General features: G+C 42.0%; 39 protein-coding genes, 1 tRNA gene and 2 pseudogenes. 24 read left to right on the top strand and 18 right to left on the bottom strand.

Going from position 1 to position 47,741, the window contains the following annotated elements:
* Nucleotides 1–113 precede the first annotated feature (113 nt).
* A complete protein-coding gene (gene ispG / locus A3775_RS17880) occupies nt 114–1,340 on the bottom strand; it encodes a (E)-4-hydroxy-3-methylbut-2-enyl-diphosphate synthase (RefSeq protein WP_066426088.1) in 1,227 nt (408 codons plus the stop codon).
* 382 nt (nt 1,341–1,722) lie between these two features.
* On the opposite strand from ispG, the gene A3775_RS17885 reads away from it, so the two are divergent.
* Complete coding sequence (locus tag A3775_RS17885) at nt 1,723–2,748, top strand: cysteine hydrolase family protein (RefSeq protein ID WP_066426090.1); 1,026 nt, start codon at nt 1,723–1,725, stop codon at nt 2,746–2,748.
* Nucleotides 2,749–3,064: 316 nt separating this feature from the next.
* Here the strand turns inward: A3775_RS17885 and avd are convergent, their stop codons facing one another.
* The 5 genes from avd to A3775_RS17910 all read right to left on the bottom strand — a co-directional run bounded on the left by avd (nt 3,065) and on the right by A3775_RS17910 (nt 8,456).
* Complete coding sequence (gene avd / locus A3775_RS17890; protein WP_066426091.1) at nt 3,065–3,403, bottom strand: diversity-generating retroelement protein Avd; 339 nt, start codon at nt 3,401–3,403, stop codon at nt 3,065–3,067.
* A 143-nt stretch (nt 3,404–3,546) separates the two neighbouring features.
* On the bottom strand, nt 3,547–5,082 hold the full coding sequence (locus A3775_RS17895) for a formylglycine-generating enzyme family protein (protein ID WP_066426092.1): 1,536 nt from the start codon (nt 5,080–5,082) through the stop codon (nt 3,547–3,549).
* A 148-nt stretch (nt 5,083–5,230) separates the two neighbouring features.
* A complete protein-coding gene (locus A3775_RS17900) occupies nt 5,231–6,313 on the bottom strand; it encodes a hypothetical protein (RefSeq protein WP_066426093.1) in 1,083 nt (360 codons plus the stop codon).
* Nucleotides 6,313–7,329, bottom strand: a complete 1,017-nt coding sequence (locus A3775_RS17905; protein WP_066426095.1) for a MoxR family ATPase — start codon at nt 7,327–7,329, stop codon at nt 6,313–6,315. The genes A3775_RS17900 and A3775_RS17905 overlap by 1 nt, the downstream gene beginning before the upstream one ends.
* Nucleotides 7,326–8,456 (bottom strand): hypothetical protein, encoded by a 1,131-nt coding sequence (locus A3775_RS17910; RefSeq protein WP_156481670.1) that lies wholly within the window; start codon nt 8,454–8,456, stop codon nt 7,326–7,328. Before A3775_RS17910 ends, A3775_RS17905 begins: the two co-directional genes overlap by 4 nt.
* 220 nt (nt 8,457–8,676) lie before the next feature.
* Here A3775_RS17910 and A3775_RS17915 point away from each other — a divergent pair, with 220 nt between their 5' ends.
* Entirely contained in the window at nt 8,677–8,862 is a 186-nt protein-coding gene (locus A3775_RS17915; RefSeq protein ID WP_066380537.1) for a hypothetical protein, read from the top strand.
* A 206-nt stretch (nt 8,863–9,068) separates the two neighbouring features.
* On the opposite strand, the gene A3775_RS17920 is transcribed toward A3775_RS17915, so the two are convergent.
* Nucleotides 9,069–9,956, bottom strand: a complete 888-nt coding sequence (locus A3775_RS17920) for a M23 family metallopeptidase (RefSeq protein WP_066426098.1) — start codon at nt 9,954–9,956, stop codon at nt 9,069–9,071.
* Nucleotides 9,957–10,454: 498 nt separating this feature from the next.
* Between A3775_RS17920 and A3775_RS17925 the strand changes: the two genes are divergently transcribed.
* Nucleotides 10,455–11,660 carry an HhoA/HhoB/HtrA family serine endopeptidase gene (locus A3775_RS17925; protein ID WP_066380534.1) on the top strand — a complete coding sequence of 402 codons (1,206 nt, stop codon included), beginning with the start codon at nt 10,455–10,457 and terminating at the stop codon, nt 11,658–11,660.
* A gap of 146 nt (nt 11,661–11,806) precedes the next feature.
* On the opposite strand, the gene A3775_RS17930 is transcribed toward A3775_RS17925, so the two are convergent.
* From A3775_RS17930 to ispD, 3 genes are all read right to left on the bottom strand, one after another.
* Nucleotides 11,807–12,154 (bottom strand): DUF760 domain-containing protein, encoded by a 348-nt coding sequence (locus tag A3775_RS17930; protein WP_066380527.1) that lies wholly within the window; start codon nt 12,152–12,154, stop codon nt 11,807–11,809.
* Nucleotides 12,155–12,314: 160 nt separating this feature from the next.
* Nucleotides 12,315–12,842: an SMC-Scp complex subunit ScpB gene (scpB, locus tag A3775_RS17935; protein ID WP_066380526.1), complete on the bottom strand. Its 528-nt coding sequence runs from the start codon at nt 12,840–12,842 to the stop codon at nt 12,315–12,317.
* 253 nt (nt 12,843–13,095) lie between these two features.
* Entirely contained in the window at nt 13,096–13,773 is a 678-nt protein-coding gene (ispD, locus tag A3775_RS17940) for a 2-C-methyl-D-erythritol 4-phosphate cytidylyltransferase (protein ID WP_066380998.1), read from the bottom strand.
* A 351-nt stretch (nt 13,774–14,124) separates the two neighbouring features.
* On the opposite strand from ispD, the gene A3775_RS17945 reads away from it, so the two are divergent.
* Nucleotides 14,125–15,084 (top strand): glycosyltransferase family 9 protein, encoded by a 960-nt coding sequence (locus tag A3775_RS17945; protein ID WP_066380525.1) that lies wholly within the window; start codon nt 14,125–14,127, stop codon nt 15,082–15,084.
* A gap of 124 nt (nt 15,085–15,208) precedes the next feature.
* On the opposite strand, the gene A3775_RS17950 is transcribed toward A3775_RS17945, so the two are convergent.
* Nucleotides 15,209–15,682, bottom strand: coding sequence for a CRR6 family NdhI maturation factor (locus A3775_RS17950; RefSeq protein WP_066426100.1), 474 nt, complete (start codon nt 15,680–15,682; stop codon nt 15,209–15,211).
* A 257-nt stretch (nt 15,683–15,939) separates the two neighbouring features.
* On the opposite strand from A3775_RS17950, the gene A3775_RS17955 reads away from it, so the two are divergent.
* Nucleotides 15,940–16,140: a hypothetical protein gene (locus tag A3775_RS17955; protein WP_066380521.1), complete on the top strand. Its 201-nt coding sequence runs from the start codon at nt 15,940–15,942 to the stop codon at nt 16,138–16,140.
* A 139-nt stretch (nt 16,141–16,279) separates the two neighbouring features.
* Here A3775_RS17955 and A3775_RS17960 read toward each other — a convergent pair whose 3' ends face one another.
* The gene (locus tag A3775_RS17960; protein WP_066426102.1) at nt 16,280–17,140 is read right to left on the bottom strand and encodes a TetR/AcrR family transcriptional regulator; all 861 of its coding nucleotides are present in this window, start codon (nt 17,138–17,140) and stop codon (nt 16,280–16,282) included.
* Between the two features lie 561 nt (nt 17,141–17,701).
* On the opposite strand from A3775_RS17960, the pseudogene A3775_RS17965 reads away from it, so the two are divergent.
* From A3775_RS17965 to A3775_RS17980, 3 genes and pseudogenes are all read left to right on the top strand, one after another.
* Nucleotides 17,702–18,943 (top strand): annotated as a pseudogene (locus A3775_RS17965) (ABC exporter membrane fusion protein).
* Nucleotides 18,940–20,176, top strand: a pseudogene (locus tag A3775_RS25420) (FtsX-like permease family protein). Before A3775_RS17965 ends, A3775_RS25420 begins: the two co-directional pseudogenes overlap by 4 nt.
* Before the next feature lie 24 nt (nt 20,177–20,200).
* Nucleotides 20,201–20,920, top strand: a complete 720-nt coding sequence (locus tag A3775_RS17980; RefSeq protein WP_066426104.1) for a DevA family ABC transporter ATP-binding protein — start codon at nt 20,201–20,203, stop codon at nt 20,918–20,920.
* A gap of 134 nt (nt 20,921–21,054) precedes the next feature.
* Here the strand turns inward: A3775_RS17980 and A3775_RS17985 are convergent, their stop codons facing one another.
* Nucleotides 21,055–24,066 (bottom strand): UPF0182 family protein, encoded by a 3,012-nt coding sequence (locus tag A3775_RS17985; protein ID WP_082803780.1) that lies wholly within the window; start codon nt 24,064–24,066, stop codon nt 21,055–21,057.
* A gap of 264 nt (nt 24,067–24,330) precedes the next feature.
* On the opposite strand from A3775_RS17985, the gene A3775_RS17990 reads away from it, so the two are divergent.
* The gene (locus A3775_RS17990; protein WP_066380513.1) at nt 24,331–24,771 is read left to right on the top strand and encodes a cyclic nucleotide-binding domain-containing protein; all 441 of its coding nucleotides are present in this window, start codon (nt 24,331–24,333) and stop codon (nt 24,769–24,771) included.
* Between the two features lie 12 nt (nt 24,772–24,783).
* Here A3775_RS17990 and A3775_RS17995 read toward each other — a convergent pair whose 3' ends face one another.
* A complete protein-coding gene (locus A3775_RS17995; RefSeq protein ID WP_066380511.1) occupies nt 24,784–26,172 on the bottom strand; it encodes a cobyrinate a,c-diamide synthase in 1,389 nt (462 codons plus the stop codon).
* Nucleotides 26,173–26,289: 117 nt separating this feature from the next.
* Here A3775_RS17995 and A3775_RS18000 point away from each other — a divergent pair, with 117 nt between their 5' ends.
* Nucleotides 26,290–27,603 carry a glutamate-5-semialdehyde dehydrogenase gene (locus A3775_RS18000; RefSeq protein WP_066426106.1) on the top strand — a complete coding sequence of 438 codons (1,314 nt, stop codon included), beginning with the start codon at nt 26,290–26,292 and terminating at the stop codon, nt 27,601–27,603.
* 64 nt (nt 27,604–27,667) lie between these two features.
* On the opposite strand, the gene A3775_RS18005 is transcribed toward A3775_RS18000, so the two are convergent.
* Complete coding sequence (locus A3775_RS18005) at nt 27,668–29,083, bottom strand: isochorismate synthase MenF (RefSeq protein WP_066380506.1); 1,416 nt, start codon at nt 29,081–29,083, stop codon at nt 27,668–27,670.
* Nucleotides 29,084–29,395: 312 nt separating this feature from the next.
* Here A3775_RS18005 and menA point away from each other — a divergent pair, with 312 nt between their 5' ends.
* The 3 genes from menA (at nt 29,396) to A3775_RS18020 (ending at nt 32,766) form a co-directional block, all read left to right on the top strand.
* Complete coding sequence (gene menA, locus A3775_RS18010) at nt 29,396–30,301, top strand: 2-carboxy-1,4-naphthoquinone phytyltransferase (protein WP_066426108.1); 906 nt, start codon at nt 29,396–29,398, stop codon at nt 30,299–30,301.
* A 64-nt stretch (nt 30,302–30,365) separates the two neighbouring features.
* Entirely contained in the window at nt 30,366–31,406 is a 1,041-nt protein-coding gene (locus tag A3775_RS18015) for an o-succinylbenzoate synthase (RefSeq protein WP_066426110.1), read from the top strand.
* On the top strand, nt 31,360–32,766 hold the full coding sequence (locus tag A3775_RS18020) for a 2-succinylbenzoate--CoA ligase (RefSeq protein WP_066426111.1): 1,407 nt from the start codon (nt 31,360–31,362) through the stop codon (nt 32,764–32,766). The genes A3775_RS18015 and A3775_RS18020 overlap by 47 nt, the downstream gene beginning before the upstream one ends.
* 486 nt (nt 32,767–33,252) lie before the next feature.
* Here A3775_RS18020 and A3775_RS18025 read toward each other — a convergent pair.
* Nucleotides 33,253–33,339: transfer RNA gene (locus A3775_RS18025), tRNA-Ser, on the bottom strand.
* Between the two features lie 102 nt (nt 33,340–33,441).
* On the opposite strand from A3775_RS18025, the gene A3775_RS18030 reads away from it, so the two are divergent.
* The 8 genes from A3775_RS18030 (at nt 33,442) to A3775_RS18065 (ending at nt 40,437) form a co-directional block, all read left to right on the top strand.
* The gene (locus A3775_RS18030) at nt 33,442–33,810 is read left to right on the top strand and encodes a 2Fe-2S iron-sulfur cluster-binding protein (RefSeq protein WP_066380497.1); all 369 of its coding nucleotides are present in this window, start codon (nt 33,442–33,444) and stop codon (nt 33,808–33,810) included.
* 165 nt (nt 33,811–33,975) lie between these two features.
* Nucleotides 33,976–34,527, top strand: coding sequence for a thermonuclease family protein (locus tag A3775_RS18035; RefSeq protein WP_066426160.1), 552 nt, complete (start codon nt 33,976–33,978; stop codon nt 34,525–34,527).
* A gap of 76 nt (nt 34,528–34,603) precedes the next feature.
* Complete coding sequence (locus A3775_RS18040) at nt 34,604–35,416, top strand: inositol monophosphatase family protein (RefSeq protein ID WP_066380495.1); 813 nt, start codon at nt 34,604–34,606, stop codon at nt 35,414–35,416.
* A 125-nt stretch (nt 35,417–35,541) separates the two neighbouring features.
* Nucleotides 35,542–36,495, top strand: coding sequence for a J domain-containing protein (locus tag A3775_RS18045; RefSeq protein WP_066380493.1), 954 nt, complete (start codon nt 35,542–35,544; stop codon nt 36,493–36,495).
* On the top strand, nt 36,495–37,706 hold the full coding sequence (locus A3775_RS18050; protein ID WP_066380486.1) for an ATP phosphoribosyltransferase regulatory subunit: 1,212 nt from the start codon (nt 36,495–36,497) through the stop codon (nt 37,704–37,706). The genes A3775_RS18045 and A3775_RS18050 overlap by 1 nt, the downstream gene beginning before the upstream one ends.
* 204 nt (nt 37,707–37,910) lie before the next feature.
* Nucleotides 37,911–38,135 (top strand): 4Fe-4S dicluster domain-containing protein, encoded by a 225-nt coding sequence (locus A3775_RS18055; RefSeq protein WP_066426112.1) that lies wholly within the window; start codon nt 37,911–37,913, stop codon nt 38,133–38,135.
* Nucleotides 38,136–38,796: 661 nt separating this feature from the next.
* Complete coding sequence (locus tag A3775_RS18060; RefSeq protein WP_066380483.1) at nt 38,797–39,540, top strand: ABC transporter ATP-binding protein; 744 nt, start codon at nt 38,797–38,799, stop codon at nt 39,538–39,540.
* A 165-nt stretch (nt 39,541–39,705) separates the two neighbouring features.
* Nucleotides 39,706–40,437: a carbonic anhydrase gene (locus tag A3775_RS18065; RefSeq protein WP_066426118.1), complete on the top strand. Its 732-nt coding sequence runs from the start codon at nt 39,706–39,708 to the stop codon at nt 40,435–40,437.
* A 113-nt stretch (nt 40,438–40,550) separates the two neighbouring features.
* On the opposite strand, the gene A3775_RS18070 is transcribed toward A3775_RS18065, so the two are convergent.
* On the bottom strand, nt 40,551–42,560 hold the full coding sequence (locus A3775_RS18070) for a ferrous iron transporter B (RefSeq protein WP_066426120.1): 2,010 nt from the start codon (nt 42,558–42,560) through the stop codon (nt 40,551–40,553).
* A 44-nt stretch (nt 42,561–42,604) separates the two neighbouring features.
* On the bottom strand, nt 42,605–42,853 hold the full coding sequence (locus A3775_RS18075; protein WP_066380474.1) for a FeoA family protein: 249 nt from the start codon (nt 42,851–42,853) through the stop codon (nt 42,605–42,607).
* Nucleotides 42,854–43,340: 487 nt separating this feature from the next.
* Between A3775_RS18075 and A3775_RS18080 the strand changes: the two genes are divergently transcribed.
* From A3775_RS18080 to moeB, 3 genes are all read left to right on the top strand, one after another.
* Nucleotides 43,341–45,548: a heavy metal translocating P-type ATPase gene (locus tag A3775_RS18080; RefSeq protein WP_066426122.1), complete on the top strand. Its 2,208-nt coding sequence runs from the start codon at nt 43,341–43,343 to the stop codon at nt 45,546–45,548.
* A gap of 107 nt (nt 45,549–45,655) precedes the next feature.
* Nucleotides 45,656–46,108, top strand: coding sequence for a Mov34/MPN/PAD-1 family protein (locus A3775_RS18085; protein ID WP_066426162.1), 453 nt, complete (start codon nt 45,656–45,658; stop codon nt 46,106–46,108).
* Between the two features lie 173 nt (nt 46,109–46,281).
* Nucleotides 46,282–47,454, top strand: coding sequence for a molybdopterin-synthase adenylyltransferase MoeB (gene moeB / locus A3775_RS18090; protein WP_066426123.1), 1,173 nt, complete (start codon nt 46,282–46,284; stop codon nt 47,452–47,454).
* The last annotated feature ends 287 nt before the right edge of the window (nt 47,455–47,741 follow it).

Below are 47,741 nucleotides of genomic sequence, written 5' to 3' on the forward strand. Positions count from 1 at the left end.
TCATCAAACAAGTCAAAATTCAAGAATTCTGAGGCAAAATTATGAAATTTTGAATTTTGAATTTTGAATTTTGAATTTTGAATTGATTTGTCCCCCTCATCCCCCTACCTACTCTAAGGATCTACCCAACGCCCATCAGCTTTGATTAAATTAATCAACTCCTCTACACCTTTATCCTCTGGAACTTTTTTGATTTCTTCTCTACCACGGTATAAAGAAATAAAACCGGGATTTTTGCCGACATAACCATAGTCAGCATCAGCCATTTCTCCAGGGCCATTGACAATACAACCCATCACAGCAATATCTAAACCAGTCAGGTGTTTAGTAGCTTCCCGGACTCTATGTAAAACTTCCTCTAGGTTAAACAAAGTCCGTCCACAGGAAGGACAAGCCACATATTCCACCATAGTTTTCCGCAAACCTAACGCTTGCAGAATGCTGTAACACACCGGAATTTCTTTCTCTGGTGCTTCTGTCAGCGAAACGCGAATTGTATCACCAATGCCATCAGCTAGTAAGGTAGCAATACCAGCAGTTGATTTAATCCGTCCGTATTCCCCGTCACCGGCTTCTGTCACACCCAAATGTAGGGGGTAGTCCATCCCCAATTCATCCATGCGCTTGGCCATGAGGCGATAAGCAGCAACCATCACAGGAACTCGTGAGGCTTTCATGGAAACGACCAAGTTACGGAAATCTAGAGATTCACAGATGCGAATAAACTCTAAAGCAGATTCTACCATGCCTTCTGGGGTGTCGCCGTAGGTGAACAGCATTCTTTCCGCCAGAGAACCGTGATTTACACCGATTCGCATAGCTTTGCCTTGGTCACGCAGAGAAACTACCAGAGGTTCTAGAGTTTCGCGGATTTTTTCCCCAATTTCATCAAATTCAGCTTGAGTGTATTCGGTTCTGTTTGTGTTTGGTTTTTCAAACACATATAACCCCGGATTAATTCTTACCTTCTCAATGTGCTTGGCAACTTCCAGAGCGATTTTCATGCCATTGTGATGCACATCGGCAACAATTGGCACATCTTGGTAAGTTTGGATGAGTTTTCGTTTAATATCTGCTAATGCTGCCGCATGAGCCAGACTAGGTACTGTAACGCGGACAATTTCACAGCCAACCTCATGCAAGCGACGAATAGCTGCGACAGAACCATCAATATCAAGAGTATCTTCATTAATCATTGACTGCACCACCACAGGGTAGCCGCCGCCAATGGTGATATTGCCCACCTTTACCGGACGGGTTTTCCGCCGTTTGATGGTGGTATCAAATAGGGGTTGATTTGCTGTGGTAGCGGATGTTGCGGGAGTCGGCAGAGTTTGCATAACCTTATTACTGAGATTTGCTGTAGCTAAAATATCAAAATTATTGAGCCTCTGTCTCTCAGATTGCCATAGGATGGGCTATTTTGAACGCTGGGATAATAAAAAAGGTAGATAGTTAGAATAGCACCAGATGATTAACATCACAGTTGTAGGGTGGGCATTGCTTGCAAACTGCTAAGACACTGAGTTTGATATATCTTGAGCAATGCCCACCAGAAGCTAAATGAACCTGCAAATGTAGAGACGTTGCATGCAACGTCTCTACTACAACCCCCCCCTTCCCTACAAGGGAATGAGCTAGGGGGCTTAGGTTTGATAGACTTTCTGATACAAATAAATAACTCAAAAATCAACTACAGTTAAATTAAAAACCTCTATAAATATGTCTACTCAAACAAATCAATTACCTATCCCCCCACACTTTCACCCCGAAACAGTCGGTGAAGTCTGGCGAGTACCATATCAGCAACGCGCTAGCGAAGCAGAAGCTTGGGCGAAACAACATCATATTTCACCAGCAGCCCTTGACAAAACGCGCATTTGTCTATTGTTAATCGATGTCCAAAACACATTCTGCATCCCTGGATTTGAGTTATTTGTTGGTGGTAAATCTGGAACTGGCGCAGTCGATGATAATCGCCGAATATGTGAATTTATCTATGGCAATTTAGGCAGAATTACTAAAATTATTCCTACCCTCGACACACACACCACAATGCAAATTTTTCATCCGATTTTTTGGGTGAATAATGCAGGAGAACATCCCACACCAGCCGCTACTAATATTACTCCCACCGATATTGAAAATGGCACTTGGAAAGTTAACCCAGATATTGCTAATAGTATTACAAATGGCAATTATGAATTATTAGCCAAACACGCTTACCACTACGTTAAGCAACTCAGTCAAGATGGTAAATATCCTCTGACTGTTTGGCCTTATCATTCTATGTTAGGTGGTATTGGTCATGCTTTAGTTTCTGCGGTGGAAGAAGCAATATTTTTCCACTGTGTTGCTAGGCAAAGTCAAACCCAATTTGAAATCAAAGGTAATCATCCTTTAACAGAAAATTATTCGGTTTTACGTCCAGAAGTTTTACAAGGTTTTGATGATAGTCCACTGGCTAACAAAAATACGTCATTAATTCAACAGCTTTTAGAATTTGATGTAGTGGTGATTGCAGGGCAAGCTAAAAGTCATTGTGTGGCTTGGACTATTGATGATTTATTAACAGAAATTAACCAAATAGATGCGGGTTTGGCGAAGAAAATATATTTGCTAGAAGATTGTACTTCGCCTGTTGTAGTTCCTGGGGTGGTTGACTATACAGAAGCGGCAGATGCAGCATTTGCTAGATTCGCAGCAGCAGGTATGCAGATTATTAAATCTAGCTTACTACAAATGTAGAGACGTTGCATGCAACGTCTCTACAACCCCCATTCCCTACAAGGGAAGGGGGGCAAAGGGGGGTTAGGTTTTTTAAGTTGGATTGAATAGATATAAGTAGGTCGGTGTAAATAATTAAAGGTTTGTAGTAAGGGCTTTAGCCCTTTCATGAGGACTAAAGTCCTCACTACAAACTCGATTTCTATAATTTTACATTACTTAACATAGTTATATTTATTTCCGCCGACTTACTTAATTACTTATAAAATGATTAATAATTTATAATAATTAAAAATATCTAAATATATAAAAAAATAGGGGTTATGGGTGTTGACAGCTAACGTTGTTTTTGTTGTTTGAGCCAACCGCCTAAATCTGTGCCAATATCATTGATGAATTTACCTGCGTATTCGTAGCGGTAGATGGGGATGAGGTGCAAATCTAGCAAGAGTCGGGTTTGATAGCGGAGAATATCTAGCTCGGTGTTGAGTGATTCTAAGATGGTGATTTTTTGTTTGGCATAACGCGCTGTGATTAGTCCCTCTAAGATATGATATAGTCTATTTAGCATCCTATCACCCAATGTAAATTTGTGTGTTTTAGGTAAGCGGCTCAAAATTGGGGCATACCAGGCAATAAAATCATAAGCTTTTTGGATAATCGGTAAATCTTCCATTTTTTTTGTGCTATACTCAGAACAGTTAAGGTAGATTGTAGATCAATTAGGTGAGAAAAAAATTTTTTGATCGTTCCGCTCCGCTACACTTAACAAGGGTAAAGAAAAGAGAATAAAGGGCAAGAGGGCAGAAGTGTAAAGGGTTACATTGTCCTCGCCGCAGCACCAACGCAAACCACCCGAAAACCGTCGTTGACGCCGTCGTAGACGGGGTCGTCCCTGCTGCGATAAGCAGAACGGCAATTTACAGGATTGACGTACCACGAACCACCGCGCAGCACTCGTATCTGATTATCATTATCATCAGCATCAATTAACCAAGCACTACCATCTTCAGGCGCATCTTGATAATCATCATGCCAATGGTCTTGACACCATTCCCACACGTTCCCGTGCATATCATATAAACCAAAAGCGTTCGGTTTAAAACTACCTACAACAGTAGTTTTTTCTCGATACTCTTTTTTTGGCTCATCTGCAAAGGTATTGCTAGCATCATAATTAGCTAACTCACCTGTGATTGTCTCACCAAAATGAAATGGTGTTTTTGTTCCAGCGCGACAGGCGTATTCCCATTCCGCTTCAGTGGGTAAACGATATTGTCGTCCGGTGTATTTTGAGAGTCTTTTACAAAACTCTTCTGCATCATACCACGAAATTTTCTCAACGGGAAGATCATCACCTTTAAATCTTGACGGTTCTAGTTGTAACTCTCTCTCCACCTGCGGTAATTTAGCTACAGCCCGCCATTGGGCTTGTGTCACCTGATATTTACCCATAAAAAATGGGCTGACTGTCACCTGATGCTGGGGATATTCATCTTTGTCGCCTTCACCCTGTGGCGAACCCATCATAAATTTACCACCAGGAATCGCGACCATATCTAATGTGACACGATCGCCTAAATTTTCAGTGAAATATTGAGCTTGTTTAGTTTCTGTTTTAGTAATTTCACCACGACGGTTAACGGTGACGACTTCAAAGGAAAATGTTGATAAGCTATCATCACCCTCTGAGGGTATTTTAAGCTCCAGATCCTCAAATTTCAAAGAGTCGCCATATTGTTGACGCAATTGCCTAAATTCAGCCTCGGCTGTTTCTTCGTCTCCTCTAGCTTTTGCCTCCCAACCACGAGATAAAGTTAATAAAGGTTTAAATCCTGCTTTAATTAATGGGTCAGTATCAGCATAACTTTCCATTAAATAACTTAATTTCACCCAATCTGCGGGTGTTTTTTCCAAAGCATTTTTTAAAGCTTGAGCAATATCTTTAACTGCTGCTTGAGAGTTAGTATAAGCCAATGCTGTCCAATGAGGTGCAGCACCGAAGTCTTCAGCAGCATAGTCATTAGTTTGTAGTTCCTGTTTAATATAAGCCACCATAAAATCAGACAACTGTTTGAGTCTGGTTTCACCAAAGCGGGAGTCTTTGATGAGGTCATTTAGTAATTCGTGGCGGAGTTTTGGATCTAGTTCATAAAGTTGATAGCCTACAGGGTCGCACAAAATCAGTAAAATATCAGCAACGGCTATATAAGGTGTGTTTGGTAAAAAGTTTTCTCGCAGTAAATATAAAAGTTCTGGTGTGAGTGCTAAGGGAAACGCCGCATGACAAGCTAAGTCAAGATGTGGTTTTCCAAAGCGTTGGCGGAAGTATTTGGGTAGTGAGTGGTTGCTCATAAGTTATCAGTTTTGTAGGTTGGGTTGAGGTAAGGAAACCCAACATAGATATTGGTGTTGGGTTGCGCTGCGCTTAACCCAACCTACATTTATAATTTCATTTATAATTTTGAATTTTGACTTTTGACTTTTGACTTTTGAATTGTTATCACCCCCTCCCTACTCGCATGGCGGCTTTAATTCCTGAACTGTCAAGTTCAAACATGGGAACTAATTCTTGAATGTATCCGGCGGTTGTACCTAGCCAGCGTTCTTCCGGTACGGGATTTAACCATGCAATATGACGCACAGACTCACCTAATTTTATCAGAAATTCCTTGGTTAACTCAATTCTCCGGCGGTTAATCCCACCACGAGCCGCACCAGCATCACTAATAATTAAAGCTACGGTGCGTTTAGTATGCAATTTGGGGAGTAAATCATCCAAAAGTTGAGCTTCGGGACGCTGGGGATGGAAATATAAATAATCTTGAGGACAGTTGCGAAAATAGTATGTTTGAGCTTTACCTAAGCGTCCTCCTTGGAGATGGTCTACTAATTTTTGCGATAGGAGATTAAAGGGAATCATGGAATTAGAAGCGTCAATTAATAGGAGTAATTCGGCTCGATTAATTCGATTAGGAATTAATACTGGTTCTAAAAATATTCCTTCTTGGCAGATTTTAGCGATGGTGGCTTCTATGTCTATTTCTGTTAGTTCTCCCTCGCGAATGGGATGACGCAAGTAACGCCAACTGCGCTGTATTTGTCGTTCGGTGACGGGGAAATCAATGACATCAAATTGATATTTTTTATCTGTATATGGTTTTTTTGGTAATAGTTGAGTCCGTAAAGCAATGGGAACTACAGGAATTTCTGGTAGATTTTGTTGTGGTTTTGTATCTGTTACATCTTTTTCTGTTTCATTCGTAGGTTCGTCTTTTTGCTTATCAGGTAATTGTTGGTTAGCTGATGATTTTAGAGTATCATCTTTATTTATAATTTTATTTAAATCATCATCCTGGCGAAAATAATCATCAAAGTATTGGTCAAATTTCGCTGCTTGATTTGATGATTTTGGTTTCAACCACAACAAGCGACAAATTTGTTTTAATTCTTCTAGACTAGCTAAACCAAATCCACCATGTAGTGCTTCTATTAATAGGTAATATTGGTCAATAGTCAAAGATAAGCCAGCTTCATCTCGCATCAAGATAAAGAAATCGAATAGGGGTGGTTTTGGCTGACTCATTATGACTGTTGGTTGTGATTGTTGTGATAATATTCTTGGTCTTCTTTAGTTTTCAGCAATATTCCCAATAAATGACGATTTTCTGGTTGACCGATTTCGTTAATCGCTTTGATAGCAGCTTCGGTGTCAGTATCATCTTTTTTCAACCAGCGTATTAAGTCTATGAGTTCGCTGGTACTAGCTTTTTTACCGTCTTTTCGTCTATTGCCAGTATTACGTAACTCAAGAAATTTATCAACGGCAGTCTTGACTAATTTTTTACTCTTAGTTTTAGGGAAGTGAGAATTGACGATATTAATTAATTGTTCTTTATCAGGGAACTCTAGATAATAATAAATACACCGTCGCAAGAAAGCATCCGGTAAGTCTTTTTCGCTATTACTGGTGATGATGACAATTGGTGTTTGCTTGGCTTTTATTATTTCCTTGGTTTCAGTAACTTTAAATTCTGATTTATCTAACTCTAGTAAAAGGTCGTTGGGAAAATCAATATCAGCTTTATCGATTTCGTCAATTAAGACTATCGGACGCAATTTTTCTACTTGAAAAGCATTACCCAAGACTCCCCAGGTAATATAAGCATCTTTATCTTGTAGTAGTTTTAGTTTTTGTTGTTTTTCTGTGTTGTCTAAAAAGTCAGCATTAATTAATTGAGCATCCCGCAAACGTCCCACAGCATCATAGGTATATAAACCTTCTTTGGCGCGGGTGGTAGATTTTATATACCAAGGAAAGTAAGGATATTCTGTAAGTTCTAAAGATGCTAATTCTGCTTGAAAGCGAATGGTAAATTCATGAGCTATAGCACTTGCTAAAAGTGTTTTACCACAACCGGGTTCGCCTTGTAGCAATAGGGGACGCTGGAGATAAATTGCTAAGTTAACCGCTTGGATTAATCCTGCATTTGGTAGGTAAGGATATTGTTTTTGTCCTCGCAGTTCTGTGTTATTGGTGTCAATTTGAGGCTGGTATTCTGGCTCGCCTGTGTATTTATATTCTAGTTGTTTGTTAGTCATAGTCGTAGTGTTCTTTCAATATCAATTTTCCAATTTAAATCAAAACATTGGCAGATGTACTCAATAGCCTGAATAGGTGTATTATTATAGCTAATAATCTCTTGAGTTATTTCACTTAAATTTGATTTTGCATCATGAGATTTAAAAATTTTTTGATAACATTTAGTCCATATTTTAATTTCTGCATCCGAAAATTTATCTAATTCTTTTATCTCCAATAAAATATTATTTTCAATATCATACTCCTTACTGATTTGATTAAATAAATTGCTAAATTTTTGCTGTCCATAATTATCTATTAAAAACAATAATAAAGGTTGAGTATTTACTGTGTTAGGATGCTTAATTTTTTCATGTAAATATTTCCAAAATGGTTCTATAAATTTGTTTAACTCTTGGCAACCAACTACATCGACGTTGTGGAAACATAGCAAAATGGGTTTTGTTTGCCAATGTTGATAAATCACATCTACAATTGTTTGAGGATTCCTAGAGCTACTACCGACTTTAGCAGCTATATCATCCCATATTCTTTGAATATCACGATGTTTTTTAGTCAAATTGATAGGATGACAAAAAGCAGTAGTTAAACCATCATCAACTTGTTCACAAAGTCGATTCACTAACCAGCGTTGACCGTATCCATATTGACCGTGAATTAAAAAAGTAGCTGCGTATTTGTTTTCAACAATTTTAGTTATATAATCTCTAAAATCCTTTTCTTGTTCATTATAATTTAATTTTTTTAGTGCATTTATGATGTTTTCACTAGAATTATTTTCAACTGATTGTTTAGACGGTTTTGGAGATGTCTTATGATTATTATTATGAAATTCTTGATAATCAGAGTTTTCTAAATAATAGTTATCAAAATTAGCTTTCGGATACTTTTCTTGACATTTGGTTACTAATTTATCAAAAAAAGACTCAAGAGTTACTTCATTAACTCCTGCTGTTCTCTTTCTAATTTTTCCAATCGTTGCTCTATCTAACGAAAACTCTGCTTGGATATGGGTATTATAGATTTTTTTACGGTCAGGAAAATATCTCTTTAACAAATATTCGAGTTTATTTAATCCCTCGTCAGTTAAAACAAAACTTGGTTTAGGAGTGCGATCGCCTGTCATACTGGAAACTAAATTGCTGATCATCAGCATTTTAAAAAAGAGAAATTTTTTTGTAGGCTAGAAAACGTACTGTTATTAGCTGTCAGGCATTTTACCAAAGTTTTTGTCAATTTTGCTGATCATCAGCGTGATCATCAGCACAGAGGGGTTTCTGAGTTTGCAATATTGGTTGTCATCGAGGAACACAAACGAGTCAATCGATAAGGAGGATATGATCTCTATGGCGCAAAACAAAACCCCTAAAACCAATTGGCAGTCCAACATGAAAATTGGGTTAGCTGGTTTATTCCTGTCTGGTATCATTGCTTTAGAAGCTACTAATCGCTTACCTCAAGGAACAGCGATCGCTACTTGTCCTGTAGTGGTGACAATTTTTGAGATATCGTCTGGCAAAGGCGATGAGTGACATACAGCAGTTTCCTAAGTTCTGAGGTACAAGGTTAACAGGCAGGATGCCTGTTCCACAAGGGTTTTATGATTTCAGTTTGTACCTCACTAAGATGAAATATGCTGTAATTATGCGATAGATCCCCGACTTCTTTAAGAAGTCGGGGATCTGACTCAGTAGTGGGATATTTTAATTATTTCGCGCCGTCACACACCCTACATTGTTTAGGGTGTTAAATAATCTTTAGGGTTTTCTGCTACCCAACCTAAAGAGGAACTGGAACGAATTTCAAAGTGCAAATGGGGTTGTCTAGCGGTGGGTTGTCCTGTTGTGCCGACGCTTCCGATTAACTGTCCTTGATTGACTTGCTGCCCTACTTTGACTTGAATACTATCTAGATGGGCGTAACGGGTTTGTAGTCCGCCGTTGTGGTTGATGATGACTAGATTGCCATAAGTACCTTGTTCTTTGGCAAATACTACCTTACCGGGTGCGATCGCTCCTACAGGTGTGCCGACATCTGCTAACAAATCTACGCCACTATGAAAAAATACTTTACCTGTATATGGATTAATCTGCCAACCATAGGGTAAAGCTACCTGTGCTGTTTGCTGAAATGGATAGCCAGATAACTGAACTGTGGCAGTAGATGTAGTATTTGTCTTAGGGGAGGGAGTAAAACCATTGGGCGACCAATTTATCCCCGGTACAAATACAATTCTAGGGTCTTTTTGACAGCCGTTGATTTCAAATAGGGTATCAGGACGGACTTTATATCTTGTGGCTATTTGTCGCCAAGTTTGACCGCGTGGTACTTCCACCACTACCCCATTATAAGGCGGAATCTGTAGTTGACTTCCCACAGCAGGTAGAGAACCATTCTGTAGAGATGGGTTCATACCTACTATCGTTTCTGGCACGAGATTGTAACGTTGTGCAATGCTCACTAAGGTATCACCACGAGTGACTGTATGCCGCCGAAACCGAGATAAAGCCGGAACTGGACAACCTTCTACAGCAAGACTAACATTGTTTGAGCTTGGTAGTAGAGTTGCTAGTGTTAAAGCACTGACTACGCCACTCAGAAAAGCAAAACGATAGAGAAAAGTCATGGATACAAGTTAAGAAAGCCTTAACTCTAGATATTAGATCAGGGAATTGGGAATTGGGCATGGGGCATTGATGCACTGGGCATATATGTAGAGACGTTGCATGCAAAGTCTCTACAGGTTGTTATTTTCTCCTTATCCCCAGTCACCAGTCACCAGTCGCTAAAAAGCAACTGTATGTTAAGTTTATCTGCCCACTAGCTAATGGCTTGATTACACTTAGAAATTAGCAACCTATTGCTATCCTTGAGCATGGTCATTGTTAGATAGATGTATATACCAATACATTTTAGTTAAGGCTATCAGAAGACAGATTGTGAAGTTAGAACAAGTTTGTTATCAGGACTAAAGTCCTTACTACAAACTAGCAAAAGTTAATAGTATATTTTCTTAACTAAATCATGTTGATGTATATGCAACCTCCCAAGAAGACTGTGCTGAAAGTGGCTGAAATCGTGTTTCTTTAGAGTTCCATTTGCTGCTAGGTTTCTACGTATTTTTATGAATTTATCCTTAAGGCAATTAGCTGTTTATTTATCTATATTGACGATTGGTGCTGGTGCAGGTTTGACGGGCAGTCGCTACCTGTTTCCACAAAATCGTTCGTTTCAACAACTGAAAAATGTTGCAGTTACGTTACCTTCGGAATCTGTAACTCCTAATCCTGTGACTAATTCTTTACCCGCGACTGGGGGCGATAATCTCAATTTTATCGCTAATGCGGTACAAAAAGTCGGCCCGGCTGTGGTAAGAATTAATGCTACGCGTAAAGTCCCGAATCCTATTTCTGATGCTTTAAAAAATCCGTTTTTGCGGCGGTTCTTCGGAGAAGAGGAACAGCCAATTCCACAGGAACGTATTGAACGCGGCACGGGTTCAGGTTTTATTTTAAGCGAAAAGGGGCAATTGCTGACAAATGCCCATGTTGTCGCTGACACTGATACAGTACAGGTAACGCTTAAGGATGGGCGAACCTTTAAAGGTGATGTGGTAGGTGTGGATACGATTACAGATGTGGCTGTGGTGAAGATTTCCGCCGATAACTTACCGACGGTGAGGTTGGGTAATTCACAAAATTTAATTCCTGGTCAGTGGGCGATCGCTATCGGAAATCCTTTAGGCTTAGATAATACTGTCACTATTGGTATTATCAGCGCAACTGACCGCACTAGCGCACAGGTTGGTGTCCCTGATAAACGAGTCAGCTTTATTCAAACTGATGCAGCAATTAACCCCGGTAACTCTGGCGGGCCTTTATTAAATGCCCAAGGAGAAGTTATAGGAGTTAACACCGCTATTCGTGCAGATGCTCAAGGACTGGGTTTTGCTATCCCGATTGAAACTGCTGCCCGCGTTGCTAATGAACTGTTTACCAAAGGCAAGGCAGAACATCCTTTCTTGGGGATTGAAATGACAGATTTATCTCCTCAAAAAAAGCAGCAGATTAATCAAGAAAATCAACTGAATATTCAGCCAGACACCGGTGTGGTGATTAGAAAGGTAATAGCAGATTCCCCGGCTCAACGGGCGGGGTTACTTCCTGGTGATGTGATTCAAAAAATTAACAATAAACCTGTAAAAACATCGGCCCAAGTTCAAAAATACGTGGAATCTACCACTGTGGGAGATATTCTAGCTCTTGAAGTCAACCGCAGTGGCAAAATTCTGACTGTAAAGGTGCAGTCGGGCGTTTACCCGAAAAAGTAGCGATTAGTGATTAGTGATTAGTGATTAGTCATTAGTCATTAGCCTTTGACCTTTTTTGACTATTTGAAAGACGCTATTACGCTTGTGGGCGATAGCGTCTCCTAGAGAAGAGGGCTTCTCGTCTGAGATAATCACATTTCTATTGACTATTGATTATTAGACAAATGATCTAACTGCATCCTTTGTTCCATTTGGCGCAGAAAATAACCCGTCATCATTGCCGATGCTAATAGCCCGGCTAGGTTTTCTCTATCGGTGGTGATTTGGACGTTGAAATTTTCTGCCGGCAGCATTCCTACTAGCCCTTGGACGTTCTGAGTAATAATCTGTTTAATTTCTGGGCTAACGGATTGGGCAACGCGGGCTAGAACTTCAGGAGGCTGATGTTGGAGATACTTTAGTAACTGATTGGGGTTTTCCCCAAAGTGTTCAGAAAGTAGCTGGTTGGGGTGTTCCTCGGAGTTGTCGTTCAAAAAGTCTGGATCAAACACCATTGGCAATTTTTTTTAGCTTAGTTGCTAGTTCTACTTTAAACCATCCTCGGAGGTTAGTGTTTAATTCGGGGTGGTTGATGGTTGATGGTTGATGGTTAACTCTTCAAGAATTTCTCCCTTACTCCCCATTCCCCAGTCAAGAGTCCCCAGTCAAGAGTCCCTATTCCCCAGTCCCTAACTCTAGTTCTAGTTGTTGTTCTTTTGGTTCTTTTGCGAGAATTTGGGGGAGTTGTTCAATTTGGAAATATTGATGAAATTTTGGGGTGATTTGTAAAGAATAGGAACGGGATTCACTATCACGCTTTTTGCGAACAAAACCAAGCTCTACAAGTTCGGCAACGTGTTGATATACTCCTGAACCACGCAGGTTAATTAAATCAGTTTGGAGTATGGGACTATTGAGGGCGATCGCTGCTAGTGTCCTTAATGCTCCTAGTCCTAATTCTACTGGTATCAGGGTTTGTACTAAGTCATGATAATCAGACCGCAGTTGCAAACTGTAACCATCTGGGGTTTCTACGACTTCCAACGCGCTATCTCGACGGGCGTAGTTGTCCATTAGTTCAATCATACCTTCTTCGACCGTGGCGCGATCGCAAGCGGCATACTCGGCAATTTCTCCGAGCGACAAGGGTTTACCCTTTAAATAGAGAATCGCTTCTATCTTAGTCGCTGTGACTGTAGTCATAAATTCAACATTCTCTCATAGCCTATGCTCAGGCTTACATCTACAAAATTCCTCATTCAAAGTCAAAGGTTTTCACTTTGTCTCTTGAATTTTCTCTTGAGGCTGGTTAAATCTGTGGAATTTTAATGATTTTTCGCTGATTAGTCAAGAGATATTGGGGACTGGGGATTGGGGATTGGGGATTGGGGACTGGGTAAAAGTTCTGCTCCCTCTGCTCCCTCTGCTCCCTCGGCTCCCTCTGCTTTCCTGCTCCTTAGCGACTGCTAAGGATAAATTCGGCGATCGCTAGGTCTTGGGGAGTGGTAATTTTTAAATTCGTCTCCTCTCCTTCTACAATTCTGACGGGGATACCACATTTTTCAAACAATGCAGCATCGTCTGTGACTTCCCAACCTTGTCGCACACCTTCATCGTGACATTGTTGCAACAATTTAACGTTAAATCCTTGGGGTGTCTGTGCTGCCCAAAGATTCCGCCGGTCGGGTGTACTTTGAATTATGCCATTTTCATCTACAACTTTGATTGTGTCTTTGACGGGGACAGCCGCAATTAAGCCGGAACAGTGGCGAATGGCTTGGGCGCAGGAGTTTAATAACTCTGGTGTGACTAAGCATCTAGCACCATCATGAATTAATACTTGCTCTGCTGCTTTAGGTAGTGCTTTTAAACCGTTATAAACAGATTCTTGACGGGTAGCACCACCAATGATTAATTCTACTGGTTTAGTTAAATTTAAATTAGCGAGGATTTCTTTAAATTCTGGCCAATCAGTAGGCTGAGAAATAATTCCGATCCAACTGATTTCTGTGGCTGCTTGTGCAGCTTTGAGTGTCCAAGCTAGAAGGGGTTGCGATCGCACTTCTAAGAGGAGTTTATTCCGGTCACTCCCCATTCTTTTACCTACACCGGCGGCGGGAATTAATAGATACACAGCATACCTCAATAACGATAGTGGGGATTGGGGATTGGGGATTGGGGATTGGGGATTGGGGACTGGGAGAGATGAGGGGGAAATCACAACTAAGGGACTTCCAGGAAATAAATTATCCAATTTTGTGGGATAAGCTCTCTAGCCCGTCCGGGTTTAAGGGCAGGCAAGATGCCTACCCCACAAGAATTAATTGAATATTTTTTGATTTGGAAGTCCCTAACTGTAGAGACGTTGCATGCAACGTCTCTACATATATGCCTAATGCCCAATGCCCAATGTCCCATGCCCAATTCTTCATCCCTAATAGCTAATATTCTCCTAAAATAAGGAGCGAAAGCGTCAATAATTATTATGCGAGTAGTAGCCCTTGTACCTGGTGGAATTGGCGATCAAATTCTCTTCTTTCCGACTCTAGACGATTTGAAGCGATATTATCCCAACGCTCAGTTAGATGTCGTTACCGAACCCCGGTCAAAGGCAGCCTACCGGGTAAGTCAGTCAGTCAATGAGGTACTGGCTTTCGATTTTAAAGACCGTAATAGCCTAGCAGATTGGGGCAACCTAGTCGGTACGATTCGCGATCGCGAGTATGATGTAGCTATTACTGTCGGACAAAGTTGGTTAGTGGGGCTTTTCCTTTGGTTGACAGGAATTCCTACACGTATAGGCTACCAAGGCAAAGCAGCCGGATTTCTCACCCACTCTGTACCGTTGAAATCATCCCAGTATGCGGCGACGGTTTATCATGATTTGCTGCAACCACTAGGCATTGATACCCCTACCCCAGAATTAGGGGTAAATGTGCCGAAGCCTGATATTGAGTGGGGGCAAAATGAACAAAAACGCCTAGGGGTGAATGAAACGGGTTATGTTCTGATTTATGGTGGCTCTAGTTGGGTATCTCCTACCAAGGCTGTGGATGCAATTTACCCGCTAGAGAACTGGCAGGAAATAATTGAAGATTTCCAACGCAAGCAGCCAGATTTACCCATAGTTTTGATTCAAGGGCCTAATGATGAGGCGTTTGTGCGATCGCTGCGTGTTTTGTCTCCCAAGATCAAGGTGACTGCCCCTGAAGATACTGGCAAGTTAGCGGCTATGATCGCCGGAGCTAACTTGATGTTATCTAACGAAAGTGCGCCGTTACAAATCAGCGTAGCCGTACAAACTTATACTATTGCTTTACTTGGTTCTACTGAAACTGCCAAGGTATTACCAAACAGTGATAAGTTTTTGGGAATCAAATCTCCTACTGGCAAGGTAGCAGATATTTCACCTCAAGTTGTCTTGACAAAAGTCTGGGGCGGTTAAATATCTCTCTTTTTGGGCATGGGGAATAAACAAATCAAAAGTCAAAAATCAAACATTCTCAAGAAAAATTATTGAATTTTGAATTTTGAATTTTGCATTTTGAATTGATTTTTCCCCAGTCCCCTCAAAATATCTCAAACAGGGCATCGTCTAATTCATAACCCAGTATCTGCGCCATTGACTTCAGTCGGGCTTGCCAGGGGATGTTCTGCTGTTTTAACCACTCACTCAAAATAAAAATCTTGTGCATCAAAAAGATTTCTAAAGCTTCGGGATTATACTGAATCCCCTCTTTAACACTAAATTGATGGGGTACTAGCATAGCGGTGTAACGAGCCAGTTCCCCGGCTTTCCAGTCTAGTAAAAAGGGAAACCAGGGATATTTGGCATCCAACCGTACAAACCACAGTCGTAACTCAGGAATTTCTGACAATTCGCGAGGATCACCTGGTTCTAGGGCATAGTCGATATTAAACTGTAACTGCTGTTCTTGGGTAGCGATCGCCCCCTCTTGTAGCAGTCGATGAATTACTGTATTGACTGGTGATAAGTCCAGGCTATTAACAGATTCGGAATTGAGTGCGATGGTAATTGTCATAAACTCAACAGCTACTTTTTCTATGCACAGTAGTATGCTTGAGAATCCACAGTACCAGTTTTGTGAAATTGTCGCTATATTTACGGCTGAATTCCAGGTTTAGAAGCACCTGACGCAAGATTACGCCTCAAGTCTCAAAACATTGAACAATTAGGAGTTAAAAGTAATTTAACACTCATTGCCCGTACAGTCGTCAATGCTGGTTGGCTTTGCGATAATAAGTAATCTCATCATTAATAGTGTATGGCTGCTGAATAATGACAGATAACCAAGTCAAAATACACCTGCTTGTTGGTATTCAGGGTTTGACATTATTGGTTTTCCAAGCAGACGACTGTTGGCAATTCCGCGTCTTAACGGTAGGTGGTGCTGTCTTTGGACAGCGAAAACTCTATTACACTCTCCACGCGGCTGAAAAAGCCGGGCGGGAATTGATTAGTCAGGATTTTGAGGAATAGGTGAGGGATTGGGGATTGGGGACTGGGGATTGGGGATTGGGGATTGGGATAGAGAGGAGACTTAATTTATTTCATCCATGTATATACATAATATTCTACATAAAAATAAGTTTTTTGATTTTTCCATATATATACAGAACTAACTTTCTGCGTCCTGATGGGATAGAAAGCCTTGACGAGCAAAGATTTCAATGGCTTCCGAACGAGTTAAATTATGTTTGGCTGCTAATTGGGCTAAATTTTCCCAGGCTGTGTCTGTTAATCTCATAGACCTTAACTGCTTGGGTTCATTAGCATAGTCAGTCTGGAACTTACCGGAAGATGTACGTTTGCGTCGGGATGATTTGCTGCTATTACTAGAATACTGTTGATTAGATGTATCTGTGGCCAGATTAATAGTCATTAAGTTGACTAGCTGATCAATCAGGCGATCGCGCTCCATTGGAATGATATCCTCACCATGCAGCATACTTTGAATAATCGTGAAGTGAATTAATGTCCCAATAAAAATACGTGCTGCTACTTGCGGGTCGGGTAATTGCAATTCTGGATGTTCTGTAAAATATTCACTTACCAGTTCTAACCCAGGCTTATCTATATTACTGACGAAAATTCGCGCTAAGGAAGGAAACCTTCCAGACTCCCCAATAATTAGCCTCACCAAGCTTAACAACTCTTGTTCTTGATGCACTTGATCCAAAATATGGTGTGCTAGCCGGCGCAAAACTATCTGTGGTTCCCCTTGCAAAAATTCGGGATTCTGCACTGCTAGATATTTCTCTTTTGCTAGGCGTTCAATTAAAACGGTAAACAATCCCTCTTTATCTTGAAAGTAGCTGTAGACGGTTGTTTTAGAAACACCTGCGGCTGCTGTGACTTTATCCATTGTCGTCGCCGCATAGCCATGCTGTAAAAATTCTTGCATTGCACCTGCAATAATTGCGTCTACCTTTTCGGCTGATAGCATTCTGTCTTCTGTCTGTATCTTCTTGTTTCTCATGTTAATTTTTTGCCTAGATAAACCACATTAGACGGAAATCGCGTCTTTAATTTAATTTTCCAGAAGACTCTTGACATTATTGTAATGAACGGTTTAGTTTAGTACCAGAGTAAATAAACTAATTAGTTTATTTAGCATTCTAAGCAAAAGGGGGGCTGATGATGCGCGATGTAGCAGATAAAGGTTCTGTCTTCTTTAAGCCTAGTTATCGAAAATTTGGGTTGAAAACCCCGTCGTTCTACGACGGCTTTCTGGTATACTAGCAGTAGGTTGTAGACCGTGAGAACGATGAGGAAACAGGTAAAACGTCCTACTCCGTGATCTCAAAATGCCTAACAGTCAATGGTGTAAAAATAAGTCCAAACTGTAAGGTCGAAAAGCAATTAAATAGGGTAGGGCATACCCAAATTTACGCTTGGGGAGTAGTCCTTAAGTGGGGTATATCGAGAGATATGTTTCGGACTAGACATGAAACTGTAAGACCAAAATCAACATCGTTGGTGGAGGCAGGATTCAGCCCAAGAATCTCCGCACTTTTAGGGCGGAGAGTGTCAACGCCCGATACTAATATTGGCAGCAATGACAAGTTTAGCGATCGCCAGCTTCAAGGTTTGGGAATTGAGGCAAACTACAGCGCAGTCTGCTGATATCACCCCAGTCAGCATACCGCAAGTGACGACGGTGACAGCATTGGGAAGACTAGAACCCAAAGGAACGGTAATCAATCTATCTGCACCTTCATCGAGTCAGGGGAGTCGAGTAGAGCAATTGTTGCTAAAAGAAGGGGACAGGGTAAAAGCTGGACAGGTAATCGCAATTTTAGATAATCGCGATCGCCTAGAAGCAGCTTACCAAGAAGCCCTAGAAGCTGTAAAAGTTGCCCAGATCAACCTAGAAAAAGTGCAAGCTGGCGCAAAATCTGGGGAAATAGCCGCCCAAGAAGCCGAAATTGCTCGCTTACAAGCCCAAACATTAGGTAATCAAAGAGAGCAACAGCAAACAGTCGCTAGGTTAGAAGCACAATGGCAAGGTGAAACAGCCGCCCAACAAGCCACAATTAACAGATTAGCAGCACAACTGAAAAACGCTCAAATTGAATTTCAACGCTATCAACAACTTTACACTGACGGGGCAATTTCTCAGTCTGCTTTCGACAGCAAAAGATTGAGTGTAGATACCATTACCCAGCAGTTAGACGAAGCTAAGGCAAACTTATAACGCATTGATAGCACTGGAAGCAAGCAAATTAGCGAAGCCAAAACAGCCTTAGCTAGAATTAACGCCACTGGTGTCAAACAAGTGAGTGCAGCCACCGCCACCTTAGATAAAATAGCGGAAGTGCGTCCTGTAGATATAGCCGCCGCCAAAGCAGAAGTTAGGCGTACCATAGCCGCAGCCAAACAAGCCAAAGCCAATTTAGCGCAAACTTATGTCAAAGCTCCCCAAGATGGTGTAATATTTGACATTCATACTCGTGCAGGTGAAGTAGTATCTAACAACGGCATCGTCGAAATTGGGCAAACTCACCAAATGTATGCAGTCGTGGAAGTTTACCAAAGCGATGTTAACAAAATCCGTCCAGGTCAACAGGTGCAAATATCAAGTAATTCACTCCCTGGACAACTACAAGGAACAGTAGATTGGATTGGCTGGAAAGTACAACGACAGAACATTATTAACACTGACCCTAGTGAAAATATTGATGCCAGAGTTGTAGAAGTTCACGTACAACTAGATGAAATTTCTAGCCAAAAAGCTGCCAAGTTTACTAATTTGCAAGTCAAGGCGGTGATTCAACTATGATGGGATTAGTTCAAGAACTACAACGGCGCACCCCTTTAGGATGGTTGCAACTCAGCCATCAAAAAAGTCGCTTGCTAGTAGCTTTAGCAGGTATCGCCTTTGCTGATGTGTTAATTTTCATGCAGTTAGGTTTTCAAAACGCCTTGTATGACAGTAACACCCGCCTCAACCGTGCTTTTCTGGGAGATATCATTTTAATTAGTCCCCAAAGCCGGAATATGCAAAATTTGGCTACATTCTCCCGGCGAAGACTGCTACAAGCGTCTGATGTACCGGGTGTAAAATCAGCCACACCCTTGTATGTTGGTTTAATTACTTGGAAAAATCCCCAAACTCGCCGCAAGACTACAGTACAAGCCATAGGATTTAATCCTGAGCAACCAGCACTGAACATTGCAGGGGTGAACAGTCAGCTAGATAAAATTAAACTACCAGAAACATTTCTATTTGATCGTGGTGCTAGGGGAGAATATCAACAAGTTTTTCAGCAAATCGATGCGGGTCAAGTTGTCACTACCGAAGTTGATAGACGTACTATTACCATTGGTGGCTTATGTGAAGTACCCCAACTAAGCTGACGCTATAGTTGCGGCTTCGCGTCTCATTCGCCATTGCCTCCTTGCACAAGTACAGATTGGTCTTACACAGCGTTTCTGGTATTGCTACCTTTATCTTCTCCAGGAAGAACCCGCGCCGCCATCCCACTTCCTGGGACAGTTTGATTGCTTTTGGTCTTACTCGCCTTGGATTTACGACAATGGTCAACCAGCTAGGTTTTCAGATTCCCCGATCTACCGATTTATCTGCGGCAAGGTTCGTACACCTACTTTGAAGTTAGCCTGTCTGTTCAATACGGTCGGGTGGGTTGTCAACCATGTATATTATACCGTAGATTTGACTGTGGGTGTGATTATTGTCTATCAAGTTTTATCAACAGATGTGAATGCCCATATCCGAGAATACGCCACATTTAAAGCAATGGGTTATCGTAATTCTTACCTGTTAGGAGTGATTTTTGAAGAAGCAATTATTTTAGCAGTTTTGGGTTTTATCCCTGGTTTTATTGTACCCTTGGGACTTTATCAGTTAGCCGCAAACGCGACAAATTTACCGATATACATGACCACCGCTAGAGCCATCATGGTTTTATCGCTGACTATAATTATGTGTACAATTTCGGGAGCGATCGCCACTCAGAAATTACAAGCGGCTGACCCGGCGGATATGTTTTGAACAATTCAAAATTCAAAATTCACAATGTACAACTTTTATAATTCTGAGCCTGTGATTGCTATTGAAAATTTAGACCATTATTTTGGTACTGGTCAACTGAAAAAGCAGGTTTTATTTAATATTAACCTGGAAATTAACGCCGGGGAAATTGTGATTATGACAGGGCCTTCGGGTTCTGGGAAAACAACCCTGTTGACTTTAGTCGGGGGTTTGCGTTCTGTGCAGTCTGGTAGTTTGCGCGTATTAGGTAAAGAACTCTGTGGTGCTAGTAGTGAACAGCTAACTCAAGCACGACGTAATCACGGTTATATTTTTCAGGCGCATAATTTACATGGCAGTTTAACAGCATTGCAAAATGTGCGGATGGGTTTAGAAGTGCAACCAAACATTTCACCGCAGGAAATGTTGACTCGTGCAGCAGAAATGTTGACAGCAGTGGGGTTAGGAAATCGTTTAGATTACTATCCAGATAACTTATCAGGTGGACAAAAACAACGGGTAGCGATCGCCCGTGCTTTGGTTAGTCAGCCTAAAATAGTTTTAGCCGATGAACCCACCGCCGCACTAGATAAACAATCGGGGCGTGATGTGGTGAAATTAATGCAGAAGCTAGCTAAGGAACAAGGTTGTACAATTTTGCTTGTTACTCATGATAACCGGATTTTAGATATTGCTGACCGGATTATTTACATGGAAGATGGTCATTTAATTAAGAATGGTGTCGGTGTTGCGGTTGTTGATTAATTAGCTTTTGTTTGATTTAATTTTTAAACGCAGAGGAGAGGCGGCGCGTTGGGCGGCTGTGCCGACTTGTAGCGACTGCCGTCGCGCGGAGGTAAACGCTCCAGGAGCGCGGAGGTGCAAGGTAGCAGAATGTTTTAATCGGGTGGTGTGGTTTCTTCAAAAGGTCGAATAATTGCGGGTGCTGGTGTTACTTCTGGTTGGAAGATGGCTTGTAAGGCTTGTTCTAGGGTTTGTGTCATCACAATCCGGTTTTCGTAGGCTACTACTACTCGGACTAAGGTTGGTAGACTGTTTTGGGTGGCTTCTAGGTAAATTGGTTCAACATACAGCAGAGATTGTTCTATGGGAATAATTAATAAATTCCCTTGAATTGCTCTGGAACCTTGACGATTCCACAATGATATTTGTTGTGAAATTACTGGGTCTTGGTTGATTCTGGCTTCGATTTGTTCTGGCCCGTATACTAGGCGTTCTTTGGGGAAGACATACAGTAATAATTTACCGTAGTTTTCACCATCGGAACGGGCGGCTAACCAGGCGACTAAATTAGTCCGTTGTTTGGGTGTGTAGGGTAAAAGTAGGATAAATTCTTCAAAGGGGACAGTCGGTAGGCTGGTAATTAAATAATAAGGCTTGAGCAAACGAGATTCACTGCCATAAATTTCTTTGGGGATTTGCCACAGGTCTTCCCGGTTGTAAAATACCAGGGGATCTGTCATGTGGTAAATCATCAACCGTTCTGATTGAATTGAGAAGTAGTCTACCGGATAGCGGATATGGCGGCGCAGAGTCACCGGCATTTGACTCAGGGGTTGGAAAACGTCAGGAAATATGGCTGACCAAGTGGCAATGATCGGATCTCTAGGGTCAGCGATGTAAAATTTTACTGTGCCGTTGTAAGCATCAATCACGATTTTGACTGAGTTACGGATGTAATTAATGCCTTCTTTACCTGGGTCGGAGTAGGGATAGCGATCGCTAGTCGTGTAAGCGTCTACAATCCAGTATAAATAGTTATCTTTACCGGGAAATTCTGGACTGGCTTCAGCACTGACTAAATAGGGGTCACTGTCAAATTTTAAAAAAGGTGCGATCGCCTGAATTCTTTGCTTGACATTGCGGCGGAATAATACTTTAGTATCTGGTAAAAAGTCCCTTGTAAATAACATTTGCCAATCTTTTAAATATGTGGCAAATAACAACCGTCGCCACGGCGCACCAATCCGCACACCACCCAAACCATCGTAGGTGTTATAAGCGTTATCGCTACCACTGGGATAATCTAATTCTCTGACTCTTGTGCCAGTCATTACATAAGTATTAGTAATTTCACCGTAATAAATCCGGGGTTGCCCAATGGGTATGCTATCTCGAATGGCTTCATTAGCAGTGTTCAGAGGATTGTCATCACTACCAGCAATATCTTTAACGAAATATTCTGGTAATCCTCCCGGCCCGACTGTATTCACGGGACTCATAGTAAACCCGTAGCCGTGAGTATAAATTAAATGTTGGTTGACCCATGTCTGAGCCTGTTGGGGTACTGCACTGTAGTCTAGTTCCCTGGCGGCAATTAGTACCTGTCGCCTTTCTGTGGCTTCGTTGATCTCTTGGTCTGGGATGGGTAAGGAACGGGGGGCGGCTGGTCGGCGTGCTTTGACTTCCGTTTCTATGGTGTAGCGGTCAATATCGGCATCGGGGAAGCGATAATATGGTCTGAATTGTTGTAGTTGGCGGTTGGTTTCTAAGAGGGGTCGCTGATCCCAAAGACGAATATTACGAATTGTCAGGTCATTTTCTCTAATATCAGCTTCCGTGAGTGTACCTTGGGGATTAAAAGCTTCGGCGTTGATGGCTTCTAAATCAAATGCTTGTCTAGTTAGGGCAATTGTGCGCTGAATGTATAGTTGTTCCCGTTGTAATTCGTTGGGCTGGACAATTAAAGATTGCACTACGGCAGGTACGACATGACCAGCTACCACCACCAAAGATAAATATAAACCTAATCCGTAAATGACAAAGCGGCGATATCTAGATCCAGGTCGCCAAAAGATGGTTCGCCAAATTAAATAAGTGGCGATCGCCAATGCCAAAACACACAAGGCATTGTAAGCTGGTAACTGAGCATGAACATCTGTATAGCTAGCTCCATAACTCACCCCACGGGCAGAATAAACCAGTTCGTAGCGACTCAGCCAATAACTGAAGGATATCAACAGCATTAATAAGCCACCCATCGCGTATAAATGACGCTGCTGTTGCGATGTCAAACCGGGGAAAATTCCCTGACTGAGACTGTCGGCGGATAACAGATAGGTGAGGGCGACGGCGGCAAAGCCATACAAAAACATCCCCATCAGCCACAGTTCGAGTAATTCCCAGAAGGGGAGAGAAAATACATAAAAGCTGATATCGAGTCCAAATAAAGGCTCAGTGCTGTTGAAGGGTGTGGGGTGGAAGTATTGCAGCACTTTAGCCCAGTTCTGGAACATAATCGTACCGAATACTAGGCTGAGGATGATCGCGATCGCTGGCAATACAAATTGAGCATAAAATAAAATGGCGATCGCTGCCCCGATAACCAAGCCCAGATAAGACAATTGATAAATAATTTGTTCTCCCACCTGCCAAATTGTCTCTAGACGGAATGGGGCGAGAATAGGGAGATTATTCTTATTCAGGGCTGGATACCAATAAGAAAGGGCAATATGACCGTAGTGAGCCAGCAATAACCCTACTAACAAACTTAATACTAAAACTAAAGGTAGTAACAACCGCAGTCTTAGCGGTTTTAAGCGTTGCTCCTCTAGCTTGCGGGGTGGACGACGTGGAGTAGACTGAGGACTCAACAGTTTTTTAAGTTCGCTACTAAGTCCGCCTTCCTCCTGTTTAACTTCCTCAATTTTTAAGGAATGGGGATACTTGAGGCGGTGCGCCCAAGCCAAATTTCCCAGTAAATAAGTAGCAGTGATAGCGGTGGCGACTACCCATAAACCACCACGAGTCACCAGCCTGACTAAAAATACTGGTAAATAGCCGACTTCCTGAAACCAGAAAATTTCTGCACCTAAACGGGAACTCAAATCCCCAAACAGGAACAGCCCCAGGAATGCTATTGAGAGTCGTAAGAACCATTTCCAAATCATGCTTTGGCGGCGAACCTAGTAGTCTCTTATATATTATGAATTCATTTGGCAATCATTGGACGTAATCACATCAATCTGTAAATGATACAGGCTAGCAATTGCCAGTTATACTTTTATACCAATAGCGTGATTCTTGCATCTACCTAATGGTTAACAGCTTCTCACCCTCAAGGATTTGCCAAAACCATTTATCATTACCTCGCCCCATAGTTAACACAAGCGGGAATTTGCTGATTTTTAATCTTAAATTTAAAGTTATAAATTATGCTCAGTAGTGTTGATCGATTATTATTTGTGCGGCGAGTCCCAATATTTCGGGAATTGCGGGACGATTTTATTGTGCGGTTGGCTTCAGTAATGCACGAGTTACATTTTTCAGCCAATCACACGATTTTTAGACAAGGGGAAGAAGGGCGATCGCTGTATATAGTTGTTTCAGGTAGGGTAAAAGTGCATATTGGCGATAAACAACTGGCAGTAGTAGACCAGGGTAAATACTTCGGTGAAATGGCAGTATTTGATACACAACCCCGGTCTGCTTCTGTCACAACTTTAGAACCCTGTGAATTTTTAGAACTAACTCAACAACAATTGTATGATGCGATTGAAGAAACTCCCGATATAGCAGTTAACATCATTCGTGAGTTATCGCGTCTGATTCGCCAATTGAACGAAAATATCAACGTCACAGCTTCAAGTCGGTAATATTCAAGATTTTTACCAACCTCTACATTGTTCAAGAAAACGCTGGGGAATTTCTACACTGTTCCCCCAGTGCAGATGAATATAAGAAGCATGAACATTTATTGGTAAACACCAACCCTCAAACCCCAAATTTTCCTCAACGTCGTAGCGATAAGTTGTAAACAAAGGCTGCTGAGAATTTGATATTACATGAGAACGATGGAACTCATGTCCATAAATATTTGTTCCGGCATTGACTAATAGATTATCTTGCAAAGCTACAGCCCGACGATAGCCTAAAGTCAGCTTTTTATCCATCGCCGCAGATGTGGGTAATATTCCCACCATCGGCCAAGATTTGCCCTCAAAATCAACGATTTGCTCACACAAATACATTAACCCACCACACTCAGCAATGGTGGGCATTCCGGCAATAATTGCTTGTTTGACACTATCACGGGCTTGGGTGTTAGCTGCTAATTCTTGAGCAAATACTTCTGGAAAACCACCACCGAAATACATTCCTTGCACACCTTGGGGTAGTTCTGCATCTGCTAAAGGACTCCAAAAGACTAACTCTGCCCCTAAATTTTGCAGTATATCGAGATTATCTTGATAGTAAAAATTAAAGGCGCGATCGCGTGCTACGGCAATCTTGAGGGATGAGGGAGATGAGGGAGATGAGGGAGAAATTTCTACTTTGTCTTCTGTTTTTAACAGAGGTAATAAATTATGCCAATCGAAGCAATTATCACCTAAATCGGCGAGGCGAGTCATCACAGCATCCAATTCTGGGAGTTCGGCGGTGGGGATTAAACCTAAATGGCGGTCGGGAATTGTGATGTTATCTTGACGACGTAGTACACCGAGAATGGGTAAATCTAGAGGTTTGAGAGAGTCTTTGAGTAGGGAAAGATGGCGATCGCTTCCTACGCGATTTAACACTAAACCACCAATTTTAATTCTAGGGTCAAAAGCACAATAACCGTGAGCGATCGCCGCCACTGAACCAGACAAGCGGCTACAATCAATCACCAACACCACAGGTAAATCTAACAGTCGCGCAATGTGCGCTGTACTCGCAAAATCAGTGCTGAGTGCTGAATGTGTATTTTCCCTCCCCTGCTTCCCAGTCTCCTTGACTCCATCAAACAACCCCATCACCCCCTCTACCAAAGCATATTCGCTGTTTCGGTGATGACGAGCAAAACACTGCTGAACATAAGCTTCTGAAGTTAATACTGGGTCTAAATTGCGACACGGGCGACCTGTAACATAGGTGTGAAACATCGGGTCAATATAATCTGGCCCCACCTTGAAAGACTGCACCACAGCACCACGCCGACATAAAGATGCTAATAATGTCAGCGTAACTGTTGTCTTACCTACCCCACTACGTTCCCCAGCAATCACTAAAGCCATTTGTAGTTTTTAATTAACAGTGCTAATTACGAATTTATCAATGTTAGCTATCCCATAAGGTTGATAGGATGGGGAAAAGCTAAAGTTTTGTGCTACAGGTAACAATTCTGTTTAATCATGACTACTCTAGAAGTTGCTTCTTCCCTGACTCATATCGCCCAACAAACCCGCCAAGCTGCAAGTAAATTGGCACTGCTGTCTACTGAAGTGAAAAATCAAGCGATCGCCGCCATCGCTGAAGCTTTAGAATCAGCACAGGATGAAATTCTACAAGCTAATATTGCTGATTGTGAAGCGGCTACGGCGGCAGGAATTGCCAAACCTCTGTACAAACGCTTGCAGTTAGATGAACATAAATTAAGAGATGCGATCGCTGGGGTGCGAGATGTCGGTAAGCTAGCCGATCCTGTAGGACAAGTCCAAATTCACCGCGAACTTGATACAGGCTTGGTTCTCAAACGCATTACTTGCCCTTTAGGCGTACTAGGCATTATATTTGAAGCCCGTCCCGAAGCAGCGATTCAAATCGTCTCCTTGGCGATTAAATCAGGGAATGGCGTAATTCTCAAATGTGGTAAAGAAGCAGTCCGTTCTTGTGAAGCCATAGTCAAAGCAATTAAACAGGGTTTATCTCAAACTGCTGTCAGTCCTGACGTTGTACAGTTACTAACAACTAGAGAAGAAACCATAGAACTTTTAAAGTTAGATAAATATGTAGATTTAATTATTCCCAGAGGTTCTAATTCTTTTGTGCGGTTTGTTCAAGAAAATACCCGCATTCCGGTATTAGGTCATGCTGATGGAATTTGTCATCTTTATTTAGATCAAGCTGCTGATATTACCAAAGCTATCAATATTACTGTTGATGCTAAAGTACAATATTGTGCTGCTTGTAATGCTATTGAAACTTTGCTAGTTCACCAAGCAATTGCGGCGGAATTTTTGCCAAAACTAGCGGCAGCTTTACAAGCAGTTGATGTACAATTAAGAGGCGATGAACCTACTTTAAAAATATTACCTAATATCGCTGCTGCCACTGCTATAGATTGGGAAACCGAATACAGTGATTTGATTTTGGCCGTGAAAATTGTAGACTCTTTGGAAGAGGCGATCGCTCACATCAATGAATATGGTTCACGTCATACTGATGGCATTGTCACAGAAGATTTAACAGCAGTAGAAACATTTTTTGGCTTAGTCAATTCCGCCGGAGTTTTTCATAATTGTTCTACCCGTTTTGCTGATGGTTTCCGCTACGGTTTCGGTGCAGAAGTCGGAATTAGTACCCAACAAATGCCGCCCCGTGGCCCTGTTGGTTTAGAAGGTTTGGTAACATATAAATATCAGTTGACTGGTAATGGTGATATTGTTGCTACCTATACCGGGGCTAATGCTAAAGCCTTTACTCATCGGGATTTGGAAGAATTTTAAACGCAAAGGGGCGCGGAGGTAAACGCAAAGGAACGCGGAGAAGGAACTTTGCGTACCTCTGCGTTTAAACTAAGGCTTTGAGTAATGCTTGAAGTTTGAGTTGAATTTCGGCAAATTCTTTTTCAGGATCAGAACCGGCGACGATACCAGCACCAGCATATAGTCTAGCGCGATCGCCATCGATTAAGGCTGAACGTATACCGACGATAAACTCACAATTTCCTTGCGAGTCTACCCAGCCTAAAGGCGCAGCATACAACCCTCTCTCAAAGTTTTCGTAACGTCGAATTTCTTCACAGGCTACGTCTCTTGCTGCACCGGCTACGGCTGGTGTAGGATGCAGTTGGGCGACAATCTGTAATGGATGGACGTTAGCTGGAACTATGGCTTGAATTGGTGTCCATAGGTGCTGAATGTTAGATAATTGTCTCAGTCGCGGTGCTAAAACTTGGGGTAATATTCCTAGTTGGGTGAGGCGTTGGGTAATGAAGTCCATGACTAATAAATGTTCATGTCTTTCTTTTTCGCTGTTGAGTAAACGGTTGGCGTTTGCTGCGTCTTCCGCAGGTGTTTTACCTCTGGGTGCAGAACCAGCTAAAGCATCAGTAATTAACTGTTGATTGTGTATACTAATTAGTCTCTCTGGACTCGCACCAATAAAGTTTTGTCCTCTGCCGTTACTGGTAGAAAAAATATAGCAGTTTGGATGAATTCTGCGGAGATTATTTAAGGAGTTGAATAAGTTAAAGTTCTGATGGGAATTGACATCTAGGACATCTGCCAAGACAATTTTCCTTAGATGGCTAGAATTTATTTTTTCTAAGGCTGATATGACTGATTGTTTAAATTGCCCTGGATTAACAACAGATTTTTTCGTGAAGATAGCGGGGAAATAATCAAGATTGGGCGAGTCAGGTTTTACAGAATTAATTTCATCTATTTTGTTGCTGAGATTTTCGATTACTTTTTGAATATTGACATTGGCATGAATTACTGTATTCATTACCAATATACATTTTTCATCTTTTAGAGATATTTGCCAACGTGGTAGAAAAACTGTTGCTGAGGGGAAGGGATAATCAGCTTGGTTATGTTGATCAAAAAAGCTGAAGTAACAAAAAAAGTGCGCCCCAGTAAATGCTTCGTTAGTAATACCAAAGTTTATGATATTTTTTAGGTTAGATTTGATAAAATATTCAGCCTGAGCAAAGCGTTCTTTACCATTAAACTGGATTTTTGTTACTGCGTCGATGGCTGCGATCGCCTCACCTTTGCCACGATTCTCAAAGTAAAAATTTATTGCATTTGCTTGCGCTAATTTATCTAATACTATCAACGGATCAATTAAGTCAATTTCCAGGGAAACGCTGACAATTTGCCTACAATCGTTTTTCAGGCAGTTTTCCTGAACAGCTAACAAAAATTGGTATAGCTCTTTGTGTGCTATGAAGAAGTGACTACGACATGGTGAAACTGTCATGGATCTATAAATAGTAAATTTTTTTTAAGAAATCTTCCAAAAGTGTAATTAAACATGGTCGTATTTCTACAGGTAACATATTCAGTCACCATTTCACCAGAGTATGGTTAGCCTTATTGGTCTTGTTCCCAAACCCTGACAAGTCAAGTTAAAGCTGCGGTTAGAAATAAAAAGCGTAAAAGTTGTCATGAGGAGGTTAAATCGTTACGGTTAAAACAAAAGTGTTTCCTACCTGAGTATTATAAGGGTGTTATCAAAACATTAAAAACGCAATTTAAAATAAGTTTCTCACACTTTAATTAATCACGAGTGATGACTACAAAGCAAGTTTATCCTTTTGAGAGTAAATTATGGATGGCGGCAATTAAACCGCCGATGTACAGCGTTGCGATTATGCCGATTTGGGTGGGTACATCTGTAGCATTTGCAGAAAATAAATTTGTGAATGTAGGGATATTTTCTACTTTTATAGCTGCCGCAATTTTAATTTTGGCTTGGGAAAATATTAGTAATGATGTATTTGATTCCGAAACAGGTATAGATGTCAATAAACACCATTCACTGGTGAATTTAACAGGTAAAAAAAATTTAATATTTTGGTTAGGAAATTTGTGTTTAATGGCGGGGTTGTCGGGAATATTAGCGATCGCCATCTGGCAACAAGACCCCACCATTATCGGAATCATTCTGTTATGCTGCGCTTTGGGCTATATGTACCAAGGGCCTCCCTTCCGTTTAGGATACCAAGGTTTAGGTGAAATTCTTTGCTTTTTTGCCTTTGGGCCTTTAGGCATCACCGCCGCATACTACAGTCAAACCAAAACTTGGTCAAACACCAGTCTAGCAGCCTCGGTGATTGTCGGCATTGTCACCAGTTTAATATTATTTTGCTCTCACTTTCATCAAGTTAAAGATGACATCGCCGCCGGCAAGCGATCGCCTATCGTCCGCTTAGGCACAGCCACAGGCGCAAAAGTTCTAACTTGGTTGACAGCTAGCATTTATCCCTTAACCTTGCTATTTGTACTCTTGGGCATTTTCCCTCTGTGGACGCTGTTAAGTTGCTTAAGTCTGCCCTACGCCTTCAAATTATGTCGCCACGTCCAGCAAAATCACAATCAACCAGAAAAAGTCAGTAATTGTAAATTCATCGCCGTAGCCGTGCATTTTTGGAGTTGCTTGTTACTAGGCGTAGGATTTGCGATCGCAGCCCTTTAAGGGAGATGAGGGAGATGAGGGAGAATAACTTTTACCCAATCCCCAATCCCCAATCCCCAATCCCATGCTTTACCAATTTGAATTTCGTCCCATAGCTAGAAAATTTGCGCGATCGCTTGTCACCAGTCACGGTGTCTGGGAAACCCGCGAAGCCATTATTTTGCGGCTGTGTGACGCTACAGGTAAAGTTGGCTGGGGAGAAATCGCCCCCATTAGTTGGTTCGGTTCTGAAACTCTCCCACAGGCTTTAGATTTTTGTCACCAACTCCCCCAACAAATCACCGCCGAAACCATTTATTCCATCCCCGATAATTTACCCGCTTGTCAATTTGCCTTTGAGTCAGCATTGGAGGGACTAATCAATTCAAAATTCAAAATTCAAAATTCAAAACTAAAGAGTTTGTGGGAAAAAATCTCCCCTGCACCCCTGCCAATGTCCCATACCCAATACAGCGCGTTACTTCCAGCCGGGGAAGCAGCATTGAGTCAATGGCAAACTCTCAGACAACAGGGTTACAACACGTTTAAATGGAAAATTGGCGTTGATGATATCGCCCAAGAACTCAAAGTTTTTGATTTATTGACGCAAGCTTTACCAGCTTCCGCCAAATTGCGCTTAGATGCTAACGGTGGACTTAACTATGAAGAAGCTCAGTTATGGCTACAAACCTGTGATAATTTGTCAAAAAATCAACAATTAACTTGCCAAATTGAGTTTATTGAACAGCCGCTATCTGTGGCAGAGTTTCCCAAGATGTTGGAGTTGAGTCAGAGTTATGCAACTGCGATCGCCTTAGATGAATCTGTCGCCACCCTCAAGCAATTAGCTGCGTGTTATGAACAAGGTTGGCGAGGAATTTTTGTGATTAAACCTGCTATAGCTGGCTATCCTTCACGACTGCGGCGATTTTGTCAAGAGAATGAAATAGACGCTGTATTTTCATCAGTCTTTGAAACTGCGATCGCCAGACAAGCCGCACTCCAACTAGCAGAAGAATTATCTCACCACAATCGCGCCGTTGGTTTTGGCATCAATCACTTTTTTACCCAAGAACAAGATGAAACCTGGCTGCAAAGTTTATTTACATCACCTGAATCACCATGATTGGTTAATTGGTTATAACAGCCAAGAATTTCAGCAAATAACTACAAGTTTATATGCACAACTCACCCAATTAGCACAGCAAAATCAACCCCCAAAAATTATCCTAGCCGAACGAGAACCAGTCAAATTTTTAGCAGGATTTATCGCCGCTTGTGCAGCTAATTGCAACGTTTTTCTGTGTAACCCCGACTGGGGAGAACAGGAATTAAATCAGGTATTTAATTTAGTTAAACCTGATATTATTTGGGGATTGGGTACTGGGGACTGGGTACTGGGAACTGGGTACTGGGAACTGGGTAAAAGTTATTCTCCCTCATCCCCCTCATCCCCCTCATTTCCCCTGATTATGATTCCTACTGGTGGTTCATCGGGAGAAATTAAATTTACCATGCACACTTGGGAAACACTCACCGCATCAGTGGCAGGATTTACAGAATACTTTCAGTTAAAACAAGTAAATTCATTTTGTGTTTTACCCTTATATCATGTCAGTGGTTTAATGCAATTTATCCGTTCTTTTACTACTGGTGGTAAATTAGTAATCCTACCATTTAAATCAATAGAATTAGGTCAAAAATACCAAATTAAACCGCAAGAATTTTTTATATCTTTAGTACCAACACAATTACAACGTCTCTTACAAAATCCCGAATTAACTGCATGGCTAGCACAATTTAAAACTGTACTTTTAGGCGGTGCGCCAGCTTGGGAGGAATTACTAGAAAAAGCCAGATTTCACGGTATCAGGTTAGCACCAACCTATGGAATGACTGAAACTGCTTCCCAAATTGCCACACTCAAACCAGAGGATTTCTTAAATCATAAAACAGGCAGTGGTCAAATTCTGCCCCACGCTCAAGTTAAAATTTGTAATTCCCAAGGGCAAGTTTTACAAGCAAATCAAATAGGTAACATCACCATTCAAGCTAAATCTTTAGCCCTCGGTTACTATCCTCACATCTGGAATCATCAACATGATTTTGCAGTAGATGATTTAGGTTTTATCGATGAGCAAGGTTATTTAAACATTGTCGGACGCAACAGTGATAAAATCATCTCAGGCGGAGAAAATATTTATCCAGCAGAAGTAGAAGCAGCTATCCGTAACACTGGTATGGTTACTGATGTGTGTGTGATTGGGATAAAACATCAAGATTGGGGACAAGCATTAACAGCCGTTTATATTCCCAGAAACTCAGATATTACTGCTGGAGAAATTAAAAACGCACTCTACAATCAAATCAGTAAGTTTAAAATTCCTAAATATTGGATTCCTCAGACTAATTTACCTCGCAACGCCCAAGGTAAAATTAATCGCCAAAAACTACAGCAAATAGCTACAGAATTTCTTTCAAAATAACTGAACCGTATTGCTTTTTATGAGATTTTAGCAGAATTTATCGACTATTTATTTATCGAAAATTTGGGTTGAAAACCCCGTCGTTCTACGACGGCTTTCTGGTATACTAGCAGTAGGTTGTAGACCGTGAGAACGATGAGGAAACAGGTAAAACGTCCTACTCCGTGATCTCAAAATGCCTAACAGTCAATGGTGTAAAAATAAGTCCAAACTGTAAGGTCGAAAAGCAATTAAATAGGGTAGGGCATACCCAAATTTACGCTTGGGGAGTAGTCCTTAAGTGGGGTATATCGAGAGATATGTTTCGGACTAGACATGAAACTGTAAGACCAAAATCAACATCGTTGGTGGAGGCAGGATTCAGCCCAAGAATCTCCGCACTTTTAGGGCGGAGAGTGTCAAATGTACAAATTATTTCAGGGTTGCAAATTTAGTAAACTAAATCTGAAACCCTTGAATTTGCGATATTACAGACTGAGAATTGAACGGAGAGGGAGGGATTCGAACCCTCGTTGAAGTTGCCCCCAAACAGCATTTCCAGTGCTGCGCCTTCAACCACTCGGCCACCTCTCCAGGTGTCACGATTTATCATGATAATATAAAATTCTAAAAAATGCAAAGATAAAAGAAGATATTTTTGAAATTTTCTTCTGAACGTCCCAAAACCATAGCAAGATGTCCGACACATACACGATTAAAGTACGCGATCGCGCCACTGGCAAAGAGTATACCCTACAAGTACCCGATGACCGCTACATCCTCCACACCGCCGAACAGCAAGGAGTAGAATTGCCATTTTCCTGTCGGAATGGAGCTTGTACTACTTGCGCTGTGCGGGTGGTATCCGGGGAAATCTACCAACCGGAAGCCGTAGGATTATCCCTAGAATTGCGCCGCCAAGGTTATGCTTTGTTGTGCGTCAGTTATGCTCGTTCTGACTTGGAAGTAGAAACCCAAGACGAAGATGAAGTTTATGAACTGCAATTCGGACGCTACTTCGCTAAAGGACGAGTGAAAGCGGGTTTACCGTTAGATGAAGATTAAATGAGGGTGAGGAAGATGAGGTGGATGAGGGAGATGAGGGAGATGAGGGAGATGAGGGAGGAGGGGAGGCAGCCGCGTGGGCGGGTTTCCCGACTTGAGCGAACTGCCGTGAGCAGGGGAGCGGATGAGAAAAACTTTTACCTGATTCCCAATCCCCAATCCCCAATCCCCAATCCCCAATCCCTCCGCATCTGGCTGTCAAAAATCGCGCTGATAGCTTGTTTATTGCTGCTGGTGAGTTGTCAAGCTAAAAATTCATCAGTCGCTAATCAGGTAGAGGTGAGGGTGGCGCGGGTGGTGAGTGGGCAGAGTTTGGAAGTGGTGGGGATGGCTCAACAAGCCAATATGATTTCTCAGGTACGCTTAATTGGTTTAGATGCGCCAGACTTGCGCCAGTATCCTTGGGGGGAAGAATCTAAGGAATTGTTAACAAAGTTAGTGGGTGATTTCACACAACCGGTGAGGTTGGAGTTGGATATGGCAGCGCAAGACAAAATGGGGCGGACTTTAGCCTACCTGTGGAAAGATAACCAGTTGTTAAATGAACAAGTGATCAAACAAGGGTATGCTTTGTTTGTAGAGCGATCGCCTAATCACAAATACGACCAACGTCTAGAACGCGCTCAACAATGGGCGAGAATCATGGGTATAGGCATCTGGAACCCAGACAAACCCATGCGTCAAACCCCGGCTGAGTTTCGTCGTTTTAATCGTTAGGGATTGTTGACGGTTGACGGTTGACTAATAACTAATGACTAATAACTAATGACTAATAACTAATGACTAATGACTAATGACTAACCTCGAAATTTTTCTTGATATTGCTACAGAAGCTGCGCTGGCTGCGGGTGCGGTTTTACAAGGGTACTTGGGTAAGTTAGAAGATGCTGTTACTGAAAAAGGTCGTCCTGGTGATTTAGTTACCGTCGCTGATAAAGCCTCAGAGTCGGTGATTTTAGAGGTTTTGCGTCGTCATTTTCCTGACCATTCCATTTTGGCGGAGGAATCAGGTAAAATTGGTGATCAAAATCATCAATATCTTTGGGCAATAGACCCGCTCGATGGTACAACTAACTACGCTCACCAATACCCGGCTTTTTGTGTTTCCATTGGCTTGTTAATTAATGGTGAGCCGCAGGTGGGAGTGATTTATGATCCATCTCACAATGAACTTTTCCGCGCGGCGGCTGGTTTGGGTGCAACACGTAACCGTCGTCAGATTCGGGTATCTGAAACCTCTGAATTGAGTAAAAGCTTGTTGGTAACGGGATTTGCCTATGACCGACGCGAAACTTCAGATAATAATTATGCGGAATTTTGTCACCTCACCCATCTTACCCAAGGTGTTCGCCGTAGTGGTTCGGCAGCTTTAGATTTAGCTTATGTCGCCTGTGGGCGGGTTGATGGTTATTGGGAACGGGGAATTTCTCCTTGGGATATTGTGGCTGGTGTGATTTTGTTACAAGAAGCAGGGGGTAAAGTTACCGCCTATGATGGTACGCCCTTGAACATCCCATCTGGGAGAATTCTGGCGACTAATGGCTATCTTCATGATCACCTCAGTCGAGCATTGATGCAAGTCCCACGCCTCTCAGCTTGGCAATAATTACATACTAAAAGATAAATCAGCATTCACCAAAGGGAACAATAAGGATATGAAAATCCTGACGCTTATCTGTATAAGCGAAGTACACTAGAAAAACCTTACGGCTGCTTTGGTGCAACTGCTCTATGTCTTTAAAAATAGAACTTGGTTTATTTAAATATGATTTCATCGACTATCACGCCATATTATGTGCGCCAGTTGATGCCGATGTTAAAGAGATTCGTAAAAGATATCTGAAAATTGCTCGTCATCTACATCCTGATAGTAGTGCGATTCATAATCAGGCAGAAAAAAAACTAGCTATTGAATTATTATCAAAGTTAGTTAACCCCGCTTACGAAAAATTATCAGTAGAACGCACTCGTGCAGAGTACATTATAGTTCTCTCGCAAATGGGTAAGCGTTTAGTGCAAGAATCGCCTTCGCTGGAACTGAGTACCGATTTAGCGAAGCAACTAGCAGCAGCACCCAATATTGATCATGCTTATAAAACGGCGATCGCTAAAATTGCTGAAACTCAATACCATTCTTTACAGCAAGTCATCCCGATTATCGCCCAAATCAGTGAATTAAATTTAGTTTATTTGATGCGCTGTGCTGGCAAGGCTTTATCCTCATCTACACCAGTGGCTAAACCTCCAGTTAACTCCACTACACCCAAACCCAACACCACCGCCGCACCTCCACCACCACCCGCACCACCTAAAGAAGATGCCGCGATTGAACAGTATCTACGTCGCGCTCAAACTTTGATTGACAAAAACCAATTTGCATCCGCTAAGGTAGAACTACAAGATGCACTGAAAATAGAACCGAAGAATAGCCGTTGTCACAGTTTGCTGGGATTTGTATATTTGAAGCAAAATCAGTTGAAAATGGCAAAGATACACCTTGATAATTCGTTAAAATTAGACCCCAATGATCAAACAGCGTTGACATGGAAACCTAAAATAGATAAGGCTCTAGGAATACAACCTAGTAGTTCTCATGTTAAATCACCTCCTAACTCTGGAAATAAACAACCAGATAAATCAGGAGGTGGTTTGTTTGGTGGTTTGTTTGGTGGGAAGAAAAAATAATGGTGTATCAACCAGCCGCAGGAGCGAGGGATTTATTACCTCTAGATGTGGCTCAAAAACGCTGGATTGAAGATAGATTACAGCAGGTGTTTCACCGTTGGGGATATCACCGGATTATTACCTCAACGTTGGAACGTATGGATACTCTGATGGCAGGGGAAGCAATTCAGCGTCAGATGGTGATTCAACTCCAAAATACTGGAGATGAAGATTTAGGACTGCGCCCAGAGTTGACAGCTTCTATTGCTCGTGCTGTGGTGACGCGAATGGCGGGGACTACTTATCCCCAACGACTGTATTACAATGCCAATGTGTTCCGGCGCATCTGGGAAAACCGACACAATCGCCAACAGGAGTTTTATCAAGCTGGGGTAGAGTTGTTAGGTGTAGGCGGATTGCTTGCCAATGCAGAGGTGTTACTGTTGGTGAGTAATTGCATGGCGGCTTTAGATTTACAGGATTGGCATTTAATTTTAGGCGAAGCGGGAATTACTCGCTCGCTATTCAATGTTTTTCCTGAAAATTTACGCCCTAAAGTTCGCCATGCGATCGCTCATCTCGACCGGATTACTATCGACAATCTACCTTTAAGTGAGGAACTGCGCGATCGCGCCAGAATCATGCTCGATTTGCGTGGTAACAGTGCCGATGTCTTGCAAAAAGTCAGCAGTCTCGATTTAGATGCTCAACAAAAACAGGCAGTTAATCACCTGAAATCTCTGGTAGAATTATTAGAATCCGAAGGGAAATTCCGTCTCATTCTCGACCTGAGTCTGATTCAGACTATAGATTACTACACCGGCATAGTGTTTGAAATCGTCAGTAGCAGCGAATCACAGGCACGGGTATTAGGCAGAGGTGGACGTTATGACCAGCTTTTAGGACTGTATCACCCCCAAGGCGAAGATATCCCCGGTATTGGGTTTGTCCTCAACATAGAAGACCTGTATCAAGTGTTATTGTCTACACAGCAATTACCACAGGAAACTCCGGCGACTAACTGGTTAGTAGTCCCAGAAGCACCCACGGCTTATGCTGCGGCTTTTGCCTACGCCGATAAATTGCGTGATTCTACGCATTTGGTTAGAGTAGAAATGGAACTAAGTGGCAAAGATGCAGCCACCGTCAGAGAATACGCACGCGATCGCAGTATAGCGCAAATCGCTTGGTTAAAAGCCGACGGCACACCGACCATTGAGACATTGCGTTAGGCAGTAGGGAGTAGGGAGTAGGGGAGATGAGGGGGATGAGGAGGATGAGGGGATGAGGGAGCAAGGGAGCAGGGAGCAGGGAGAAACGGGGAAAGTTCTCTCCCCCTTACCCCCTGCACCCTGCCCCAATTCTTCTTTCCCAGTCCCTTCCAATCCCCTGCTAGGCTAGAAAAGGCTGATTAAAAAGAGAGGGAATCGAGAACAATGCCACACACTATAGTTACTGATGTTTGTGAAGGTGTCGCTGACTGCGTAGACGCTTGTCCAGTTGCTTGTATTCATGAAGGCCCTGGTAAAAATGTCAAGGGTACTGACTGGTACTGGATTGATTTTGCTACCTGTATTGATTGTGGCATCTGTATTCAAGTATGCCCGGTAGCTGATGCGATCGTTCAGGAAGAAAGACCTGATTTACAAAAAACTCCTTAATCTTCAATTATCGAAAATTTGGGTTGAAAACCCCGTCGTTCTACGACGGCTTTCTGGTATACTAGCAGTAGGTTGTAGACCGTGAGAACGATGTTCGCGTAGCGTCCCGCAGGGAGGAAACAGGTAAAACGTCCTACTCCGTGATCTCAAAATGCCTAACAGTCAATGGTGTAAAAATAAGTCCAAACTGTAAGGTCGAAAAGCAATTAAATAGGGTAGGGCATACCCAAATTTACGCTTGGGGAGTAGTCCTTAAGTGGGGTATATCGAGAGATATGTTTCGGACTAGACATGAAACTGTAAGACCAAAATCAACATCGTTGGTGGAGGCAGGATTCAGCCCAAGAATCTCCGCACTTTTAGGGCGGAGAGTGTCAAATAACCATTAATTCAACAGGCATAGGGAAAAATTTTCCAATTGCCTGTTTTTTTTGTATATAAATACTGTTAATTTTAATTGACTTGTCTGAGAATCTAAGTATGTTATACCAATTTGATGTGAAGTTGCACAGAATTATAGAATCCATTGATTTATCTGTTTTTATCAGCGTTTATCTGCGTCCATCTGCGTTCAATGCAGAAACAAGATATACTAATAGTTTATTATGGAAAATCTTCATATAGTTAAAATCACTATCTTAGTGTTCAGCGTTAAAATTATATGTCAGGTACAGCACATCATTTAGATCCTCTGCTAGAAGTGAACAACGTCCACGCCGGATACATTAAAGATGTGGATATTCTCCAAGGCGTGAATTTTCGGGTGGAAGTAGGGGAATTAGTGACAGTAATCGGCCCCAACGGTGCTGGTAAATCGACCTTAGCAAAAACTATTTTTGGCTTGTTGACACCCCATACAGGTACAATTACTTTCAAAGGTGAAAATATTGCCGGATTAAAGTCTAATCAAATTGTGCGGAGGGGGATGTGCTACGTCCCACAAATTGCTAATGTATTTCCATCGTTGAGTGTGGAAGAAAATCTGGAAATGGGGGCTTTCATCCGCAATGAAAACGTTAAACCCTTGAAAGATCAAATATTTACCATGTTTCCCAGATTAAGCGATCGCCGTCGTCAACGGGCTGGTACACTCTCAGGTGGAGAACGTCAGATGTTAGCGATGGGTAAAGCTTTGATGTTAGAACCGAGTTTATTACTATTAGATGAACCTTCGGCTGCTTTATCCCCGATTTTAGTAACGCAAGTATTTGAACAGATTAAACAAGTTAATCAAGCAGGTACAGCGATAGTCTTGGTAGAACAAAATGCTCGCAAAGCCTTGGAAATGGCTGACCGTGGTTATGTTTTAGAGTCAGGACGCGATGCTATATCTGGCCCTGGCATAGAATTGTTAAATGATCCAAAGGTGGGTGAATTGTATCTAGGAGGAGGAAAGCATCATTAGGAATTGTTGACGGTTGACTAATGACCAATGACCAATGACTAATGACCAATGACTAATGACTAATGACTAATGACCTAAAACCGTGTACTAAGGTACTCTTGTAGCCTGGGAGATTCTGATATATTTTAGCGGACTACAAAACTGTTTATTCACAGGTAGGTTTAGATGAGTCGCATCAATGGATTTATCGGTCGTCGTAACTTCTTGTGGTTAGCAGGTGGGGGAAGCTTGGCTGTAGTGGCTAGTGCTGTTGGTGGTAAGCTAATTACAGACAGACACCATACTGCGATCGCGGATGTTAATTCAGCTAACCCTCAGCCCGTCAATCCCGAACAGGCATTAAAACGCTTGCTAAATGGTAATCAAAGATTTATCAAACGCCAACCTCTTTATCCTAACCAATCACGGCAACGCCTACAAGCGATTACTAAAGCACAATATCCTTTTGCAACTATACTAGGCTGTGCAGATTCCAGAGTACCTGCTGAGATTATTTTTGATCAAGGACTTGGAGATATATTCGTTGTCCGAGTTGCTGGTAATGTTGCTAGTGACATGGCTATTGGCAGCTTAGAATATGCTACATCGGTACTAGGTTCACAATTAATTGTAGTTTTAGGTCATAGAAAATGCGGTGCTGTTAGCGCAGCTATGAAAAAAGAGCCGCTCCCTGGTAGAATTGGCTATGTTGTAGAAGGGATAAAACCAGCCTTAGCAAAATTAGAACCTACAGCTAAGAATATGAATGAACAGGCTATTATTGCCAATGTGCAGTACCAAGCCGAGAAATTACTCCGAAAATCAACAATATTAGCGCAATCAGTACGTCAGACTAAACTTAAAATAGTTGGTGCTGTTTACGATATTGATACAGGCAAAGTCTCTGTCTTGTCTTAAGCTTTGATAAACACTCCCCGCATACCGCAATACATCAGGGCAGGCTGTCCGGCCCACCCCACAAGAATGTATACTTCATCCGCGTTTATCTGCGTTTATCTGCGTTCCATTTCCTAACTCAACCCGAATAACCTCGCACCCTGATAAAACAACGTACTCACAACCCAAGCCAGAGTTAAACTATAAACCAGAGACAGCACAGTAAACCGGATGCTTTTAGACTCACTCTTAATAGTAGCCACCGTTGCTAAACAGGGAGTATAGAGTAAACAAAAAAGCATGAAACTATAGGCTTGAATTGGTGATATAGTCTGAGAGATAACTGTCTGAACAGCATTAGGATCAGCCAGATGGTAAATACTGGCTAGAGAACCTACTAAAATTTCTTTGGCAATGAATCCAAATATCAAAGCAATAGTTAACTCTTGCGGAATACCAGCAGCATCGAGAACAGGGGCGAAAAACTCACCAATGCGAGTAGCGTAACTGGTATCTTGATTTCCTGGTAAGTTGCTTAACAACCAGATGGCTAAGACACCTAGCCCAACAAATACGCCTCCACGCTTAAGAAATGCTTTCAACGCATCCCAACCAGTCACCATTCCAACTACAATGGGGATGGTGATTAGCATCTCTCCTGCATTACCGATAGAGTTGGCTGTACCTTGGGGTAAATTGTTCAACAACCAGACACCAGCTACACCAGCCGTAATAAATCCGGTAGCGCGTTGTAGAAATTGCTGTAACTCACCCCAACCCCGGAGAAAGATTTGCTTGAGGGTGGGGAAGCGATAAGGGGGTAGTTCAATAACGAAGGGTTCTTGGTTTTGAAATTGTCCTTTGAGTAAGAATCCTGTTAACAGGGCTACACCAAAGCTGAATAGGTACAGTGAAAATAATACTAATGGCCCCCAGGTACGGTTAAATAAGGCATCAATGATGAATATAAATACTGTTAACCGTGCGGAACATAGGGCAAAGGGAATGATGAAAATGGAAAGCAAACGTAAAGCCCGCGATCGCATGACTCTTGTTCCCATGATAGCAGGTATATTACACCCAAACCCCATAATTAGCAACACAAAGCTACGACCATCTAACCCAAAGCGATACATTAACGCATCCATCATGTAAGCTGCCCTGGAAAAATAGCCGCTATCTTCTACAATTGCCATCATAAAGAAAAACGTCATCACCAGGGGAATAAAAGATGCAACCGTCGCTAGTCCCCCATAAATCCCATCTACGAGAAAACCTCGCCAAAACTCCGGTAAATAAGCGGTGAGGGGAGTAACTACGACTTGTTGCAACCATCCCGTAATCCCATCCGCTACATCTTGTAATGGCAACCCCACCAACCAAACGAACTCAAACATTAAATAGATGGAGAGAAAAAACAGTGGTAGCCCTAGTAGGGGATGCAGCAACACCCCATCCAGCTTTTGAGTAAAAGTTTTGAACAAACGGGAGGGCATTTCTACTGTATCTTCTAGGGTGTCTTGAATTTGCGACTCTAGAATTTCTCTATGGGCTGCTATCTGCTGCTTGATTTCTCCAGGGGCGATAGGGTTGGTATTTGCTGCCAATTTTTCACAGATGTGATGGATGGCGATCGCATAACCACTACCATATTTAGCACTCACTAACACTACTGGCATCCCTAACTTTTCGGCTAAGTTTTCGGGATGAATTTTGATGCCAAAATGCTTGGCTTCATCTGCCATATTCAAAACTACGACAGCAGACATTCCCAAAGCTTTGACTTGTAAAGCTAGACGAATTTGGCGATCTATTTGCGCTGCATTCAGAATTACCAGCACCAAATCCACAGGATAGTTAGTCAAGAAAGTTTGCACCACCTGTTCATCTTCCGAGTAACCCTCTAAGTCATAAATCCCCGGTAAATCAACAAACTCTACCCTGTAGCCATGCAAATTTACTTGTGCTTGCAAAAGATCGACTGTCACCCCCGGCCAATTCCCGACAAATGCCCCCGCTTTAGTAATACGATTAAACAAAGTAGATTTACCCACATTCGGCATCCCCAAAACCGCCACCCTTTTTACTCCGGGTTGATTTTTGAGTGTAGCCATACCTGAACCAGAATTATGGCAATGTGACATTTTGCACCTCTTTTAGTCATTAGTCATCAGTCATTAGTCATCAGTCAACCGTCAACATTCCCCAAATTCACCAAAATTCCCTCTGCTTCATGTCGGCGCATGGCTACCTCTGTAGTTAAGCCCACGCGCAGATGTAAAGGGCCTTTTAACCACGCTTTACGGAGTACCTTTACCTGTTGCCCTACTTTGAAGCCCATCGCTTCTAACCTTCTTTGCAAACCTGATTCTTGAGTATTAATTGCAGTGATGGTAGCAATTTGACCTGGTTTGAGTATTGATAGTTTTACACTCATAGCAGTCCTTGATAGGCGATAATTGACGGTAACAATGTCCTCACATCATCTATTCAAATCGAATACTGCTTTCCTATTTGTCTCATTTGCAGCTATTCACACTGAATTAGGTAATTGCAGTTAGTTTTATTTTATTTGTTGAGAATTATTTTTAATATAATTGAGACGAATTTTGAACAAACTAAATTTTTGTTTAAGAATTGGTTAATACATTCCAAAAACCGTAAAAATGTTGAAAGTATAGGATGTAGATTAACGGCGAAACTATTGTTATGTGTTGAAACTTTAAAATTAGTTGCGTTATCTTACAAAATAATCACATTGGTCAAAAATTAACTAGCAAAATTATTGAATAGACTAAGATTCACAGTTCGCTGTTATCCTAACCCTACCGTGAATAACTAACAGGTTCGTGGGATTTTGCAATCTCTTGAAGGATGAATTCCCACCCATCACATCGCTACACCACCATGAGGGGGAAATCATGATGACAATAGCCACTCACTTAGAAGTCAGCCAAGGGGAAGTTATCCCAGCCCAGAAAATTGATTGTTTTGTAGTGCATAAAATTCCGGGTAGGGTAAGATTTCGCATTCCCTTACTGGCTCATGACCCCCATTATGCCCAACATCTACAAGATTTACTAGCCTCTGATAGTCGAATAACTAAGGTGCGTATTAGTCGCGCTGCGGCTTCTATTGCGATTGAATATCAATTATCTCCTGGGAATGCTGACTTAATGCCAGGGTATTTAGTACATCTGCTAGAAACGGGGAAAACAAGGCAAAAAATAGCAGCTAAAAGGCAAAAAACAGAAGAAAAAGCAGACGGTGGCGTAAAATTGCCAGCTTTAGCTACGGTTTTAGCTTTATTGGGGTTAGGTTTCCCAATTCCTAGAGCTATAATTGGTTTAACTGTGGCAATAGCAGCTTTACCCATTGCTAAACGTGCATACACAAGTATAACCGAAGAACAGAAATTAAATATCGATTGTTTGGATTTCATGGCGATCGCACTCACATCCAGTCAAGGAAATCTTCTCACCCCCGCTTTAGTGATGACACTGCACGAAATAGGCGATATGATCCGCGATCGCACCGCTAGAGTTACAGAAAATCGCGCTACCGATTTACTCAATTCTCTCGGACATTTCGCCTGGGTACAACAACCAGATGGACAGAAAAAACGCATCTTAGCTACAGATGTACAAATAAAAGATACAGTAATTGTTTATCCAGGTGAGCAAATACCCGTAGATGGGGAAATCTTGCGGGGTCAAGCTTTAATCGACCAGCAAAAACTTACAGGCGAGTCCATGCCTGTGATGCGGGAAATAGGACAATCAGTTTATGCTTCTACCTTAGTGCGGGAAGGCGAGATTTATATTTTAGCCGAGCGTGTAGGAAATGCTACCCGTGCAGGTGCTAGTATAGAGTTAGTCAAGCAAGCCCCCGTACATGATACCCGCATGGGCAATTATGCGGCGATGGTTGCAGATAAAGCGATTACGCCAGCGTTAGTTTTTGCCGGGTTAGTCTTAGCAGCGACTCGCAACCCGGCTAGGGCTGCATCTATTCTCACCCTCGACTTTGTAACGGGTATTCGCGTTTCCTTACCCACAACATTCTTAGCCGCATTACATCATGCTTCTAGACATGGTGTGTTAATTCGTAGTGGTCACGCTTTAGAAAAATTAGCACAGATAGATACCTTAGTCTTTGATAAAACGGGAACGTTAACGAAAGGCGATATTGAAGTTGTGGAAGTAGAAACCGTAGCGGGGAGAATGTCTACACAGAGATTATTACAACTTGCCGCCGCAGCTGAACAACGTCTGACTCACCCCGTGGCGGAAGCAGTGGTAAATTATGCTGAAAAACTAGATTTAGAAATTTTACCCCGTGAAGAATTTGTCTATGAAATTGGTTTAGGTGTGAAAGCTAAAATTGATGGGGAACAGGTGCTAGTGGGAAGCGATCGCTTTTTACGGCAATGTGGTGTACCCTTAGATTGTCTCTATGAACCACATCAATGTCACCATGCAGAATGTCCCCATCACCTCAATTGTCGCATTTCCGCCCATGATTCCTTGCTGTATGTGGCAGTTAATCAGGAATTCCAAGGTGTAATTTATTATACTGACCCCCTGCGCCCAGAAAGTCCCAGCGTCATTGAGCAATTACAAACAGAATACGGCATGGAAATTCATCTGTTGACGGGGGATAATCAACAAAGGGCGGTAGCGGTAGCGGAACAATTGGCAATACCCTTAGCGCAAGTTCATGCGGAAGCATTCCCAGAACAAAAAGCCGAAATTATCCGCCAATTACATGAAGCAGGAAAGACAGTTGCATTTACAGGTGATGGTTTAAATGATTCTATCGCCTTAGCCTATGCAGATGTTTCCATTTCCTTTAGTGGCGGTTCGGAAGTTGCCAGAGAAACCGCAGATGTAGTCTTGATGGATGATAACCTGAGCAGCTTTGTAGAAGCAATAGCGATCGCCCGTGAAACCCAAGCCGTAATTCAGCAAAATATCGGTTTAGCAGTCGTTCCCAATTTAGCAGCATTAGGATTCGCCACCACCGTCGGACTACATCCCCTAGCGGCGACAGTAGTACATAATGGTTCAGCCATAGCCGCCGGGTTAAATGGTTTGCGTCCCCTGTTGATGCACCGAGATGCGCCGAAGTAGGCAGGGGGGCAGAGGAGATTTTTACCCAACGATGCTTTAATTTTGAATTTTGTAGGCTTGCCTTCCCGTAGGGTATTTTGAATCTTGAATTTAAATGCCCCATGCCCATGATTAAACTTCTACCAGAACATCAACAAACTATCTTTAACCATGCTGAAAGTACGTACCCTAACGAGTGCTGTGGGTTGATTTTGGGATATCTGGTGGATGGGGTGAACACTGTTGTTGAGGTGATACCAACTGCAAATGTTTGGGATAGGGAAGCTGATAATTTCACTGAGGATAAGACCACATATAGCACCGAACGACGATATGCGATCGCTCCCCAAATCATGTTACAAGTACAAAAGCAAGCACGGGAACGTTCACTAAACATCATTGGTATTTATCATTCCCATCCTGATTATCCAGCCAAGCCTTCAGAATGCGATCGCCTGTATGCTTGGCAAGGATACTCTTATATAATAGTATCCGTTCAACATGGTGTAGCTAGTAACATCAAAAGTTGGACACTTGACGAAAATCATCAATTTCAAGCCGAGATTTTGGCACAAAGCTAGAGACTAGGAAGAAGCAGGGATGTAGAGGATAAGAACTTTTACCCAATCCCCAATCCCCAATCCCCAATCCCCAGTCCCCACTTTCCTGATAACATAATTTAAACACTTACGTTTAAAAATAGATATCATTTTTCGATACAATCAATAATCCTTGCTTGCTCATTCAAACTGCTATGCTCAATCCCAATCTGGATGATATCCAGTTGACCAAAGATGATTATGAACGCTACTCTCGCCACCTAATTTTACCGGAGGTGGGACTAGAAGGACAGAAACGTCTAAAAGCTGCCAGTGTTTTATGTATCGGGACTGGTGGACTTGGTTCACCATTACTGTTATACTTAGCAGCAGCAGGTATCGGCCGCATCGGTATAGTTGATTTCGATGTAGTGGATACTTCCAACCTGCAACGCCAAGTAATTCACGGTACATCCTGGGTAGGTAAACCCAAGATTGAATCAGCGAAAAATCGCATTCACGAGATTAACCCCTATTGTCAGGTTGACCTGTACGAAACTCGTCTAAGTTCCGAGAATGCCCTAGATATCGTTAAAGATTACGATATCGTCGTGGATGGTACAGATAACTTCCCCACCAGATATCTAGTCAACGATGCTTGTGTATTGTTGAATAAACCTAACGTCTACGGTTCAATTTTCCGCTTTGAAGGACAAGCAACCGTATTTAACTACGAAGGCGGGCCGAACTATCGCGACTTATACCCAGAACCACCACCACCAGGAATGGTTCCCTCCTGTGCAGAAGGTGGAGTGTTAGGTATTCTGCCGGGAATTATTGGCGTAATTCAAGCCACAGAAACCGTCAAAATTATTTTAGGTAAAGGTACAACCTTGAATGGTAGACTTTTACTGTATAATGCCCTAGATATGAAATTCCGGGAGTTAAAGCTGCGTCCTAACCCGGTGCGCCCAGTGATTGAGAAGTTGATAGACTACGAACAATTCTGTGGTATCCCCCAAGCCAAAGCAGCCGAGGCGCAACAACAGCAAGACATTCAAGAAATGACTGTTACCCAGTTAAAAGAATTGCTGGATAGTGGTGCTAAGGATTTTGTACTCTTAGATGTGCGTAACCCTCATGAGTACGACATTGCCAAAATTCCTGGTTCGGTGTTAGTACCTTTACCAGACATTGAAAACGGTAATGGAGTAGCCAAAGTCAAAGAATTACTCAACGGTCATCGCTTAATAGCTCATTGTAAAATGGGCGGGCGGTCTGCAAAAGCTCTAGCTATCCTCAAGGAAGCCGGAATTGTAGGTACAAATGTCAAAGGTGGTATTACTGCTTGGAGTCGGGAAGTAGATCCTTCAGTTCCAGAGTATTAATGTAGACTTTGACTTGATTTGTCAATAAAGTTTCAGAATCCCAGCATCTTCAAGATACTGGGATTTTTGGTAAGACCAATTTTATATGAGGTTGCACATAATCTAAAATCCATTGATTTATCCGCGTTTATCTGCGTACATCTGCGTTCAATTATTCTCGACATATTATTCTATGCAGCTTCATATTAATTTGGTATAAGGCAAAATTATCAATATTAAGTTCGTAGTCAGGACTTTAGTCCGGTTTTGAGGACTGAAGTCCTCACTACAAACTCACCTACTCTATA

Source organism: Anabaena sp. 4-3, from assembly GCF_001597745.1.
Lineage (GTDB): Bacteria > Cyanobacteriota > Cyanobacteriia > Cyanobacteriales > Nostocaceae > Trichormus.

Coding starts and splice junctions, on each gene's coding strand:
- ispG (WP_066426088.1), bottom strand. CDS start 1,340: ATGCAAACTCTGCCGACTCCCGCAACATCCGCTACCACAGCAAATCAA.
- A3775_RS17885 (WP_066426090.1), top strand. CDS start 1,723: ATGTCTACTCAAACAAATCAATTACCTATCCCCCCACACTTTCACCCC.
- avd (WP_066426091.1), bottom strand. CDS start 3,403: ATGGAAGATTTACCGATTATCCAAAAAGCTTATGATTTTATTGCCTGG.
- A3775_RS17895 (WP_066426092.1), bottom strand. CDS start 5,082: ATGAGCAACCACTCACTACCCAAATACTTCCGCCAACGCTTTGGAAAA.
- A3775_RS17900 (WP_066426093.1), bottom strand. CDS start 6,313: ATGAGTCAGCCAAAACCACCCCTATTCGATTTCTTTATCTTGATGCGA.
- A3775_RS17905 (WP_066426095.1), bottom strand. CDS start 7,329: ATGACTAACAAACAACTAGAATATAAATACACAGGCGAGCCAGAATAC.
- A3775_RS17910 (WP_156481670.1), bottom strand. CDS start 8,456: ATGACAGGCGATCGCACTCCTAAACCAAGTTTTGTTTTAACTGACGAG.
- A3775_RS17915 (WP_066380537.1), top strand. CDS start 8,677: ATGGCGCAAAACAAAACCCCTAAAACCAATTGGCAGTCCAACATGAAA.
- A3775_RS17920 (WP_066426098.1), bottom strand. CDS start 9,956: ATGACTTTTCTCTATCGTTTTGCTTTTCTGAGTGGCGTAGTCAGTGCT.
- A3775_RS17925 (WP_066380534.1), top strand. CDS start 10,455: ATGAATTTATCCTTAAGGCAATTAGCTGTTTATTTATCTATATTGACG.
- A3775_RS17930 (WP_066380527.1), bottom strand. CDS start 12,154: ATGGTGTTTGATCCAGACTTTTTGAACGACAACTCCGAGGAACACCCC.
- scpB (WP_066380526.1), bottom strand. CDS start 12,842: ATGACTACAGTCACAGCGACTAAGATAGAAGCGATTCTCTATTTAAAG.
- A3775_RS17945 (WP_066380525.1), top strand. CDS start 14,125: ATGCGAGTAGTAGCCCTTGTACCTGGTGGAATTGGCGATCAAATTCTC.
- A3775_RS17950 (WP_066426100.1), bottom strand. CDS start 15,682: ATGACAATTACCATCGCACTCAATTCCGAATCTGTTAATAGCCTGGAC.
- A3775_RS17955 (WP_066380521.1), top strand. CDS start 15,940: ATGACAGATAACCAAGTCAAAATACACCTGCTTGTTGGTATTCAGGGT.
- A3775_RS17960 (WP_066426102.1), bottom strand. CDS start 17,140: ATGAGAAACAAGAAGATACAGACAGAAGACAGAATGCTATCAGCCGAA.
- A3775_RS17980 (WP_066426104.1), top strand. CDS start 20,201: ATGTACAACTTTTATAATTCTGAGCCTGTGATTGCTATTGAAAATTTA.
- A3775_RS17985 (WP_082803780.1), bottom strand. CDS start 24,066: ATGATTTGGAAATGGTTCTTACGACTCTCAATAGCATTCCTGGGGCTG.
- A3775_RS17990 (WP_066380513.1), top strand. CDS start 24,331: ATGCTCAGTAGTGTTGATCGATTATTATTTGTGCGGCGAGTCCCAATA.
- A3775_RS17995 (WP_066380511.1), bottom strand. CDS start 26,172: ATGGCTTTAGTGATTGCTGGGGAACGTAGTGGGGTAGGTAAGACAACA.
- A3775_RS18000 (WP_066426106.1), top strand. CDS start 26,290: ATGACTACTCTAGAAGTTGCTTCTTCCCTGACTCATATCGCCCAACAA.
- A3775_RS18005 (WP_066380506.1), bottom strand. CDS start 29,083: ATGACAGTTTCACCATGTCGTAGTCACTTCTTCATAGCACACAAAGAG.
- menA (WP_066426108.1), top strand. CDS start 29,396: ATGACTACAAAGCAAGTTTATCCTTTTGAGAGTAAATTATGGATGGCG.
- A3775_RS18015 (WP_066426110.1), top strand. CDS start 30,366: ATGCTTTACCAATTTGAATTTCGTCCCATAGCTAGAAAATTTGCGCGA.
- A3775_RS18020 (WP_066426111.1), top strand. CDS start 31,360: ATGAAACCTGGCTGCAAAGTTTATTTACATCACCTGAATCACCATGAT.
- A3775_RS18030 (WP_066380497.1), top strand. CDS start 33,442: ATGTCCGACACATACACGATTAAAGTACGCGATCGCGCCACTGGCAAA.
- A3775_RS18040 (WP_066380495.1), top strand. CDS start 34,604: ATGACTAACCTCGAAATTTTTCTTGATATTGCTACAGAAGCTGCGCTG.
- A3775_RS18045 (WP_066380493.1), top strand. CDS start 35,542: ATGTCTTTAAAAATAGAACTTGGTTTATTTAAATATGATTTCATCGAC.
- A3775_RS18050 (WP_066380486.1), top strand. CDS start 36,495: ATGGTGTATCAACCAGCCGCAGGAGCGAGGGATTTATTACCTCTAGAT.
- A3775_RS18055 (WP_066426112.1), top strand. CDS start 37,911: ATGCCACACACTATAGTTACTGATGTTTGTGAAGGTGTCGCTGACTGC.
- A3775_RS18060 (WP_066380483.1), top strand. CDS start 38,797: ATGTCAGGTACAGCACATCATTTAGATCCTCTGCTAGAAGTGAACAAC.
- A3775_RS18065 (WP_066426118.1), top strand. CDS start 39,706: ATGAGTCGCATCAATGGATTTATCGGTCGTCGTAACTTCTTGTGGTTA.
- A3775_RS18070 (WP_066426120.1), bottom strand. CDS start 42,560: ATGTCACATTGCCATAATTCTGGTTCAGGTATGGCTACACTCAAAAAT.
- A3775_RS18075 (WP_066380474.1), bottom strand. CDS start 42,853: ATGAGTGTAAAACTATCAATACTCAAACCAGGTCAAATTGCTACCATC.
- A3775_RS18080 (WP_066426122.1), top strand. CDS start 43,341: ATGACAATAGCCACTCACTTAGAAGTCAGCCAAGGGGAAGTTATCCCA.
- A3775_RS18085 (WP_066426162.1), top strand. CDS start 45,656: ATGATTAAACTTCTACCAGAACATCAACAAACTATCTTTAACCATGCT.
- moeB (WP_066426123.1), top strand. CDS start 46,282: ATGCTCAATCCCAATCTGGATGATATCCAGTTGACCAAAGATGATTAT.